Origin of the sequence: Microvirga lenta (assembly GCF_020532555.1) — a bacterium.
Lineage (GTDB): Bacteria > Pseudomonadota > Alphaproteobacteria > Rhizobiales > Beijerinckiaceae > Microvirga > Microvirga lenta.
In genome coordinates this window covers 327,737-384,551 of sequence record NZ_JAJBBR010000001.1, presented here as the reverse complement: position 1 = coordinate 384,551, position 56,815 = coordinate 327,737, and the positions used below count along the sequence as shown (strand labels likewise).

Here is a 56,815-nt window from a genome sequence, read left to right as displayed (position 1 = left end):
CAATGTCGGCCAGCCTCCGATGCCCCATGCTCACGAGGATACGAAGCCGGCGCAGAGCTCCACGCTCGCATCGCACACCTCCAAACCGCTCGGCGGAACCGACAGGACCCATTCCGCCGGCCAGTCCGATCAGGACCGCTCCGGCAAGGAACAATCCGGCTCGGCGGGCAAGAGCCAGCAGGGTGCGGGTGCTCAGGCCAGCGAGCAGGCCCGCAACGCAGCCGATCAGGCTCGCGAGAAGGCCTCGGACGCCTACGAGGGCGCGTCCGAATGGGCTCAGGACACCTACGAGCGGGTGTCGGGTTGGGCTTCCGGCTCCGGCAGCCGCCGCGGCGGCCAGTCCCGCCGGACGAGCCGCATGCGCAGCCGCTCCGGGACGAGCTTCGGCAACATGCGCGGCGGCGTTCAGCAATACGTCGCGGAGAACCCGATGGTGGTCGGCCTGGTCGGCCTCGCGGCCGGTCTCGCCCTGGGCGCCCTGCTGCCGCGCACCCGCCGCGAGAACGAGGTCTTCGGCGAGTGGGCCGACGAGGTCCGCAGCCAGGGCCTCCGCTACGCCCGCGAAGCCGCCGACATGGGACGGGAATACATCGAAGAGAGCCTCGGCGGCGACGATGCTCAATCCGGGGGGCGCGGGAACGGGTTCCAGGCGGACCAGCCCGGCACCAATCGCCACTGAGCCGTTCCTCGGCAATCTCGAAGCGCCGGCCTTGTGCCGGCGCTTTTTCATTACACGGGAGCCTGGGGTGGCCGGTGCTCCGCAGGCCGCGGGCCAATGCTGATCTTCCGTAAGGGAAGCTTAACCTTAACTCCTTGAAGTCAGTGCCCTTTCCTTCGACTTCTGGAACTACTGTGCTCCAAATGCCGTTCTCCATCTGTTTTCCAATAGCATTGCGTCCGCAAGCGTACCGAATGCGCCGGGAGGACGAATAAAAATCCGAATTGGATTTATTGATGGAGTGATGGTGTGCGGGTTCTGATTCTAGAAGATGATCCATTCATTGCGCTTGACCTGCAGGCGATAGTCGAAGGCGAGGGGCACGAAGTAGTCGGAGTGTTCGAGTCCATCGCCGAGGCCCAGGAACACCTGGAGGACAAATTCGATTACGCTCTGCTCGATATCGATATCGTTGGCGGAAAGACGTTCGGAATTGCCGCGGAATTGCTGGAGCGGCGGATTCCTTTTGCGTTCGTGTCGGCGTCCCGTCCGGCGGAGGTGCCTCCAGGCCTGAGAGGGGCTTCGTTCATCCCGAAGCCTTTCGAGGAGAGAGCCATCCGCAAGTCGATCGCCGAGGCTGCGCATGACCGATTCTCGTTCCACTGAGACGTCCCGAGGCCGGAGGCGCGCTTCTTGACCGAAGCGTCGGACTGCACGAGCGCCGCGTCGGCCCTGAGCAGCCCCCGGCTGGGCTTCTGCTGCAAATATGTCCCTGAGCCCGGCGAAGGACGACCGGCGACGGCCCCGGAGCTGAACACCACGTCGGTGACCATGGCCTATCTGGGACGCCTGGGCGGCGCGGCTGCCTACGACAAGCTGGCCTCGGTGGTCTCCCACAATCTCGGGGCGGTCCGACGGCAGATCGAGCATGTCGCCGCGCGTCCTCGCATCGAGCGCCTGCATCGCCTGTCGAGCGACCTGCTGCCCGGCTATACGCATCCCACGTGCCGTGACTACTACCGGGATTCGGACCTGCGGGGGATGATCGAGGAAAGCCTCGCCGCGACCGGGCGGATCGCCCGGGAGGGAGGGGTGCGGCTGAGCATGCATCCCGGCCAGTTCTGCGTCATCGCCTCGGCCAACCCCTCCGCTCTCGCGAACGGGGTCGCGGAGTTCGAGTATCACGCCGAGGTGATGGGGCTTCTCGGCTACGACGGAGGCTGGCATCCCGACGGGGCGCATATCAACATCCATGCGGGGGCGAGAGCCGTCGGAGCCGAAGGGTTTCGAGAGGGCCTGACCCGCCTTTCCGAAACGGCGCGCAATCTCATCACGGTCGAGAACGACGAAGTCAGTTACGGTCTCGACGACCTTCTGCCGCTCGCGGACGACCTGCCGCTCGTGCTCGACCTTCATCACCACTGGATTGCGAGCAGGGGCGAGTACATCGAGCCCGACGACCCGCGCATCCGGCAGATCGTTCGCTCCTGGCGCGGCGTCCGGCCCGTGAGCCATGTCAGTGTGTCGCGCGAGGACCTCCTGCCGGATCACGACACCCAGACCCGGCCCGATTTCGCCAGGCTCGTCGGCAGCGGCCTGCGCCCGAGGGACCTTCGCGCCCACTCGGACCTGATGTGGAACGACGCGGTCAACGATTGGGTCGCCGGCCACCTGAAATGGTCGGACTTCGAGGTCGAGGCCAAGCTGAAGAACCTCGCCTCCGAGGGGCTGGCCCGCTACGTCGAGGCGCGTCGGCCACGGCCTTAGCCGTGGCCGGAGGATCCGGGGCGCCGCCTCCTTGCTGCAAGCCTCCGGCAAGGCAGACGTCCTATCTTGTCGCAGGACCTCGAAGACGATTGCTCAGGGAGCGCCGGGAGGCTCCGGGGCGGTCGGCCCTTTCGCCGGGCCGGGCTTGGACGCCCGATCCCGGGCTGGGAAACGAAAGAGGTCCGCAAGTGGTTGGAACCAAGTCGCTGCTGCAGCGTTAGTGAGCGATGTATAAAGAGTTCAAGAAACCATGTCCGAGGACCAGTCCACAGTTCTTTTGGTCGAAGACGAGCCCCTGATCCGTCTTTTCATCGCCGAGCTTCTTGAGGATGCAGGTTTCAGAGTGGTCGAGGCCGCCAACGCCACGGAGGCCCTGGTCATCCTGGAGGCCGGCCTGCGCGTCAACGTGCTCCTGACGGATGTGGAGATGCCGGTCGGCTGCAATGGTTTCGAGCTGGCCCACAAGGTTCATGAGACCTGGCCCGAGGCTGAAATACTCATCATGTCGGGCCGGCAATGGCCGGCCTTCGGGGACCTGCCGCCCGGAGCGGCCTTCCTGGCGAAGCCGTGCCCGAACGAGGCCATCGTCTCGCATGTCCACTCGGCCGCCGAGCGCACCCGCAGGGTCCACCCCCTGGCCCGGGGGATGCAGGCCTCCCATGAGGCTGCCGCAAAGATTTTGCCCTTCCCAAAGACCGCTTGATCCACAGGCCCGTCTTGCTGATGGCACGGAGCGGACATAAGCTCTGCCCATATTGGCTTCCTGGTCGAAGGTTCGGAGCTTAGGAACAGCGTCCGAAAGCCTGAACGGGCGCAGCCAATGGACTTTTCACGGCCAGACCCGCTGCTGTCGAAGAGTAACTCACCCACCCTCGGAGGAATCTATGCCGACCAAGACTACAGACGGAAAAGCCGGTGCGAAGAAGCCTGCGGCCAAGGCAGCCGCCAAGACTGGCGGAGCCAAGCCCAACGCTCTCCAGAAGCCCTTGCAGCCTTCGAAGGAGCTGGCGGCCATCGTCGGTTCGGACCCGCTTCCGCGCGGCGAGGTGGTGAGCAAGATGTGGGACTACATCAAGAAGAACAACCTCCAGAATCCCGAGAACAAGCGCGAGATCCTGGCCGACGACAAGCTTCAGCCGATCTTCGGCAAGAGCAAGGTGACGATGTTCGAAATGAACAAGCACCTCGCCCAGCACCTGAAGTAACGGCGCCGTCCGCCGCCTTCAGGATGCCTGCCGCCATGCGGCTATCGGCAGGATATCCGGCCGCTGCCCTGGGGCCATGCCCCAGGGATCCACCGCCCACTCCCGCCCTGTCTTCCTTTCCCCGATCACCGCCGTCGTGTGGGGATAGCGTCCATCGATGAAGAAGCCGCGGGATTGCGGCCGTTGGACCCGATGGTGGACGAGGAGGCCCTGATCCTGCAGGACCAGGAGCAGACTGGTCGTGTTCGCGCTCTCGTCCAGACAGTCCATCTGACCATGCACCCCCGACATCTGTGGCGGTGAGCCCGGCAGGTCGGGTCTGCCGCCGAACTGGCGTGCCAGGTAGGCCGTGTAGGACCTCACCACGTCGCCGATGGCTTTCCTCTCCGCTTCGGGCGACGTGCGCGCGCCCCTCAGGGTGCCTCTTGCACGGGTGAGCAGGGCGGTATCGACGACAAGGGCCATTCTACGAGCGCAGCCATAGCCGTGACATGCGATGATTCGGGTCTGTGCCGGCGGAACGTAGCCCTGCTCGCCGAACCAGGCCTGCGCCGTTTGGGCCGCATGGGCGTGGAAGGGCAGGGCGAGGGCCAGAATCAGCGACAGCCTCGAAATGAAAAGTGGCGCGAGTGTCATGATGGGAGTACCTATCGCCCTTAAGCTGTGCGGCGCTTCCGTTAAGATAGGTCAAACGAGGGGGCTGCCTACCGGCCAAGGTCGTTCGTTCCTGCAATCGGAGCCCCCATGTCCCGCATCGTCTTCCTCAACGGCTCGTTCCTCCCGATCGAGGAGGCCAGGGTTCCCTTCATGGATCGGGGCTTTCTGTTCGGGGACGGCGTCTACGAAGGGATCGGCGTTCTCGACGGCCGCCTGATCGACAACGAGGCTCATCTCGAGCGCCTGGAGCGCTCCCTGCGCGAGGTTCGGATCCCCAATCCCTATTCACGGGCGGAATGGACGCGCATCCAGGAGGAGCTGGTGCAGCGCAACGGGATGACGGAGGGCTTCGTGTACTTCCAAGTCACCCGTGGGGTGGCCGAACGGGACTTCTTCTTTCCGGAAGAGGCCCGGCCGACCGTTGCGATGTTCACCCAGGCGAAGTCCATCGCCCAGTCTCCCGCGGCCGAGAAGGGGATCGCCGTCGTCACGGTGCCGGATCAGCGCTGGGAGCGGCGGGATATCAAATCCATCAACCTCCTCGCCCAGGTCCTCGCCAAGCAGGCCGCCAAGGAGGCCGGAGCCCAGGAAGCCTGGATGGTCCAGGACGGGTTCGTGACCGAGGGCGGTTCGTCGAGCGCGTTCATCGTCACGAAGGCAGGCAGCATCGTGGTCAGGCCCCTGTCCAATGCGATCCTGCCCGGCATCACCCGCCGGTCACTGCTGCAATTGTCGCGCGAGGACGGCATCGTTCTCGAGGAGCGCCTGTTCACGGTGGAGGAGGCCTATGAGGCGGCCGAGGCCTTCCTGACCAGTGCCTCCAACTTCGTCCTCCCCGTCGTCCGGATCGACGGACGTCCCGTCGGCGATGGAAAACCCGGCCCGGTCACGCAAAGGCTGCGCCAGCTCTACCTTCGGATGGCGGCTTCTCCGGCCCTGGCGGCGGAATAGAGCGACCGGAACCTCGACTGTCATGGCCCGTTCCCTTTGAAAGGAGACGAGCCATGAGGCGAACGCTGATCTTCACGATTATGATGGCCGGCAGCTTTACAGTCGCCGGCGCGCAGACGCCGAGCCTGCAGCAGCAGGCTCCCAACATGCCGCCACTCGAGAGAATGCCGCCCGAGAAGATCGAGCCCGCCGACCCGAGCTCGACCGGCTCCACAGATACCCTGAGCGACAAGCTGCAAGAGACGGAGGGCGTCATCCGGCCGCCCGTCACGAGCACGCCCGACATGCGCGTTCCGGCGCCGGAGCCGAACCCGGGCACGACCCCGGTCATTCCGCCGCCGGGCAGCCCGGGCGGAAATCAGAACGTCCAGCCCAGATAGGCCATCGGGGGGAGGCTTACTTCCCGGCCGATTTGCGCCGCTTGCCATTGCCGGACTTGTTGCCGGACCGGCCATTGCCGTTCTGCATGATCCGGTCCGCAACCTCGGTGATGCGGCGGCGCAATTCCTCGTTCTGCGTTTCGAGGCCCTCGAAGCCGACGATCTTCGCGCGGGCCTCGTCCCGCTCGGCCTCGATCTCGCGGATGTGCTGCTCCAGGATCAGGCCGCGCTCCTGTTCCGCCGTCAGGCTCTTGGCGAGCTGCGCCAGGCGCTGACGCTCATCGGACAGTTCGTTGTGGCGCTCGCCGAGGGCGCGCTCGAAATCGTTGCCCCGGGCGGTCTGGGTCATCAGGCGGGTTTCGAGGTCCGAGATCGTGATGCGCTTGGCGTCGAGCTCGCTCAGGGCTGCAGTCAGGCGCCGCTCGAGATCGTGCGACTGGGTCTCCAGGGCCGTGACCCTCTCCTCCGTCCGCAGGAGCTCTCCCTTGGTCCTCGAGAGATCGGTCTGGGACCTTTCGAGCTCCCGGCGCGTGTCGGACAGCTCGTCCAGGGTGGCGCGGTGGGCGTTTTCCAGGGCCGCGAGCGTCTCACGCGTCGCGGCGAGCAAGGTGCGGGTCTGTGCCAGGTCCTCCTCGGTGCCGCCAAGCCGTCCCTGGGTGTCCGCCAGCTCCGCTTCGAGCTGCGCGATCGTCTGGTCGCGGTCGGCGACCACTCCTTCGAGGGTCTCGATCCGGACCGCCCTTCGGCCGAGCTCCTCCATGCTCTGGTGCTTGACGGCCAGAGCCTCCTCGGCCTTGCGCTCGATGCGCCGCTGCAGAACCGCGAATTCGGCGCGCAGGTGGTCCTTCTCGGCGGTCAGTTCGGAGACGGACAGCGGAAAGAGAGCCTCGGCCCGCCGACGCGCGAGGCGCTCGGCACGGGCGTTGATGGCTGGAATGATGAGAAGCGCGATCAGGGTTGCCGCAAGAAACCCCAGCGCAAAGATCATGACGGTTTCGACCACGCGGACGCAAACTCCAAGGTGCCTGACCGGAAAAGGCTCAAGCACCTTGCCTTGTGCCTGCGCAGCCTTCCAGAGCTCTTCTGCCCCAGACTGCCGGTTCTAGCGCATTCTAGAACGGATTCCAGGTCGGTTCGGGCGTGAACTTGAGATAGCCCATATTGACGCCGAGCCTCGCGCCGACCCCGGTCCGGATCGGAACGACCACCATTTCGTCGGCCTTCGCGGCCGAAACGCCGAAGCCGCCGATCAGATAGGCCGAGCCGTCGAGGCCGACGAAGCGCCGGTAGAGGGAATCCGTGCTGGGAAGGTTGTAGACCAGCATCATGGTGCGGGCGCCCTCGCCGCCGACGTCGAAGCCGAGGGAGGGCCCCTGCCAGAAGATGCGGCGCTGCCCGGCATTGCGGGTGAAGAGCTTGCCTTCGCCGTAGCGAAGGCCGCCGAAGAAGGCGCCGGAGGCCTCCTGGCCGAGAATATAGCCGTTCGGCTCACCCCACCGGCGCACGGCTTCCTGGACGGCCAGCGCCAGTCCGCGGGCCGCGGAGCCGAAGAACTGATGGCCGGATTCGATCAGATCGTTCGAGTTGTAGGAGTTCGGATCGCCGGGATTGGCCGCATAGGCAGGCTGGATGCTCTGGGCAGCGACCTGGCTGGGCGTGGCGCCGAACAGGGCGGCGGCCGCAGCCGCCACAAGAAACATGTAACGCGAGCGCATGAAGCTATCTCCTCGCAAGAGACGCCGGGCCTGTCGGCTCCGGCACGGGGCGGAGAAGGAGGTCTCGAAGACGAGCTGCAAACCTTCCGTCGAGCCGGGAGCTTAAGCCCATCAACCCTAACAATCTCTGTATGAGGGTCGGCCCGCGGTACCGTGGGCCGATCTTTTCGAGGATGCGCTAGGAGGAGGCTACGGGCAGAGCAAGGCGGGGGGCCAGAGCGACGTCGCCCAGGGCCGCGAAGGGCCCGTTCCGGTAGCCCCGGTCCTCATGGCCGTAGGTCAGGGGGATGCCCCCGGGGCCCACCACGCAGCCGCCGGCGCGGGAGAGGATATGGTCGCCCGCAGCCGTGTCCCATTCCATGGTGGGACCGCAGCGGACATAGACATCCGCCTCGCCCGAGGCGATGAGACAGAATTTCAGGGCGGACGATGCCATTCGTCTGGTGCCGATGGAAAGCGTCGAGAGGCAAGCTTCCGTAGCGTCATCCCCATGGCGGCGGCTCACGAGGGCGACCAGATCCTGAGCGGGAGCGGGTCGGGCTTTGACCTCCTTCCAGGCGAGGCTTTCTCCTGCGGAATCGGGGACCGGAGCGGACCGAGTGGTGGTGCCGGCGGCCCAGACGATCCCCATGGCAGGCGCCGCTACGACCGCCGCGATGGGCCTGGAGCCCTGGATGAGGGCGATGTTCACGCTGTACTCGCCGGTCCCCCGGATATAGTCGCTCGTCCCGTCGAGGGGATCGACCAGAAAGAAGTAATCGTCGGGCTCGACGGTGCTGGCGGTTTCCTCGGCAATGACCGGGATGCCGTTCCAGACTTCGCCGATGCGCCGGATGATCAGTTCCTCGGCGGCCAGATCCGCGGCGGTGGTCGGGGTGCCGTCGTCCTTGATCCGGCTTTCGATCAGGGCGCGCTCCAGTCGTCGCAGGACGTGCCCGGCTTCCAGGGCGATCCCAGCGAGCCTGAGCGCAATTGCATCGGTATCATTGTCGTCGAGCCGCATCATGGCTTTCCTGCCCGTTCCTGCGCCAGGAGACGATCCGTCATGCCCGCTTTTCAAAGAACTCATTGCCGGTTATCCGGTTCATGTTTTCTTTCCTCGTCAGCTGTCACCATGCCGGTCGAACTCCCGATTTCATGCGTGTATAGCTGAACCTACGTCATTCCGGAGCCCTCATGGCCACGATTTCGCTCGATTCCCTCGACCTCGCCGCTCTTCTCTGCTCGCGCGTCTGCCATGACGTGATTTCTCCCGTCGGAGCGATCGTGAACGGGCTCGAGGTTTTGGAGGACGACAACGACGCTTCCATGCGGGAATTCGCCCTCGACCTGATCCAGAAGAGCGCCAGGCAGGCCTCTGCGCGGCTCCAGTTCGCCCGTCTCGCCTTCGGAGCCGCCGGATCCGCCGGAGCCTCCATCGACCTCGGCGATGCCGAGCAGGTGGCCCGCGGGCTCTTCCTGGACGACAAGATTTCCTTCGCCTGGTCGGCGCCGCGGCTGCTCTTCCCGAAGAACCGGGTCAAGCTCCTCCTCAACCTCATCATGATCGCCATCACGGCCATCCCGCGCGGCGGCTCCATCGCCGCGAACGTGTCGGGCGATGCGGAGCGGTGCGAGTTCATCATCAAGGCGAAGGGGCTCAATGCCCGCATCCCGGCCCATTCGGAGGCTCTGCTCGCCGGCGATTCCGAGAGCGGCACGGTCGATGCGCACGGCATCCAGATCTACTATGCCGGCATGGTCGCCCGCGCTTCGGGCATGTCCATCGCGTTCAGCATCGAGGGCGACGAGGTGACGATCCGCGCCGTGACGGAATAGGCGACGGCTCTAACCCGATCGGTCACAACAAAAAGCCCGGCGAAAGCCGGGCTTTTTGTTGGAACTGGGGACGTTCCTGATCAGACGGCCATTCGCACGTCGGAGTCGCCGGGCTCGCGCAGCACGTAGCCGCGGCCCCAGACCGTCTCGATGTAGTTCTTGCCCTGCGAGGCATTGGCGAGCTTCTTGCGGAGCTTGCAGATGAAGACGTCGATGATCTTCAGCTCCGGCTCGTCCATGCCGCCATAGAGGTGGTTGAGGAACATCTCCTTCGTGAGGGTCGTGCCCTTACGCAGGGAGAGGAGTTCCAGCATCTGGTATTCCTTGCCCGTGAGGTGGACGCGAGCGCCTCCCACTTCGACGGTCTTGGTATCGAGATTGACGATCAGGTCGCCGGTGGTGATGACCGACTGCGCGTGACCCTTGGAGCGGCGCACGATCGCATGGATGCGGGCGACGAGCTCGTCCTTGTGGAACGGCTTGGTCAGGTAGTCGTCGGCGCCGAAGCCCAGGCCCTTCACCTTGTCTTCCGTGCCGGCCATGCCGGACAGAATCAGGATCGGAGTCTTCACCTTCGCGACCCGCAGGGTCCGCAGGACCTCGTAGCCCGACATGTCGGGGAGGTTCAGGTCGAGAAGGATGATGTCGTAGTCGTAAAGCTTGCCGAGGTCGACGCCCTCTTCCCCGAGATCCGTCGCATAGACGTTGAAATTCTCGGACTTCAGCATCAGCTCGATGCTCTGCGCAGTTGCGCTGTCGTCTTCGATCAGAAGTACGCGCATGTTTAATCCCCAGCCCTTGCCCTTGGGCCACTGAGCAACCGTGAGCTGCCCATTCGCCACAGGGCCTGTGGCGAATGCCCTTCTGAACTGATTCGCAACGCTAATGCAGAATGGTTAACAAACCCTGATTCTGACATGCAAGCTCTTAACGACTCGACCTCGACAATCGATCGTCCGAAGCTCCTGTCCTGTGGATTCTGCGTTACCATCCGGAATCGCGCCGCATCATCAGAAAGCTTTGTTCTTGAGGCTTTCAGGCCCCGTCCGGCTGCTCTCCGAAGAGCCGCAGCCGTAACGAGACCAGTCTTAACGAAACCGGTAAACGAAACGTTGACGAACCCGGCCGGTACAGGCTCCACGAGAGCTATTTCCGCCAGTGTCCTGTATTTCCAGAATTTTTTCGCCTCTTCGGTAAGGAAGGGTCAACTTCCATGGGCGATGGTTGCCCATGCCTGGCGGATAACTGAGCGATCCGTGCGGCAGATGAAACAGCGACGTGTGGAGTTCAATCAAGATGAAGTCGCGGGATACGCTCATCCGCCTCAAGCGCTTTCAGGTCGACGATAAACGCCGGAGAGTGGCGCAAATCGAGATGATGATCGCAGAGTTCGACCGCATGGCGGCTGACCTTGATCGAGAAATCGCTGCGGAAGAGCAAAAAGCCGGGATCACTGATCCGAACCATTTCGCCTATCCGACCTATGCCCGCGCCGCTGCACAGCGACGCGACAACCTGCGCCAGTCGGCGGAGAATCTGCATACGCAGCTCGACGATGCCAAAGCCGAACTCGGCGAGGCCTTCGAAGAGCTGAAACGAGCCGAAAGCCTGGAGGACCGGGAGCGCTCCGCCGAGCGCACGCTGGAAACCGTCATCGGTCATACCGGTCAGGCACGCACCCTGCGCGCTTCTGCTTGAAGTCTTGTTACCGATCCTTGCAAGGACGCGCCGGTGCCGGTGCGTCCTTTTTCATTTGGGCCCTGCAAGGACCGGAACGTGCGGCGCCGCCTCGAGAGGAAGAAATCCCAGCAGCCTTGGATCGTCCGCCACCTCGATGGCACGCTTGTAGGCAGTGAAGCCCGAGCGCAGGTAGAAGGTGAGGGCGGAGGGATGGTCGAGCGAGCAGGTATGGACGAAGAAGCGCGCGATCGGCCGGGCGAAGGCGCGCCGGAGCGCCTCGGTCATGAGATAGCGGCCGGCACCTTGGCCGATGATCCCGGGCACAAGCCCGAGGAAAGCCAGTTCTGCTTCATTCTGCGAACGGAAATCGAGTTCGAGGAGGCCGACATCGCCCGTGCCGTCGTTCAAGGCATAGGCCTCGACCGCAGGGTCACCGAGGATTGAGGCCAGATCGCCGTCGGGCATGACCGCACGGCTGAACCAGAGCCAGTCTTCGCCGATCCGGCGGAACAGCCTGCGATAGCGGACGAGATCGTGGTCGATGCGCTCCAGGGACAAGCCTTCCGGGGCCCTCACGGGAGAAAGCCGCGGAGGCTCATGCATCTCCAGGTACGTCACGACCGTGGCGATTTTTCCCGGCGGCAGGTTGGTATAACCGTTCAGGTCGAGCGCTACCGGTCTTGTCGTCATGTCGTCCGCCGCTGGATCTCTCGATGAGGCGAAAGTGCTCTCTCACGGGTGACACGGGAGGGCAACCGGAAGATGGCGGCCGCATCGTACCCGGTGAGGGTTCCTGCTCTTCCGGACGGCAGCAGGCGCAGAGGTTCAGCAGCGCTTTCCTGCAGGATTCGGACCGGCTGCGGGTATCGAGTGGTGCGCCTCAATATCCCCTTGCGGCTTCAGAGGTTCTTGGGGCACAGAGGGGGGAAGGGAAGGAGATTGGCCAACTCAATGAAAAATGTGCGTGAGTTCATCTGGCCCGCGATCGGGCTTCTGGCGGTCATCGTTTCCGGTTGGCTTCTTTACAACGAGCTTCGCGGTCTGTCGCTGGACGACGTTTGGGACAGCCTGACGGCGATTCCCGGCGAGCGCTATGCCTTGGCCGGCCTCTCCACCCTCGTCGCCTATATCGCCTTGGCTTGGTACGACCGGATCGCCCTCCTGCACCTGGGCGTTCGCCACATCTCGTGGCTTTTCGTTTCCATCACCTCGTTCACGACCTATGCCCTGTCGCACAATATCGGTGCATCGGTGTTCTCTGGGGCGGTCGTGCGCTACAGGGCCTATACCTCGAAGGGCCTGAGCGCGGCCCAGATCGCGGTGCTGGTCGCTCTCTGCTCCTTCACCTTCGGCCTCGGCACCATTCTGCTCGGCGGCGTGGTCCTGACGCTCGACCCGACGCTCCTGCATAGGCTCGAAGAACTCCTGCCGGCTGCGCTCACGAACCCCGCGACGGCACGGGTCGTCGGTCTGCTGCTCCTCGGATTCGTCGCGCTCTATGCGGCAGGCTCCATCCTGCACCTGCCGCCGCTCGTCATCCGCAAGGCGAAGCTCGAATATCCCCGCCCCGCCATCATGGGGCGGCAGCTCATCGCAGCTCCGCTCGAATTGCTGGGAGCGGCGGGCATCATCTACTTCGCCCTCCCGGCCCAGCTCGAGCCGAGTTTCATCGTAGTGCTGGCCGTGTTCCTGGCCTCGTTCTCGGCGGCTCTCGTCAGCCATGCTCCGGGAGGGCTGGGCGTTTTCGAGCTCGTCTTCCTGACGGCGATGCCCGATATCCCGAAGGCCGACGTCCTGGCTGCTCTCATCGTCTTCCGTCTCTTCTACCTCCTGATCCCGTTCGCGATCTCGCTGATCGTCGTTCTCCTCTTCGAGCGGGCGCGCTTGGCGCAGGCATGGAGAACCCGGGCCGGAGACGGCCAGGTTCCTCCGGCGCCGCTGGCATGAGGGAGCCATGACGTTCCTCGGCCGACGGCTAAGGTTCGGCCTTTCGACCCTCCTGGGTCCAAAGCCTCTGGGGTTCTTTATTCCTTACCGATACGCGGCAAGCGTCACGCCGACCGACTATCCGGCCTTGCGCCCGGTCTTCGACGCGGCGCGCCCGACCTTCGCCGATCTTCTCGACACCATCGAAAGCCATGCGGACGACCTTCGACGCATCCTGAAGGGGAGGGGGCCGGCACGGTTCGACCAGGATTGGTTTCCGCGGCTCGATGCTGCGGCCGCCTATGCCCTCGTGCGGCGGGAAAAGCCTCGTCGGATCGTCGAGATCGGCTCGGGCCACTCGACGCGGTTCATGGCCCGAGCGGTGCAGGACGGAGGCCTTGCCACACGCATCATCTGCATCGATCCGTCCCCGCGAGCAGCCCTTACCCAACTCGACGTCGAGCATCGGCCCATTCTCCTGGAAGAGGCCGATCCTGCCGTGTTCGATGCGCTCGGGGAGGGCGACATCCTCTTCATCGACTCGAGCCATATCGCGATGCCCGGCACCGATGTGGATCGCCTGCTGCTGAACGTTCTGCCGCGCCTTGCTCCCGGCACCCTGATCCATATCCACGACATCACCCTTCCCGATGCCTATCCGGAAGTGTGGTCATGGCGCTCGTACAACGAGCAGATTCCCGTCGGCACGCTGCTTCAGGGCGGGGCCTACGAGCTCGTCTTCGCAAGTCACTTCGTCGCCAAGGAGGTTTTGCCGACGGTCGGAGCCGGGATCCTCGCCGACCTGCCGCTCGGCCCGGGCGCTCACGAGACGAGCCTGTGGCTGCGAAAGCGGGGGAGGTGATCGGCCGTTCAGGCTGAGACGATGGCTTTCGCTCAGGAGACGGTGGACGGTCTCTGCCCCGGCTCCGGCACGAGGATGCCCGCATCCGCATATTCGTTCAGCTTGTTGCGCAGGGTGCGGATCGAAATTCCGAGGAGCTTGGCCGCATGGGTCCTGTTGCCGAGGCAGTGATCCAGCGTGTCGATGATGAGGTGACGCTCCACCTCGGCCACCGTCCGGCCGACGAGCAGATGCCTCGGAGGAGCGGCCGCCGGCCCCTGCGGCGGGACGGAGGACTCCCGGAACTGTCCGTGTGGCGATGTCGACCGGCTCGAAGACGCGGAGGCTGAAGGCAATGCAGGACCTGTCTGGATAGGAATGCTTAGCAACAATTTCCCAATCTATGGTTAGGAATTGCTTAACGTGGCGGCAGGTCGGCGGATAAACGAAAAAGGCGCCGCCCTTTCGGCAGCGCCTGCGATGGAGATCCCTGCGAAAGGGTTACTGGCGGTATTGCTGGATGCGCGTGGTGCGGAGTCCGGCGAGGCCGTGCTGGTCGATGGACAGCTGCCAGCTCAGGAATTCCTCCGTGGTCAGCGTATAGCGCTGGCAGGCTTCCTCTAGGCTCAGCAGACCGCCGCGGACGGCGGCAACGACTTCGGCCTTGCGGCGGATGACCCATCGACGTGTGGACGATGGAGGAAGGTCGGCAATCGTCAGGGGACTGCCGTCAGGCCCAATGACATACTTGACCCTTGGGCGGTGGGGTTCGGTCATGATACGCTCACACAAAAATTCAACGACCTCGTTAGGCTCGAAGCTACGCCACGGCGCTTAATGTTTTCCTAAACGCCGCAGGGCTCGTTCCGAGGGTGCCCAGATTTAGCCATAATAGTTAAAGCCCTCTTATTGGCCGCCGCGCTCTGGAACATTGAAACGGCAATCGCTATACAAGGATTTTGGCCCCTCCCGTGCGCCGCCTTGAACGGCGCCTCTGGATGGAACGATGCTCAACTCACTCGGACTTCCCAAGGAGCCGTCCCAGACTCGCGTCGTGGTCGCGATGTCGGGCGGCGTCGACTCTTCCGTCGTGGCGGCGCTTCTCAAGCGCGAAGGCTACGACGTGCTCGGCATAACGCTGCAGCTCTACGACCACGGCGCTGCCGTGCACCGCAAAGGCGCCTGCTGCGCCGGGCAGGACATCTACGATGCCCGCCGCGTCGCGGAGATGATCGGCATTCCCCATTACGTGCTCGATTACGAAGAGCGCTTCCGCGCGGCCGTGATCGACCGCTTCACTCAGAGCTATCTGGCGGGTGAAACCCCGATCCCCTGCGTGGAGTGCAACCGCTCCATCAAGTTCCGGGACCTCCTGGACACCGCCAAGGAGCTCGGAGCGGACATCCTCGCCACGGGCCACTACGTGGCGAGCCGTGCCCTGCCGGACGGACGCCGTGCCCTTCACCGCGCCGCCGACCCGGACCGGGACCAGAGCTACTTCCTCTATGCCACGACGCCCGAGCAGCTGAGCCTCCTCCGGTTCCCGCTCGGCGAACTGCCGAAGGACGAGACGCGGGCGCTGGCCCGGGAGTTCGGCCTCATGGTGGCCGAGAAGGCCGACAGCCAGGACATCTGCTTCGTCACGCAGGGGCGCTACAGCGACGTCATCGAGCGTCTGAAGCCCGGAGCCGTCCAGGGCGGCGAGATCGTCCACGTGGACGGCCGGGTCCTGGGGCGTCACGAGGGCATCATCCATTACACGGTCGGGCAGCGGAAGGGGCTGGGCCTCTCCGTCGGCGAGCCGCTCTACGTGGTCCGGCTGGACGCCAAGGAGGCGCGGGTCGTGGTCGGGCCGCGGGAGGCACTCGCAACCCGCCTGATCCGCATCGGCGACGTGAACTGGCTGGGCGACGAGCCGCTCGAGAGCCTGGGGGAGGGGGGCATGGAGGTGGCCGTGCGCGTCCGCTCCACCAGGGACCCCCGTCCGGCGATCCTTCGGTTCTCGGGAACCGGCACTACTGTCGAGCTGTTGTCGGCGGAAGATGGGGTGTCTCCCGGTCAAGCTTGTGTCATCTATGAGAGCGATGCTCCTCGGGCACGGGTGCTTGGCGGGGGCACCATCGCTCGCACCGCAGCCGAAGCCGCGCCCGCCGCGGCCTGAGGCGCTCATCTAGGGAAACTCTATGACGGATGGACCGACCACGGCCCTGATGCGCAAGGCTTATGCGCGTTGGGCCCCGATCTACGACCTTGTCTACGACAAGCTGACCGAGCCGGCCGCCCGCGCCGCCGTCAACGCCGCGGTCGCCTGTGGCCCTAAGGTCCTGGAGGCCGGGGTCGGAACGGGGCTGTCGCTCGGCTATTATCCGAGCCACGCGGAGGTCTATGGGGTCGATTTGTCCGAGGACATGCTGCGCCGTGCTCAGGCGAAGGTCGACAAGCGGGGCCTTACCCATGTGAAGAGCCTGCAGGTGATGGATGTCACCCGCCTCGGTTTCCCGGATGCGATGTTCGATGCCGTCACGGCCCAGTTCATCATCACGCTCGTGCCCGAACCGGAAACGGCCCTGTCGGAATTCGCGCGAGTGCTGAAGCCCGGCGGCGAAATCGTTCTTGCCAACCACTTCGGCCAGCCTTCCGGTCCCGTCGCCGCCATGGAGGAACTGGCCTCGCCCGTGGTGAAGGCCATCGGCTGGAGTTCTGCCTTCAAGGCCTCCCGCGTCGAGGCGTGGGCGCGGGAGACGGGCTTCATGGATGTGGTCGAACTGAAGCCTCTCTTCCCTGCCGGCTTTTTCAAGCTGATGCGCATCAGGAAGCGCGCCTAAAGACCGCGGAACACGTGACTCCCGCGGCTTCCGCCCTATTTTCAGGGTAGGAATCGATCAATATTCAGCGAAAGTCAGCTCCAATGCGCATCTTCATGTTCGCGTCCCAGGCCAAGGACGATCTTCATGCCTTCGCGGGTGACGAGGCCGGAAGCAAGCTTCCTGCCAAGTATGGCCCATGGGGATTGACCGGTGCGCTCCAGTCCCGGGAAGCGCCGCCGCACAAGTTCTCGCGCCGCGTCATCGAGCAGGCGATCTCGGCCGAGGGATTCCAGCTCTGGCGCACCAAGCCCAAGGGCTGATCCTCCGGGAAGCGGGGCTCTTGCCTCGCTTCCCCTCCTCGTTCGCGGCTGCAGGAGCGGGCGAGGACGCGCAGGCGAGAAAAGATGAACTTGGCCGCGGGTCTTCCTTGACAGGGGGCATCAACCTTCCCTATATCGCCCTGGCCTGACGCGGGGTTCGCCCCGCCATCTGGGGCGGAGTAGCTCAGTTGGTCAGAGCAGAGGAATCATAATCCTTGTGTCGGGGGTTCAAATCCCTCCTCCGCTACCACTTCTAAGTCCTTATACTTCAACGATTAGAACCGGATTTTAGGAGATCTGACGTCTCCTTGGTATGAGCACTTAAGGTCCTGGCTATACCAACTTTATACCAACCAACCATTCCAGATATCCAAGGCCAGTCCCGAGAGATTCTGCCCCAATTCGTGGCAGGGTCATAGACTGAGAGCGAGCAGCCAAACCGGAAATTATTTCTGGTTTGAGCTGTGTTGTTCCCGCACACGAGCAGATCGGGGGCGGTACGCTGGCGACGAATCGGCCACATCACTTCCAGTAGTCTCTGGTTGATTGGCATCAAGTTGTTCTCGTCTCTTCTCCCTCAGGCGTCGGTACACCTCGGTACTTGAGGCCGGTGGCGCCGATGGAGCCCACTGTCCTTCAGGCTTTTCGGTCGAAGTCGCTTCCTTTTCTGCAACCAGCCTGTCCAGCCGGGCTTGGGCCTTTGGCGACAAGTGGTGGTTCGTCACGGTGATTCCGCGAAGTAGGCACGCGATTGTCACCTCATCCCGATAGGCACGATCGCCCCAGACCTCGACCTCGCGCCAACCATGGCGTTCTGCGGCTGCCGCCGTCTCCATCGCGGCGGCAGCGGTAATGGGTCCCCGAAGATAAATGGCGTCCCCGGTGTCGATCAGCGAACTGCCATCCTGGAGATCCAGCCAGAGACGTCCTCGATGCTCGTCGTAACGAGCCCGTGCGATCTCGGCGACGGCCGCGGCCTCAATCCATGCTCCACCATGCCAAGCTCGGAGAACCGCTGCCCGTCGATCCCGACGGGCTTCAGCCTTCTCTGCCGCTCGGGCTGGGTTGATGCGTGGGCCTCGGCGGCTCCGCAGAGACCGCTCGATCACTGTGATCTCGGTGTTGGTGGCGTCCAGCTCCGCCTTGGCCGCCTCCCACTCCTTTCGCAAGTGGCGATGGTGCTGGAGAGCAGCCAAGGCTTCGGTCGGAGTTCCCGTGCGTTTCATGGCCTCCCAGTTCCATCGGGGCAGTTCCGGCTCTGGGGCAGGACGATTCCGCTCGGCATTCGAGCGGGCGTCCGCCGCATAGTCGATGCCATAACTCCGGCAGAAGGTCGTGAGGCGCTCAGCCATCATTTCCCGGACGATCCGTCCATCCCGCTCGCGAAGCCAGTCATTCCAGGTCCGCTCCTTCCGTTTCGCGAAGCCGTCACCCTCGATTCGGCGTAGTGTCGCAAGTCCATGAACGTTGACATTGCGTCCGCCGTCGCTCGCCGGACTGTCATGAACATCAATCTGGAGGATCATTCCTCTCTCACTGAAGGGCTCGTAAACATGCCGGATGCAAGCCTCCCATAGGGAACGTGGAACCTGTCGCGGCATCGACAGGTCAATGATCCGCGCCTCCTGGGCGTCGACCCGCTTCTCCATCGCGGCAGCCCGCCGCCAGACTTCCCCAGGATCGCGCGCCCATTCCGGTGTGCTGTCGGGGCACAGCATGACAGTCATGGCGTGCTCCGCTCGCTTCCGGGAGTAGTCGAACCGGTGGCCCTCATGGTCGACAAGGCGGCCGCAGGATTGGTACGCGGATCGCTTCACGGCGGAATGGCCCTCCGATCGGCTGACAACACCAAGCTGAACACGAAAGAACCCCGTCATGATCGCCTCCGCCGGCGGGAACGGGAACCGCCGTGAAATTCTTTTCGAGCCACGTTGCGACAGCAATGTATAGGCGAGCCTGCCTACTCGGTTTCTTCTCCCCGTGCTGGCAAGCTTGAGCTCGCTCTCGTGCTAGTCAAAGCGCCGGTTACTCTATTCCTGTCGACCACGGCGAAGGGGGACAGAAGGATGGACAATCTCGAACGAAGGCTGGAGCTGGCACGTGTGAGAGAAAGGAATGCCCGGGCGCGAGTTGCACGCCTGCGCCGGTCTCTCGATCGCTCCAATCGCAGGACGGCGAACCAAATGAAATTCACGCTCGGTGCCGCGATGTTGGCTCTTGCGGAATCCGGTCGCGGTGATGCGATGGTAGATGCCTTCCGGCGCTGGCTCGACGTGTACCTGTCCCGTGATCAGGATCGAGCGATCCTTGTCGGCACAGTCTTTGATCCGAGCCATCGGAGGTCGACCGATGGAGTGGCATAATTCAAAACGGAAAAAGAACCGTCATGGATTGCGGTCTCCTCGACGACAGATTGGTGCGTGTATCCCAGTGGCCATGCGTCGCGCTCGTAGGGCGAAGGAGCGGGCGCCACGGCTCCCGTGTTTGCCAGAGATCGTTTTCCTTACTGTCATTGCAGGGTTGCTCGCCAGGGCGGCCCTGCTCGCGATCTCTGCCCCGAGCACGCGGCCGTCGCCCTCTCGGACTGTGTCTGAAGGCGGCGAGCAATCACCCCGACCCGTAGACTTCAGCGGCTCTCCCGGAACGGATCGGACCGCAGGCATTATTCACGGGCAAACTCCGCGAGACTACCTGCCGCCGCTGTCCATCGGTGACCTGGAGCTTGCCCGGGCACTCGACTTTCTGATCCGGAATAGAGGCAGCCAGGGGCCAGTGGCAGACCGACGATGGCAAGTTGTTGAACGCTTTTCTCTGCCCCTGGCAGTCTACCTTCGAGAAGTTGATGATCGCTCCCGCTGGGGCGACCTTCGCAATGAGATCCGGCGCACACAGGTGTCCTGCGTGCGTACCCCCGATCCATCTGAGAGAGACCTTAATCGGGAGTATCTGGTGAAGGTGGCGATGGTGGCTGATACCTGGGTTGATCGAGGCTGGAATCTGCTCGCCGAGTTGGAGACGGCGAAGAAAGACTCAAGTTCGCCGAAACTGATTCTGGATCCGTCGGAGGACCAGGAACACCTTACGGCGCCCAGCTTCAAAACCTAGTGGCGTGAATTCACATGAACGCCCGCGGGTGAGGGCAAAGCAGACGTACGCGTGATGTCCGGAATGTGCCAAAACGCGACGTTCCGGTGGCCGACACAAGAATGGTGTCTTGTTTGGAGCCGGCACTCCTGAGACCATCCTGCCCATTGGGTATTGGGACCCGGGCGAAGGGGTTAAGGCGTGGGGCCACTTCATGCCGGAGGCGGCGCTTTCGAAAGGTCCAAGCCTTGGAGGCCTTTATCGTGCTGGCGCGAACAGAACTGCTGAGCTAGGTTCCCGCCATGACTCAGCCCACCCCTTCCCTCGACCTTACCAGTTGCGATCGGGAGCCCATCCATGTTCCCGGATCCATCCAACCGCACGGCATCCTTCTCGCGCTCGACTCCGAGACGCTGGCCATCCAACAAGGGGCGGGTGAGACAAGGGATGCTGTCGGACGGGCTGTCGATGGGCTTGCCGGCGAGCATGCTGAAGCGGTCCTCGGCGCACAGGCGGTCCACCTGATCCACTCCGCGGGCGTACAATCAACGGAGCCCCTCTATCTGGGAAACATCCCTGCCCCTGCCGATCCATCCAGGCATCTGGATGTGACCGCCCACCGGCGCGACGGGGTTCTCATCCTGGAACTGGAGCCCAGCACCCCTCATCCCGAGACTGCGGCCCAGACGCTGGCCACGGTGCGCCGGATCAGCGCCGAGCTCGATGCCGCGCCCGACCTGGCCCGGCTCGTCCAGGCTGCCAGCCGGGAGTTCCGGCGCCTCACAGGCTTCGACCGGGTGATGATCTACAGCTTCCTCGACGACGGCTCCGGCGCCGTAGTGGCGGAGGCCAAGGCCGACAGCCTGGATCCGTTTCTCAACCACCGCTATCCCGCCTCGGACATTCCGAAACAGGCCCGGGCGCTCTACCTTCAGAACCTCATCCGGGTCATTCCGGACGTGGACTACCGGCCAGTTCCCCTCGTCCCGCCGCTCAATCCCGCAACCGGCAGGCCGCTCGACATGAGCGACTGCTCGCTGCGGAGCGTCTCGCCCATTCACGTACAGTACCTCAAGAACATGGGGGTGGCGGCGTCCATGTCGGTGTCACTTGTCGTGGACGGAGCCCTGTGGGGCCTCATCGCTTGCCATCATGCCTCGCCCAAGCTGGTGCCCTACGAGCTGCGGGAAAGCTGCAAGCATGTGGGGCAGATCCTGAGCCAGCAGGTCAAGGCACGGGAGGATGCCGAGCGGCACCGGCAGACGGCCCGCCTCAGCGTTGCCCGTGACGAATTCCTGGAGGGGCTCGCGCGAGCGGGATCCACTGAGAACGGCCTGCTGGATGCTGTTGCCGATCTGAAGAAGCTGATCCCCTCCGATGGGGCTGCGGTTGTGTTCCGAGGCAAGGTGAGCCAGGCAAGCTATGCCCCATCTGAGGCTCAGACCCGCGAGCTGGCGGACCGGCTGCTCCGATCTGACCTGTCCGACCCTTTTGCCACCAACAGCCTTGTGCGGCACCACAGCCCGGCCGAGGCCTATGCGGCGCAGGCGAGCGGATTGCTGGCGACGGTCGTGTCCCACGAGGATCCGCTCGTCCTGCTCTGGTTCCGGGCCGAGCACATCGAGACGATCAACTGGGCAGGCAATCCCCACAAGCCGGCGGAGCCGGGCGAGGGCATGGGCCAGCTCACGCCTCGTGCCTCGTTCGAGACCTGGAAGGAGACGGTGCGGCACCAGTCCCGGGCTTGGTCGATAGCCGAAGTCGAAGCGGCCCGCAGGCTGCGGCGCGCTGTGCTGGATCTGCGCCAACAGGCCGCCCTGAAGGAGCTGAATGTGCAGCTCCGGCGAACCCTTGCCGACAGGGAAGTGCTGCTCAGCCAGAAGGACCTGCTGATGCAGGAGGTTCACCATCGAGTCCAGAACAGCCTCCAGCTCGTCAATTCCATGCTCCAGCTTCAGGTCCGACAGACCTCCGACGCGCAGGTCAAGGCGCAGTTTGAGGAGGCAACCCGGCGCATCATGGCGGTGAGCACCGTCCATCAGCACCTGTGGCGGTCGGATCAGATCCAGAGCATCGACTTCGGATCCTACCTGGAGGAGCTGCGGGAGGGTCTGCTGGAGGCCTGGGGGCAGGCGTGGGCCGAGCACATCAAGGTGTATGCCGGACAGGTGCTGGTGCCGACCAATGAGGCCGTGGTCCTGGCGCTGGTGGTCACCGAGCTTCTGACGAATGCGGTGAAGTACGCCTATGCGGGTGCGCCGGGTCCGATTGACGTGATTGCCAGAGAGGACGGCCAGAAGGTCCTGCGGGTCACTGTAGAAGACCAGGGTGTCGGCATGCCAGGTGAGGCTGCTCCGAAAAGCGGGCTTGGATCGCGGCTGGTGCGCTCACTGATTGGGCAGCTTGGGGGTGAGCTGGAGGTGAAGAGCCGGTCGCCCGGCACCGCCATCATCTTGACTGTGCCGTTAGCAGCTAGAACAAACCATAGCTGATCTTCTCGTGTCGCTTGATACCGAAAGATGATCCCCTTGAGCTCGCAACGTCAGTTCAGGGTCAAGCTCGGTAGTACCGCAGGCCAGAACGAAGGTCCGCTCATCCCAGCAGTGCGGAATTACGGCTAAGGTCAGCCCCGTGCCATGAGGCGACCTTCCGGGATTTCGGTTCAATTTCGCAGAAGGCTGTTGATGGAACGACAGCTTTGCCCCGAGGCGACCTAAGGTGGATCATTGAAGCACTACTGGAATGAGCGAGGCGAGAAGAAGTAGTGCCATAGTTACATTGAAGGCCCTTAGAGCACGGTCAGACCGCAGGAAGTGGCGAGCGGACGAGCCGATCAATGCCCAGACGGCACCACATGGCATACTTAGGACTGCAAATAGAACGGTGAATGCCATACTCATCATTAAGGCATTCCATTCCTCTGATGCTGCACCGAACGCCACGATCCCACTTGCGCCACCCAACCAGACCTTCGGGTTCAGCGCCTGAAAGAGAACTGCCTGAATAAAATTCAGTGGCCGAGCGCCTTCCGTTTCAGAAGCAGCCTTCGGACGACTGGTGGCGATTTTGAACGCGAGATAGGCCAGATATGTGACGCCGCCCCACTTCAAGACATTGCGGAAGGTATCGTTTTCCAGCAGTTGGCTACCAAACAGACTGAGACCGAGAAGTATGGCTCCGATGCCAACGCCCGTGCCCAAAATATGCGGAAGGGCTCTACTGAATCCATGATTGGCCCCAGTAGTCGTGAGCAGCATGTTGTTCGGCCCCGGAGAACCGGATGAGGCCACAGAAAAGAAGATGACAGACAGTATCCAGCTTGCAGTCAAAGCTCAGCCTCACTTTAGCAGTGAGCCTCATTACCGAAAATGACACTGCTGCGCGATTAAATTTGACGCCTAGCGTTCTGGCTTCCAGAGACACCGATACCCATGTCACGCGCGTGAGGTAATCGTCCGTGAATTGCGCGTAACCCCCCTTTCTGGATCAAACCAGGCGCTCCCACCGCAAACGGGGCTGCCTCAATCCATACAGTGATCGCGACGCTAAACGGGAATGGCCAGCCCCGACGCGGCCGGGATACCCTGGTGTCCGCCTTTACCTGGCAGAGGGATGTGGAACGAAGCTGAGCCGCCTGCCGTTGCTGTTCGATGAACCTGCAACACGGTAGAGCCTCGCCCCGCATGCCCCACTCCGATCTCCGCATCGTCATCCTCGTCGTCGAGGACGAGCCGCTCGTCCGCATGTTCCTCGCCGACGCCCTCGACGATGCCGGGTACAAGGTCTTCGAGGCCGTGAACGCGGATGAGGCGGTAACCCTCCTGCAAGCGCGCCCCGATATCCAGGCCGTCGTCACCGACATCGAGATGCCGGGCTCGATGAACGGCATCGGGCTGGCCCGGCCCGTTCGGGAGCGGTGGCCGGGAATCGGGCTTTTGGTCACCTCGTGACGGGTGCGCCCCGGCCCTGACGACCTGCCGGCGGACGTGGAGTTCCTCGCCAAGCCCCACCTGCTCGACACTGTCATCGCCTTAATTCGGCAGATGGACACCTCGCAGATGATAGAGGCTGTACCGAACGCCGCGTAAACCGATAATCCACCACAATCCCATCACACCGGATCGGCCATGAACGAGTTTCAGGAGAACAAGGCAGACACCCCTGAGCGAACCGTCGCCGAACGGCACATCGAAGCCGTACGGCAGCAGGGTGGCCTGTTTGTCGAGGCCGTTCGTCGGACACGCATGCCGATGCTCGTGACCGATGCCACCCTGCCCGGCAATCCTATCGTCTTTGCCAACCACTCCTTCGTCGACTTGTCGGGCTACAGCATGGATGAGCTGCTCGGACAGGATCCGCACTTCATGAACGGCGAAGGCACCGACCCGGAGGCCATCCGGCGCTATCAGGCTGCGGTCATGAAAGGCCGAGACGAGACGCTGGAGATTCTTCAGTACCGGAAGGACGGCACCCCGTTTCGGGCGATGCTGTTCGCCAGTCCCGTGGATGACGGCCAGGGCACCGTCACCAATCACTTTCTCTCCTACCTCGACATCACCCGCCGCTACGACGCCGAGGAGACCCTGCGGACGCTGACCACTGAACTGGAAGAACGGGTCGCAGCCAGAACTGGGGAGCTGGAAGCTGCCAATAAGAGGCTCTCCGCTCTTGTCGCCGAGCGGGAGATGCTGCTGGTGGAGGTCAACCACCGGGCCAAGAACAGCCTGGCCATCGCAGCCTCACTCCTGGCCATTCAGGGCCGACGGCAGCCAGACCCGGCCGTCAGAGCCCTCTTCGAGGAGGCTCAGGATCGTCTCAACGCTATGGCGCGGGTCCATGACCTGCTCAGCAAGTCGGAAAGGACCCAGCACATCGATGTCTCGACGTACGTGGCCGATCTGTGCGGCGCCTTGCGACCCATCACCGGGGACGATGACCGCGTGAGCCTGAAGGCGGACATCGACCAAGGTATTCTGGTAGATGCCGACACGGCGGTCCCGCTCGGTATCGTTCTGACCGAACTCATCACCAATGCCGTGAAGTACGCCTTTCCGGCACCAAGGTCGGGAACGATCCTCGTCGGGGCAAACCGCAGCCGCCCTGGGTGGGTTGAACTGACCGTTCGGGATGACGGGGTTGGGATGCTCAGCCTTCGGGAGGGATCGCTCGGCTACGGCCTAGTTCGATCACTCGTCCAACAGATTCGAGGCCAAATCGATGTCAGAAACGATGCCGGACTGGTGGTGACGGTCTCATTCCCTGAGGCAGCGCAACAGACGGCGTAATTCCGATCAGCCCGTTCCTGAACCTGGATTGTGGGTCTGTTCAGCGTATTGGCAGGACTTGCCAAAAGGCACTGGCGGCAGCCTGGCATAGGGCGAATCTGACCCGTCGCCCAGAGCCGCCGCAGAACAACCGCCTGATTAGGCCTCCCTAGCGAGGCGTTGGCCAATCCAATCCCGAGCCATGTCCAGGTTGGAGAACAGCGGGTGGCTTCCACCATCCAGGCGGCCAAAGCCGGCCTCCAGGTACCATTGCCCCGGAGCCACTTCGTTCTCGTGCGAGAGACGCACCAGGACCGCCACCAGCCGCTGCTCCTCATCGAGGACCATCATGCCTTCTTCATCAAAGCCTGTTGCAACACGCATAGGCTGAAAGGTGAGGATCATGCGGCGGCCTGATGGCTCTCCAGGTGAAGGTAGGTGGGATCGAAGTCCCCTGCCTTCTTCAACGTCTCCCAATCGGGAATGTTCAACCGCTCGCCTTTCAGCTCAATCAGGCCATCGGCTCGCATGGCTTTTACGACTCGGTTGACATGCACCGGTGTGATGCCGAGCGCATCGGCGATCTCGCTTTGGGTGATCGGAAACTCACAGCTATAGCCGTTGACCAGCCCGACCGCCCTTAGACGCTCCAGCATCTCGCACATGAGGTGGGCGATGCGGGGGTAGGCTTCGCGCTGGCCGATGCTGGTCATCCACTCCCGGAAGACTGCCCCGTCGATCAGGGTCTCGCGCCAGAAGGCACTGGCGATCCGGTAGTGGCGCTTGCACAGCTTGTGCAGATCCTCATGGGTGATGAACCCGACGCTGCATGGAGTGATGGTGCCGAGGCTGTTGTCCAGTACCTTCAGGTGCAGGCTTTGCAGGTCGGGAATATCACCGGGGATCTGGAAGTTGTGGATCTGGCGCTTGCCGTCTCCAGTCATCTTGTAGGTGCAGGTGAAGCCGCTCAGGATCAAGCAGGAGCGGGAGGGGCGATCCCCTTGGCGCACGATGTCCTGACCTTCCTTGATGGCCGTGATCTGCATCGGCAAGGTTTCGAGAGCCTGACGCTCGTCACTTGTGAGCGTGAAGCTGCTCTCCAGCTTGCGTATAAGGATTGCAGTCGTGAATTGGTGCGTGGCGTCCATGATGACGCTCCCCTGGGTGACAGGCGGGAGCACACGGATCTCTCAGGCATCAGCGCCTATGATCGGTTGCTGATGCTAAAACATTGATATCACACAAATCAAAGACTGTCATTGATCTATGTTTTATTTGTTCCGACCTTGAAGATGGCTGAATTCATTGATTGTTTTACGAACTGGGTCGCGTGTAACGAGCCTCTATGTGCGCCAAGCATATCGCTCCAGACAGCGAACGTCAGTTTTGGGTCAATCCGGGAAATCTGCTGCCCGTCAGGACCGTCCAGTATGCCCCGCCAGAACTGACATTCGGTTTACTTCCGGGAAGTGCCATTAGCTGCCGTTCCGCCGCGGCGCACTCTGGAATGTCAAGCCTCCGACGCGAGACGAACTATACTCAACTCGCACGCAGGAGATTTCAAATCGATGCCCGCCAGTCTTTGTCGTGGCCTGGCGGGCTGTTGTGCTTACATTTCCCTCCCAGTAAGCGACGCTCGGATGGGGGAGCGGATCCAATGAGCCAAGGCTGGGTTGTCCTGTAAGCAACCTGAGCTGAGAGCACCGTATCATGGCTGGCCCGGCCCTTCCCCCACCCGTTGCACAGCCCGCGAGTTCCCCTCTTCTGACCGCCGGCGGTATCGTCCTGGCCATCGGAGGGCTTTACGTCGGGCGAGACATCTTCATCCCTTTTGCCCTCGCCATACTCCTGAGCTTTGCGCTTACGCCTTTGGTCAATTGGCTCCGGCGCCTGAAGCTGCCCCGGATCGCCGCGGTGCTGATTGCCGTCACCGTTGCCTTCATCGCCATCGGCGGCATTGGCTTCGTTGTTGGCAGTCAACTTGTCCAACTTGCCAACAACCTACCGTCTTACCAGACGACCATCACCCAGAAGATCCGATCTTTGCAGCAGTCGGCGACCGGCGGCGGTGTTATTGAAAGGGTCACCACCACGATCCAGGATCTCGGCAAGGAAATCTCCGGCGAGGGGCGACCCGAGGACAAGCCGGCGCAGGCACCTGGCTCTGCGCTCGGCGGAAGCACACCGCAGGAACCGATCACTGTCAGGCTGGAGCCTCCCGGCCCCCGCCCGCTGGAGATGATCCAGACTATCGTTGGCCCGCTGCTGGCGCCGCTCGCGACCGCCGGCCTGGTCATCATCTTCGTGATTTTCGTGCTGCTCGAGCGGGAGGATCTGCGCGACCGCTTCATCAAGCTTGCCGGAGCAGGTGATCTCCAGAAGAGCACCCAGGCCATCAACGATGCGGCCGCCCGGGTCAGCCGCTATCTCCTGATGCAGCTCCTGGTGAACCTGACCTACGGGGTTCCGATCGGGCTTGCCCTTTACTTCATCGGCGTACCAAACGCGGTGCTGTGGGGCTTGCTCGCCGCAGTGCTGCGGTTCGTTCCCTATCTCGGTCCCTTTTTGGCAGCCCTCTTCCCCATTGCCCTTTCCATTGCGGTCGATCCCGGCTGGACCATGCTGTTCTGGGTCGTCGGACTATTCCTTCTGGCGGAGCTCGTCAGCAACAACATCATCGAGCCGTGGCTCTACGGCTCCAGCACAGGCCTGTCGTCGCTCGCCATTATCATGGCGGCGATTTTCTGGACGACCTTGTGGGGTCCGGTCGGGCTGTTCCTGGCGACACCTCTCACGGTCTGCCTGATCGTCATTGGCCGCTACGTGCCGCGTCTCGAGTTTCTAGGCATCCTCCTGGGCAGCGACCCGGTTCTTGCACCGGAAGAGCGTCTCTATCAGCGTCTTCTCGCCGGCAATCTGGAGGAGGCAGTCGAACTGGCCGAGGACTACGTCGACGAGCACTCCTCGCGTGAGTTCTACGACAATGTCGCCATCCCCGCTCTTCGCTTGGCAGAGAACGACCGCCAACGCAGCACCACGGACACCAATTACAGACGTCTCGTTGCCGATACGGCAATCTGTGTCGTTCGGGAGATCGAGGACCAGGTTCGGGAGAAGGCAGCCTCCGGTGACCAAGCGAACGCAGGAACTGGCAAGGACCTTTTGCCGCCTGCCGATGAGGCGCAACAGCCGTCGCTCCTCTGTGTGGCCGGGCGCACGGAGCTTGATCGTGCGGCGGCCGAGATGATGGCGCAGGTGCTCAGGGAACGCGGCATTGGTGCGCGTGTCCTGCCGCCAATCGCCGTCAGCCAAGGGGCCCTGGAGCAGCTCGATCTTCAGGGTGTGGACGTCGTCTGCCTATCCTATCTCCACCCGCAGCCGCAGGTGTATGCCCGGTATATCTGCCGTCGCCTCCGGCGCCGGGCACCCCATATGAAGCTCGCGGTCTGCTGCTGGAACCCAGCACCGAGTACAGAGCAGACGCTTGCGCTCCCGAAAGAGATGGCGGCTGATGCGGCATTCAGCTCCCTGGAAGCTTGGACCAACCAAGTGGATGCATGGGTCTCGCGCCCGACATCCGCAGCGGGAACGTCCCCGATCCATCCCGCCACGGAGCAAGAGCAGCTTGTTGCGCTGCACGACCTCGGCCTGACCTCCGTGAGCGCACGGCGCTTCGAAGAGATCTCCAGGACAGTCGCCCAGGCCTTTGGCGCGCCGATCGCCCTCGTGTCGCTGGCCGACGAGGTCCGCCATTCCAGGGATGAAGCAACTGGTACCCCCGTGAGTCACCAGGCCATCGAGCACTCCGCTCACGGGACGTTGGATGCATACGTCGTAGCGGCGAACGAGGTGATCGTGTCCGAAGATGTCACCGAGGACTCCCGGTTCGCCGACGATCCGCTTGTTCTGGAGAAGGGCATTCGCTTTTATGCCGGAGCTCCATTGCGGACGTCTTCCGGGTTGGCCGTTGGTTGCCTCTCCGTTATCGACACCAAACCACGCGAATTCCCGGAACCTGACCGCCAACGCCTTCAGGAAATGGCTGACGAGCTGGTGGCTATCCTCGGCCAGGGACAGCCTTCAAGCATGGCCGTATGAAGGTCTGCTTCAGTCCCTTTAGGGTAGAAGTCAGCTTAGGTCAGCCTGGTGCCAAACTCTGCCCTCACGGTGATCGTCGCCTGAGGGCGACTGGAATGCCACTGGTCGACCGGATCGTCTTACGATCCAAGCTTGGCTGGAAAGCGCACGCCAATCCGCGTCCTGCGCTCGCCCTCGATGGTCAAGGTGCCATTGAGACTGCGGGCCATGCCTTCGATCAGCCGCATGCCCATGGACCCTGGGCGCCGAGTGGCAGGTAGGCCCACGCCATTATCCTCGATGGAAAGAAGCACGTCACCTCCTTCCTGATGCAACCCAACACGAACCGCACCTCGCCGCTTGTCGGGAAAGGCATGCTTGAGAGCGTTGGTGATCGCCTCGCCGGCAATTAGGGCTACGTTGATGGCCCGATCAACATCCAAGGTAATGTCATCCGCGTCGCTCGTGAGTTCAATGCGATGATCCTCCGGGCTCCGGAGATGGCCGAAGTTCAGGCATAGCTCCGTCAGGTAGGCGGCCATGTCGACTAACTGCACATCGTTGCTGTTCTGGCGGTAGAGAAGCTCGTGAATGCGGGCAAGGTGGTCGAGCCGCTGAATGGCGTTCTCCAGCGCTTCCGAGACACCGGGATTGCCCTGGCGTACCATCTGAAGGCGCAGCATCGAGATTGCCATGGTGATGCTGTTCTTGGCCCGGTGATTGATCTCGTGCAGCAGCACGTTCCTTTGGCCGAGAAGCTTATCCTTCTCTCGAACGCTCTCCGTCAGGACACTTTCCAGGGCACGTCGGCGGTCCAGTTCGGTCTGGAGTTCCTGGGTTCGTTCCCTAACTCGGCTCTCCAGCATCTCGTTCAGGCGCCGGGTGCGGCGCTCGGCCCTGACGCGGCGGGTGATGTCCCAGAACGACGCGAAGTGCTGGATCACACCGCCTTGGTCGTCGTGAACAGGGCTGACGAACTGGGCTGCCCAGACCTCTCGGCCGCTCTTGGCCCGAAGCCGGACCTCAAGGTTGAGAGGCTCGTCCACGATCATGGCGGCCCGGATGAGCCGCTCCACCTCAGGATCAGTGTCGGGACCAGTCAGAAAGAAGTAGTTCTGTCCCAAGACCTCCTCGCGGGAGTACCCGAAGAGGTCGATGAAGGATTGGTTGACGTAAACGATGGGATTGCCGCTCACCGTGGGGTCGGTGACCACCATGGGCATGCGGGTGGCTTCGACCGCGGCGACGAACGGGCCGCCGCTCCGCTGGAAGGCCTGTACCCGTTCCTCCGCTCGTCCCTGATCGGCATCGGCGGATTCCAGGTCCCGCTCCACTTCCTTGTACTCCGGTTGGCAGCCCCGGGGGTAACGCCCACGGGCCAAGCTCGTTCACTAATATCATACACCTCGGTCGCAGCCGAAGCTCCACCAGCAGGCACGCTGCAAAGCTTGCCGGCTCGCTTATGGAGAGCCTGTCGAGTGCGTTCTCAAAGGTCTGGTCCCCGCATCGCGACGAGGGCCAGCGCCTCAGGATCAACGCGACCAGGTCTATCGCGCCACGGCTGCCAGGTCTCCCGTCAACGATGTCCCCGGGAAGATGACACGGGGTTCCTATCTGCGGCGGTGTGTTCCCTGACACCAAAGCCAGCCGCAACTCCCGAACGGACCCGCCTTCTTCCAGGATGCGGCGGATCACTCTCGCCCGACTAAGGGAATGTCTGTTGTGGGTCACACCGAGAATTCCGGCAGCTCCTTGCGGAGGTCAGCTCGTGTAGCTTGTCCGGACCTTCCGGTCCCCGACTGGTAGACCAGCACTGGGGGCCCTGACGGTACAAAACCCGTAATGTCAGAGCTGTCTCAACGCCTCGTTAAATTTTTTCTCCTGTCCGGGAACTTTTCTCGAAACCTCGACCTCATGTGGGGGTCAAGACAAACAGGAGAGTTCTTTGACCTCACGACGCCACCATCTCAAACCCTTCGACTACGGGCACATTTCGATCGCAGACAAGGAGGCTCTGCGCGGCTGCGCCTCCGCCATTGCTGTGATTGCCAGGAAGACCAACCTCCAGATCCTCGAACTCGGCGAGATCCTTGAGCGGGCCAAGGCATTGGTGCCCCGTGGATTCGAGAGGTGGGTGTCCCGGGAGTGTCAGATGACACCCAAAACGGCTGGGAACTACATCAGGGTTCACCAGCGTTTCGGCAGCCGGCGCGACAGCATCGCGGATTTGGGCATCAAGCCCACCACGCTGGTCAAGCTGGCGACCGCACCGGATGAGGTGGTCGACGAGATCTTCAGTCGGCTGGAGGCCGGGGAGACTCTCATCGGCCGCGACGTCGAGCAGATCCTCCGTGCCGGCCGCCCTCTTAAGAATGCGAAGAGCCAAGTGGAGGAGACTGTCCACGAACCCGGGCGGAAGGGGCTGATCGCGTTCCTGACCGGATGCATGCGGACGAGCGTCGACGAGTGGATTGAACGCCTGACTGCGCTTCATGCCAAGGTCGAGGCAGCGATGCCCGACGGAAAGGTCAAGAAGCGCTTCCACAAGGGGGAGCTCGTGAAGGCTGTTGCCTGGGAGGCGACGTGGCTCCGGATTGAGCTGGAACGCATGTCCGGCTGCGAGTTTTGGAACAAAGCCAATCAGTACCTCGGCAAGGCCTGGAAGGATCGCCCCCAATGGCCGGAGGGCCGCTGGCAGGATGTCAATGATGCCTTGCTCACGCTCGAACGGAGCGAAAGAATTAATGTCGATGACCTCGTGAGCGCTCTTCGCTCTGAGGTCCTTCCCGCACTGGGATGGGCCTTGGGACGTGATCCGGTTCTGGCTGAGGACGGGCAAACGCTCCCGCCTGAGTTCGTGCGTGAGATGGATCGTTTGGGCATCGGGGCCGCCGTGATCGAGGCTGGGGATCCCATTGGGGAACCCGACAATCAACATGCCGACCCAGTTGCGGAGCCGAACATTGAGCTGGCGATCGCCACCTGTCAGGTTGAAACGGGCGCCTGTCCGGCGGTGCAGACCGATTCCATCGTGCTCCCGACTGACCTGACCGCATCGGTCATTCCGCCTATCGATCCGGTCTCTGGCATTTCGACTGGGGCAAGTAGCGAGGGCGGGAAGGGAAAGGGCTTCAAGCGTCCGCCGGTTGTTCCGCCGCGCCCGTCGAGGGAAGGATCCGCGTCTGGGAGTGGTCCTCTCCCGTGATGGGACCACTCCCTTAAACGACCATCGTTCCACCTCGGTACAGGAAGGGACACAGTTCTCCGGCTCGGTGCAGGTATGATCTTGCCCGGGCCGAAGGCCGGGTTGCTTTTTATCTATACACTGTCTTTTACACCTCACCGGTGCCGGCCTTGATGAGAGACTCGACAGCCGCCCAATGCTTGAGGACGGTTGGCCGGGACAGGCCTGAGCGCCGGGCGATCTCAGACTTGGTGATAGGCGCTCCCTCGGCGAGGGCGGTTTGCACCGCGGAGCGGAGGGTTTCAACAGCGCGCGAGGCACGCAGGGCTGCGGCGTAGCGGCCGCCAATGGCCTGCCGGCTGGCGGTCCCAGCCACTCCGTCGACATCAGGGGTGCAGGCCCCTCGGTCCTTGGAGGCATCGCGAGCAACCCGGCTCGCATTCCAGTGATCGGCGGCATAGGTGGTGACGCGGTACAGGATGGCCTGGGCCTGTTTGGGATTGTCGGCAACTTGGCTCGCACGGCCGACCAGAGTGTTGAACAGCTTCTCTGCCAAACGATCGCGGTCCTTGCTCGCAATGGACAGGACGTAAATCTGGTCACCCTGGTTGTGCAGATCTCGCAACAGCGCGAACACCCACTCCTGGAGCGTGGTGAACAGGATGTTCGAGGCTTTCCTCTCCATCCCGGACAGAGCAGCGGCGCTCTCGCGGATCATAGTGGTCCGGCTCGTTGTCGTGTCGACCCAGCCAGCCCATTCCGACAGGTCCGGGAAGATCGTTTCGTTCCAGGTGCGATAGGACCAGAAAAACGAAAGGGGATTCTTGATCCGCATCGCATTCGACAGGGCACCGGGATCGGCGCCGAGTGGCAGGAACTCCTTCGTGATGCCTGCATGGACGCCCCGCCAGAGGCTCATGATGTCCCGACGGCAGCGCGGGTCGCTGGGGTCGAACCACACGCTGGATTGGTAAGGCAGCAGGTAAATGACATGGGGACGCTCGATTCGGCCGTCCGGCAACTCGAAGGCGACGATGATGTGCGGTAGGCATGGCAGCCTGAGCTGTTCGATCTCGTACCGCAGCGCGTCCCAGGACGGGAACGTGACATCGAGGTCGATCCGGAAGACGCCCCTGACCTTGCCGTTCATCACGATCCAGGGATTGTCGAGGCTGAGCAGCTTCGAGTCGCCCTTGGTCATGATGTCCTTCGTGCGGCCGCTCATGAGGCGCGACGTCCGTGGCGTGAGCTGAACGATGCGACGCAGGACATGGCTCTGGTCCGAGCGGAGGCCAAACTCCTTGAAGGGCGTCCTGTATCGCCCGCCAATTTCCTCGCCGAAGCACTGGAAGCCGTCGGTCAGGCGCCGATGGACCAGATCGCGGCGTGACAGCACTCGGTCGGCGAAGAAGGTGTCACCGTCTCTCGGTGCAGCGGACAGGCGGCGTTCCCTGATCCCGGACATGGCGTCGCGCAGCCATTGAGCTTCAGCCCAACGAGTCTCGAACACTCGAACGCATTCAGGGACCGTGTCGCGAGAGCGAGAGGCGGCCGCATTGCTCGGAACGTCAACATTTTTGGCTTCAGGGGTAGAAGGGGGCGTCGGCTGGCCGGGGATATGTCCCGGCCTCCGGGTCACCGCAGGGACCCTCGCATCACTTTGACGTGGACGATGCCGACAAGCATTCTATTCGTGCTCCAGAAAGCGCCGGGGAGGGCCGCCACAGCCCGATGATCCGGCGCTTTCCTATTGATGAGAACTGTCGGCGAAGCGGAGGACAAGCCCCTTTCCGCGGTGGCGATCCAATCGGGCCGCGCTCATGAGACTCAGCCCAAGGAACCCTACGCCAGACGCACAACTTCCCTACGGATTTCACCTTCAAGTAGGGAAGTTGTGTAGGGAAGTGCTCCACGATGTTAGGGATGGTGCTTGGATGCCGTACTGCATCAGGTGAGCTCTTACCAAGGGCATGGTCGCATGAGCGCGTCATCACAGCTATTCAGATCGCAACTGCCTACCCCCATCAACCTGCCTCATCGAAGTCATCGGGCTCGACGTCATTGTCCTTCAAAGCTCTGAGCTTGCTGAGATCGATCTTAACAGGAATGCGAGAGGTTACTGCCTTCGCCTGATCTGCGGCTGCTTGGGCTGCGGCCTCTTCACGGGCGACCTCTAGTTCTTTCCGGCGATACCAAGGCAGGTTTCTGGTCGGATGGCGGAGCAAGCTTTTCCGGTTGAGTCCCCATTCCTCGTCGCAGGCTGCAAACACAGCCTCGGTCCAGGCTGTCATAGCTTCTCGCTTAAGTTCAAGGCGCTGGGAACGGTTGTAGACCAATCGTGTCACGTCAGCTTGATGGAATTCGACGCCTCCCGGAACACCGGATGAATGGTCCAGCACAGCCGACGCGGCGTCTCCCCGGATGGACATGTCGGACAAGATCGTTGCCAGAGAGCGCCGGAGGTCATGGGGGGAGAAATCGGGGATGCCCTCTAACAGATCAGGCGTAGACCTCGCTCGACCGATTTCATCCAATCCCCGAAGGCGCCGAATGAGTAGATTGACGGAAGAATCATAGACGTGAATGTCGTCGGCAGGATTAGAGGTTGCCGATTCCTCGGATGCTTGGCTGTGACGCCTGCCTCTTCGCTCCGACGGAAAGACCCATTGTGAGCTGGGACGGACCGCCATCGCGCGATCGAGGATCATGACCACGCGGGGTGGGATTGGCAGGGCGTGAAAGCGCTTCGACTTCATTGAGCCGGCAGGGAACGCGACGATCTTCCATCCAGCGGCATTGGGATCATCGACCAGGTGCGATGTTAGGATGGACATTGAGGCGCTCGTCCTCTGGGCCGTCAACACGATCCACCAAAGCGCGGCAAGGATTGCTTTCGAAGGCGCCTTGTTGTTGAGCCGCTTCGGCAAGACCTGGTTCGTTTCAGCTATGTGGAGAACCTTCGCGATCTGCTCTAGGGTCAGAAGACGGGTCCGGGCCTGCTCTACGTGGAGCGACTCGACCTCTGTCCACCAAGCTGGGATTCCACCAAGGCCGGATGATCCCTTGTGGAAGCGTTTAGCCCAACTCAGGGCCGCGCGAGAGTAGTTGACGACCTTGCGGCTTGAGGTCCCGCCATTTTCCTTCATAACGGCATCGCGGATTGCCTCAATATCATCGGCCGCGATCTGGCGGAGAAGCTTGGTCTTGAGCCGATCGAATGGTGGCAAGGTCAGGTGGCGACGGGCGTCCTTAATCGAGCTGTCCGAAGGAGGCTTGGTGCCATAGCGCTTCTTCTTCGGCTGTGAGACGTGGTCCTCGATGTAACGCTGGACTAGGTCCGGCCATTTCCATTCCCCTGCCTCGGCAGCCTTGCGAGCTTCGATGTCCGCAGTTGCAGCTCTATGGTCCCGCCCAGCATGACGCGAGGCGATATATGCGGAGGGGTCGTCACCAATCTTGAGCATAGCTCGAACGACACGAGCCTTCTCCCTGGCTGTTTTCGCTGTCTTAATATCAGCCAGCTTCCCCAGGGACTTTGTCTTTCCATTCCACTTCAATATCCAAGAGGCCGAGCCTCCTTGGATCCGAAGGGACAACCCCTTCTCTATGACATCAGCGAAAACAAGGGGATCGGCTGAGGTGTAAGTTCCTGCCAAGGCGGCGGCCGCGGCCTGTTCAATTTGTGTTGGTCCGATCTCCACCCGGGACGACGGCATTCTGCACCTTCACTTGGTAACTTTGGGAGCGCGCGGGAGAATAGCGACATACCAAGTTCATACCAATAGAAACTTTGGCCTTTGAACCGGATGTTTGCGAGTTATGTTGTCTTGCAGATGAACAATTCCAGCGAAATTTAGCCCGTTTAAGGCTTTCCGCAATCACATTGGCCTTGGAAAGGCGAAGTGGATAAATAGAAAATAGGAATCATAATCCTTGTGTCGGGGGTTCAAATCCCTCCTCCGCTACCATCCCATCCGGAAAATTCGAAAAGCTTCGGTCAGCCTCTCCTGAGAGGCTTCCGGTCGTCATTTGTGAGCATGGCGGCTTTGCAGGCTGATGCCATGACCCAGCGCTCAAGCAAGGGGCCTGAGACGGTCGGCCCATGCCGGCGGAGCGGCGTTCCCGGAGCAGCGCGATCCCTGGGCAGACAGGACCTCACGTGCTCCGGTTCGGTCGAGCAGAGCGACTGACTTACAGCACCTCGAGAACCTTCTGCGGCGCAGGAGCAGCCTGGCCGGCATAGCGGCGGATCATGGTGGCGCAGAACTCGGCGAACTCCTCCTTCACCTGGGGAGCGCTCGTATGGTGCGGCGCGATCCCGCGATGCTCAGGCGTAAAGCAGAAGGTCACCGTGACATCGAAATCGGCAAGCGCCTCCATCTGACGGTCGAACCAGTCGAGGGCATTGGGGCGGAAGCTGTCCGCCCAGGACAGGCCCGTACGCAGATGCTTCACGCCGAGGCGCTTCATCCATGCGACGGCGTCGTCCAGACGATGATCCTCGAAATGGAACCACTGGCAGAGCCCCATCTCGGAAGCATGCTTCGCATACTCTTCGAGAGCAGGTTTCGGGGACCCGTCCTCGCGGAGGAGGCCCATGTAGAAATGGCGGTAATAGGATGAGCCTTCCGCCTCGCGGTGCCGGGTCGTCGCGCCCCAGGCGCGAGGGAGATCGTAGAGGCTGTACCAGTGAATCCGAGGCACCTCGCCGATCAGAAGCTCCGCGGTGCGTTTCAGACCCCAGACCTGCACCTCCTCGGCTCCGAAGGTCGAGATTCCGACCTCCGTCACCCAGATCGGCTTGTCCGTCACGGCGCGGATCTCGTCGATCTTAGACGGCCATTCGTGGATCTGCCAGAGGTTCCAGTCCAGGGGAAAGCCATGGACGGCCACGACGTCGATATGGTCCAGAACGCCACGGTTCGACAGATTCTGGATGAACGCGGGATCAATCGGCGAGATGCCGCCAAGAACCCGCGGCAGGGTCGGGTTCTCGGCCTTGATGGCTTGGCCTGCGGCAATGGCCATCTCGGCAAAGAGCCCCCATTCCGGGTCGATTTCCGGATCCCAATGGGATTTATTGTTGGGCTCGTTCCAGATCATTGCGGCTTCAATCATGGCGTGCTCCCTTTGGCCGGGTAGACCGCTCCTGCCCCATGTGGAGCATCGACGCGGCGACAGATGTAAACTTCAGTCTCAGGATGCTGCACGATCTCGAAGCCGGCGCTGCGAAGCATCGCTTCCACGCAGGCTGCGTTCGGCGCCCACCAGTTGGTCGGATCGTCCGCATAACGATGCTCGATGAAGTGCATCTTCGGATACCTGGGATCGTCGAAATGCTCGGTCTCCCAGAAGGTATAGTTCTCCTCGACCGGAAAGGATTCCGCCGAACCGCGCTGCATCGACTGGAAGACGAGCATGTCCTTCGCCACATGCTCGTGGATGAGATCGAGTGCGAGGAGCGGATGGCGCAGATGATAGAGAACCCCCATGAAGAGCACGATGTCGAAGCGCTCTCCGAGCGAGCCGAGGTCGTAGACCGAGAGCTTGCGAAACTCGATGTCGTGCCCGGTCTGCTGCGCAGCGAACCGTGCCTGGGCAAGATAGGTGTCGTCGAAGTCCACGCCGAGCACCCGGCTTGCTCCGCGTTTCTTCATCTCGATGGAGTAGAAGCCGCCGTTGCAGCCGATATCGAGAACGGACTTTCCTGTCAGGTCCTGCGGGACCGCGTCGGCGAAGCGCTGCCACTTCACAGCCGGATAGTTGCCGAGGAAGTGGTTCGGCGCAGTCCAGACACCGCCAAGTTCGATGTTGTGAAACCACGGGCCCAGCGCCTCGGCTCGCCGGCGGATCTCATCGATGGAAGTTGGATCGATCGCGTTCATGGCAGAACTCTATTCTCTCGTTTCGTCATGGAGGGCGTGATGGAGGGTGCAGAAGGCTGCTCCTGCACCGCGAAGTCCGGCACATCCTGCATTTCTGTCGGGACGGCTCAGGGGCAGGGGCACGAGGAGGGCATAGGGAATGCTGGCATGAGACATCATGCGGCCACCACCTCGTTGAGGCGCAACACCTTCGCGCCCCAATCCGCGACGGTGACGGTGCTGATCGACGCCGGATCGATGTCGAAGCGGCCGTATGCATCGATCGGCATCCCGAGATAATAGAGCAGCGCCGCCTTGATCACGTCGCCATGACTCACGAGCACGACCGGACGGCCGGAATAGGTCTTGCGCATCTGCTCCATGGCGCCGACGATCCGGGCCTGAACCTCAAGCATCGTCTCGCCATCGGGAGGCCGCGTGACGCTGCGGGCGCTGTTCCACTGCTTCCAGAGGGGAACAGGGGTCAGTTCGTCGAAGCTCATACCCGACCATCCGCCGAATTCGATCTCGACGATGGGCTCGCAGATTTCGAGCGGACGGCCGATGCGGGCTGCGATGGGCTCAGCCGTCTCCCTCGCTCGTTCAAGGGGACTCGTCAGGACCGCGGCGACGTTCTCGTTTGCGAGACGTTCCGAAAGACGTTCGGCCTGAGCCTTGCCGACGGAGCCGAGAGAAACTCCTGGCATGCGTCCGCAGAGAACCGTTCCCACTCTGTCATGGGCGGCATGCCGCACGAGGAAGAAGGTGGTGGTCACGCCTGCATCTCCGCGGCGTCACTCATCGTCGCCATTGATGAACCGAATGGTCCTCTCGCGGGCCTCGCTGTCGGTGAACTGCTGCGGCGGTGATTTCATGAAATAGCTGGAAGGCCCGGTGAGGGCGCCGCCGATCTTGCGGTCCATCGCCAGCTTGGCGCAGCGCACGGCGTCGATGACGATGCCCGCCGAGTTCGGCGAGTCCCAGACTTCGAGCTTGAGTTCGACGTTGAGCGGAACTCCGCCGAACGTGGTGCCTTCCATGCGGATGTACGCCCACTTGCGATCGGTGAGCCACGGCACGTGGTCGCTCGGGCCAACGTGAATGTCGCCGGCGGGCAGCGGGATGTCGAGCTGACTCGAGACGGCCTGCGTCTTCGAGATTTTCTTCGATTCCAGCCGCTCGCGCTCGAGCATGTTCTGGAAATCGGTGTTGCCGCCGAAATTGAGCTGATAGGTCCGATCGAGGCGAACGCCGCGCTCGCGGAAGAGATTGGCCAGGACGCGATGAACGATGGTGGCGCCGACCTGGCTCTTGATGTCGTCGCCCACGATCGGAAGACCCCTCTCCTCGAAGCGCTTCCGCCATTCGGGATCGGACGCGATGAACACGGGAATGCAGTTCACGAAGGCGCAGCCGGCCTCCAGCGCGCGCTCTGCATACCATTCCGTGGCCTTCTGCGAGCCCACCGGCAGGTAGGACACCAGGACATCCGTTCCCGACTGGCGGAGAACTTCGGTCACATCCGCTTCTTCTTCCTCGGATTCGGCAATCTCATCCCGCAGGTACTTGCCCAGGCCATCGAGCGTCTTGCCCCGGCGAACGATGATCCCGCTTTGGGGGACGGCAGCGAAGCGTTGGGTATTGTTCGGCTCCGCAAAAATCGCATCCGCCACGTCGCGGCCCACCTTGGAGGCATTCACGTCGAAGGCAGCCGATACCTCAACGTCGCTGATGTGATAGCCGCCGAGCTCTATGTTCATGAGCCCCGGAATCGGTTCGTTTCCTTTGGCGTCTCGATAGTAGGAGAGCCCCTGCACGAATGAGGATGCGCAGTTGCCGACGCCGACGATCCCGACACGGACCTTTCCTGAACTCATGGCGGCTTTCCCCTTGTTGGCGGACGGATGCTGGTACTCCTTCAGGCTGGCACAGCCGCAGGCAGTCAGCATCGGGCCCGGCTCCTAGTCCCCAAGCTTAGCCGTCAACGCCGCAACGGCGCAGGTTGTTCCGTCGGGGCCTCCGCGATGAGACTCTTGTCTTTGCCCCGGGCTGCTCAAACTACCCTTCCAGCAGGAACAAAGAAGATGCTTTGGCGTTTGTTTAGCGAAAGGCCAAGCTTGGGCCGGAATCCGTGTGGGTCGATCGAGGATGGCTGGTGCTCGCTGTGAAGTCGAGTCTGCATCCGAGAGTATCGACAGCTCATGTGGCTGCCCGGTCGAAGGCGAGGCCTCATTCCCAGTTACCTACCCTCCGACCCCTGGTTCGGAAACCAATCTGGAGTGACCCGTGGCAGATACGATCCTCATTACCGGCGGTGCGGGCTTCATCGGCCGTTATGTCGCGCGGGCCTGCTTGGAGCGAGGGCATCGGGTGCGTGTCCTCGACAGCCTTATCGAGCAGGTGCATGGCGACAGGACGCAGGCCGACGGGCTCGATCCCGAGGTTGAGGTCGTCGTCGGCGACGTTCGTGACGAGACCGCGATCCTGCGCGCGCTCAAGGGTGTGACCAAGGTGGTGCACCTCGCGGCCGAGGTCGGCGTGGGCCAAAGCATGTACGCGGTCGACCGCTATGTCTCGGTGAACGATTACGGCACGGCGGTCTTGTTCCAGCAGCTCATCGACAACCCTGTCAAACGGGTGGTCGTCGCGTCTTCCATGAGCATCTACGGCGAGGGGCTCTACAAGGACGCCGACGGGCGGCTGATGGAGGATGTCGTTCGCGTGCCGCGAGCCAGCGAGAATGCCTCCTGGGATCCGCTCGACGCGCAGGGACGCCCTCTCATTCCGGTTCCCACTCCCGAGTGGAAGCGCCCGGCTCTGGCGTCGGTCTATGCTCTGTCCAAGTACGTGCAGGAGCGCCTGACGCTGACCCTTGCTCCCGCCTATGGCATGGAAGGCGTGGCGCTCAGGCTCTGGAACGTCTACGGGCCCGGACAGGCGCTCTCCAATCCTTATACAGGTGTTCTCGCCATCTTCTCCTCGCGGCTCCACAACGGTCAGCCGCCCATGATCTTCGAGGATGGGCAGCAGCGCCGTGACTTCGTGCATGTCGAGGACGTGGCTCAGGCCTTCCTTCTTGCGCTTGAGCACGAGAAGGCGCCGGGGGGCGTGTTCAATGTCGGCAGCGGCCAGGACCGGACGGTGTGCGAGGTCGCGGAGCTTCTCGGCAAGGCCATGAACCGGCCGATCGAGCCCGAGATCGCCGGCAAGGCCCGCATCGGCGACATTCGCCACTGCATTGCCGATATCAGCAAGATTCAGCAGGAATTGGGCTATGCCCCCCGCCGTGACTTTTCGGAGGGTCTGGCGGAGCTGGCCGAATGGGTTGCGAAGCAGGAGGCCAAGGATCTCGTTCAGGAGGCCCGCAAGGAACTCGAGTCCCGGGGACTCGTCGCATGAGGCAGGACGATCATCCCAGCGCGCCGGCCATTCTGCGCCGCCGCCCGATCCTTGTGACTGGCGGCGCCGGTTTCATCGGATCGAACCTGGCTGACCGCTTCGCGCGCGAAGGCCACGATGTGCTCGTCTACGACGCGCTCGCCCGGCCGGGCGTCGATGCGAACCTGGAGTGGCTCAAGAAGCGTCATCCCGGCAAGATATCCGCCGTCGTCGCGGACATCCGGGATGAGGCGACGCTTGCCGATGTCGCCCAGGAGGCGCAGGCCGTCTTTCACATGGCCGCTCAGGTGGCGGTCACGACGAGCCTCGTCGATCCGCGTGAGGATTTCGAAATCAACGTCCGCGGAACGTTGAACCTCCTCGATGCGCTCCGTCGGCGCAGCGAACCGGTCCCGCTCGTCTTTGCCTCTACCAACAAGGTCTATGGCGACCTTGCCGATGTCGAACTGGACAAGACGAACGACTCCTATGTGCCGCGCGATCCAGAGATCAGAAATGCCGGCATCGGGGAAGGGCGCCCCCTCGATTTCCACACACCCTATGGCTGCTCCAAGGGCGCGGCCGATCAGTACGTTCTCGATTATGCTCGGTCCTTCGGGGTGCCGACCTGCGTTCTGCGCATGAGCTGCATCTATGGTCAGCGGCAGATGGGCACCGAGGACCAGGGCTGGGTGGCGCATTTCCTGATCCGAGCCTTGAGGGGAGAGCCGATCTCCATCTACGGCGACGGTTGCCAGGTGCGTGACGTCCTCGACATCTCGGATGCGGTCGAGGCTTATGTTTCCGCATGGAGAAACATCGATGCCGTCCAGGGTCGGGCATTCAATCTGGGCGGAGGGCCGGCGAACGCGATCAGCCTCAGACAGCTTCTGTGCCACATCGAGGATCTGCTGGGGCACCCTGTCGAGACGACCTATTCCGACTGGCGTGCGGGTGACCAGCGCTACTACGTCTCCGACACGCGTCTCCTGACCCGCGAGCTCGGGTTGAATGCCCCAACACCTTGGCGCAAAGGCGTTGCCGCCCTTGCCCAGTGGCTGCAGGAGGAAAGGGGACACGGAAAGGCCGGGCAATCCAATTTCCGCCGCCATGCCGCGGAGGCCTTGTCATGAGATGCGCCTCAAGCTGGCCGAGCCCGCTCGCTCAAGCGCAGGAGCAGGTGGCGTGCGGCACGACCAGCAGACAGACTGGCGACCGTCGCTCCCCGGCGGCCGGGTGCTCCGGCGTCTTCTTCCGTGACCGTGCATTCACACCGAATGGTCTGGAGGCCGCGTGTCTGCAGATTTGAACACTGGCTCAGATCTGCGGGTATTCATGACGGCCGATGCCGTTGGTGGCGTCTGGCAGTATGCCCTCGATCTGGCCGATGGCCTGCGCGCCCATCAGGTGGAAGTCACGCTCGCAGTGCTTGGTCCTGCGCCATCGGAGGATCAGCAGGCGATGGCTGAGGCCATCGGCGTCAAGCTGATCCTGACGGGACTTCCTCTCGATTGGACCGCCACCCGCCGTAGCGAGGTCGAGGAGGCTGCGAGGATTGCCGCCCGCATCGCCGCGCAGGCTGCCCCGGATCTGATCCACCTCAACAGTCCGGCCTTGGCTGGAGGAGCGGATTTTCCCGCTCCCGTCGTGGCGGTCTGCCATTCCTGCGTCGCCACGTGGTGGCAGGCGGTTCGCTCCGGACCTCTCCCGGACGAATTCACATGGCGCACGGAACTCGTTCGGCAGGGTTACCGTGCGGCAGACATGCTGATAGCTCCGACATTGGCTTTTGCCCGTGCGACAGCAGACGTCTACGAGCTCGAGAGAGGGCCCGCCGTCGTACGGAACGGACGGCGTGGAGGGCTGGTCTGCGAGCCGGCATCCTCTGAGCCGGCCGCCTTCACCGCCGGGCGGCTTTGGGACGATGGCAAGAATATTGCCACCATCGATCGTGCTGCCGCGCGGTTGTCGATCCCGGTTTTGGCTGCAGGTCCGCTTGACGGGCCGAACGGCGCCCGCGTTCACGTCGAGCATGCCCGTACGCTGGGCAGGCTGAGCGACGAGGAAATCCGAACCCATCTCAGCAAAAGGCCGATCTTCGTTTCGGCCGCTCGCTATGAACCGTTCGGTCTTGCGGTGTTGGAGGCGGCACAGGCCGGCTGTGCGCTCGTCCTCTCCGACATTCCGACATTCCGCGAACTCTGGGACGGTGTAGCTGCCTTCGTTCCACCTGACGACGACGAGGCCCTTGGGAACGCAGTCGAGCATTTCGCTTCACACTCGGAGCTGCGCGTGCAGCAAGGTCTCGCGGCCCGGGAGCGGGCGAAGAGCTACAGCGTCGAAGCGATGAGCGCCGGCATCTTGGCCGCGTATCGCTCCCTGCTCCAGTCGAAGATCCGTAAATCCTCTCTCGAGGAAGCCGCTGCATGAAAATTGTCTACTTCACCCATTCGCTGGCCTCATGCTGGAATCATGGCAACGCACATTTCCTGCGAGGCGTCCTACGGGAGCTAGCAAGCCGCGGCCATGAAGTAACGGCTTACGAGCCTGCAGGAGCCTGGAGCCTGGATAACCTCCTGAAGGATCATGGTGAAAAAGGGCTTTCCTCCTATCGCAGTCTTTACCCCGAGTTGTCGTCGAACACGTTCAATGAGGATATCGATCTCGATGAGACCCTGGCCGGTGCGGATGTGGTCATCGTGCATGAATGGAACGATCCCTGGCTCGTCGCTGCGATTGGCAGGCTGCGCCGGGGAGGGGCGCCCTTCACATTGCTCTTCCACGACACCCACCACAGAGCCGTGAGCGATCCGAAGGCGATCAAGCAGTTCGATCTCGATGGCTATGACGGCGTTCTCGCCTTCGGCGAGACGCTTGCCGAAGTCTACCGTCGCTGGGGCTGGGGCACCCGGGTTTACGTCTGGCATGAGGCCGCCGATACGAAGCTCTTCCGCCCGCCCGCGGAGGAGAGCGATCGGAAAGGGCTCGTCTGGATCGGCAATTGGGGGGACGGCGAGCGCAGTGCTGAGCTGGAGAGTTTTCTCCTGCGGCCGGCGAGGACCGTTGCATTGCCGCTAGAGATCTATGGCGTCCGCTATCCCGAAGAAGCTCTCGCAATGCTCGACCGGTATGGCGTGGCCTATCGCGGCTGGCTGCCGAACGCCCGGGCTCCGGAGGTTTTCGCACGCCACTTGGCAACGGTTCATGTGCCCCGCCGGTTCTACGTCGACATGCTTCCCGGCATCCCGACCATCCGCGTCTTCGAGGCGCTGGCCTGCGGCATTCCACTCGTGTCTGCACCCTGGCAGGACAGCGAGGGGCTGTTCAGGCCCGGGACGGACTACCTGGTTGCCGAGAGTGAGGCGCAGATGGAGCGCCATTTGAGAGCCATCAACAGCGATCCCGATCTCCGGAAGTCCCTGGTGGAGAACGGTTTGGCCGCTATCCGCAACCGCCATTCCTGCGCCCACAGGGTCGATCAGCTTCTTGCCATCCTTGCCACATACGGTGCCGCCGCGCCGACGGAGATGTCCGCATGAAAATCGCGTTTTACGGGTCCAGCCTTCTGTCTTCCTACTGGAACGGGGCCGCCACTTACTACCGCGGCATGCTCAGCGATCTTGCGCGACGCGGATACAGCATCACCTTCTATGAGCCGGATGCCTTCGATCGCCAGAAGCATCGGGACATCGAGCCGCCGGAATGGGCCGAAGTGAAGGTCTATCCTGCAACCGAGGAGGCATTGCGTGCGGTCATCGCGGAGGCGGCACGAGCCGATGTTGTCGTGAAGGCATCAGGTGTCGGAGTCTTCGACAATGAACTTCTGGAGGGCGTCGTCGCCGCCTCGCGGCCCGAGGCGATCCGCATTTTCTGGGACGTCGATGCTCCCGCAACGCTCTCCGAGCTGAGGGAAAGTCCGGATCATCCGCTGCATCGCACCATGCCGGCGCTGGACCTCGTTCTCACCTATGGTGGAGGTCCGCCGGTCGTTGAAGCCTATGAGGGGTTCGGTGCACGGCGGTGCATACCGATCTACAATGCGCTTGATCCTTCGACCCACCATCCTGTTCCGGCGGATGAGCGTTTCAAGGCGGATCTCTCCTTTCTCGGCAACCGTCTCCCGGACCGTGAAGCGCGTGTGGAGCACTTCTTCCTGGAGCCGGCCGCCCGTCTGCCGAATCGCAGCTTCCTCATTGGCGGCAACGGGTGGGAAACGAAGGGAATGCCGGCCAATGTGCGCCACATCGGCCACGTCTACACGCGTGACCACAACGCGTTCAATACAAGCCCGCTGGCCGTTCTCAATATCGCCCGTGATTCCATGGCGACGACGGGCTTTTCCCCCGCGACCCGCGTATTCGAGGCTGCAGGCGCAGGGGCATGCCTGATTACCGATGCCTGGGTCGGCCTAGAGCTCTTTCTCAAAGAAGGCGAGGAGGTTCTCGTCGCGCGTGACGGCAAAGACGTCGCCGACCATGTCGAGGCTCTGACACCGGCACGCGCCAAAGCCATCGGCGATGCGGCGCGAGAGCGCATCTTGAAGGAACACACCTACGCGCGCCGTGGCGCCGAGGTCGACGCCATCTTTCGCCAGCAGGCTTCACAGAAGCAGGAAAGGAGCGTTGCGTGACGAGGCTCCAGGTTGTCGTCATTGGGCTGAGTCTCTCTTCCTCCTGGGGAAATGGCCATGCCACCACGTTTCGGGCGCTGCTAAAGGCTTTCGCCGCACGTGGCCATGAGGTGCTCTTCCTCGAGAGGGACGTCCCCTGGTATGCGGCCCATCGTGACCTCTCGAACCCGGACTTCTGCCAGCTGGAATTCTATACCAGCCTGGCCGATCTCGCTCGCTACAAGGACAAAGTCGCGAATGCCGATGCTGTCATCGCGGGCTCCTATGTGCCGGAAGGCGTCGCTGTCGGCGAATGGGTTCAGAACACAGCAAAAGGCGTGACGGCCTTCTACGACATCGACACGCCGGTCACGCTCGCGAAACTGGAGCGTGGAGACTATGAGTATCTCGCGCCGAAGCTGATCCCTGGTTACGACGTCTACTTCTCGTTCACAGGCGGCCCGACGCTGGATCTCCTCATGGATCACTACGGCTCACCGGCGGCGCGGGCGCTATATTGCTCCGTCGACCCTGAGGCCTACCCCGTATTGAGCCGGGAGAAACGTTGGGACCTCAGCTATCTTGGGACATACAGCCCGGATCGGCAGCCGACACTGGAGCGTCTTCTGGTCGAGACGGCGCGGCGTGTGCCACATATGCGCTTCGTCGTGGCCGGTCCTCAATATCCGGAAGACATTCAATGGCCGGAAAACGTCGAGCGGATAGACCACGTCCCTCCGAGCGATCATCCTGCCTTCTATGCCGCAAGCCGCTTCACTTTGAACGTGACACGCGCGGATATGATCCACGCAGGCTTCAGCCCGAGCGTACGCCTGTTCGAAGCTGCCGCCTGCGCGACCCCGATCATCTCGGACGTATGGGCGAGTCTCGACACTCTTCTTCTGCCAGGACGGGAGATCGTTCTCGCTGAAAGGGCGGATGACGTCATCGAAGCCCTTTGTGGGTGGTCTGATGCCAAGCGCGCGGCGCTTGGAGCCGCCGCTCAAGCAAGAATCTTGGCGGAGCATACCGCAGCTCATCGCGCTCTCTCGATGGAGGGCGGTCTTCTCGAAGCTCTGCATCGCAGAAGCCATGAGCACAGGCCCGTCCTGCAAGCCGCATCCGGAATCTGAGAATAGATTCTATGGATAAGGTTGAACAAATGCCAAGCTTTTGGGTTGGAGCAACAAAGGCTTAAGTCTTCAGTATCGCGTTGTGATCTAGTAAGGAGACGTCTTCATGAAGAACGGCAAAAGCAAGCTCGTCCTTGTCACGGGTGGAGCCGGATTTCTCGGGTCCCACTTGTGCGATGCCCTTCTCAGTGAAGGCGCTCACGTGGTTGCCGTCGATAACTTTCTCACAGGGCGTAAGCAGAATCTCCGTCATCTTGAGCGAGAGCCCCGCTTCGATCTGATCGATAGCGACATCATCAGGCCCCTGCCTGCCCGACTGCGCTCGAAGCGGACGAAGTTCGATCAGATCTTTAATCTGGCGTGCGCAGCGTCACCCCCTCACTACCAAGCCGATCCAGAGCACACGATGCTGACCAGCGTCGTCGGCACTCACAATCTCCTTACCTTTGCCGAGGCAACGGGAGCGCGCTTCTTCCTCGCATCCACAAGCGAGATTTACGGGGATCCCGAAGTCCACCCCCAAACGGAGAGCTATTGGGGCAACGTGAATCCGACCGGCCCGCGGGCCTGCTACGACGAAGGAAAGCGAGCAGCGGAGACGCTGACTTTCGACTTCGAGCGGTCTGGCCGAGCAGAGGTGCGTGTGGCGCGTATTTTCAACACGTACGGTCCCAGGATGCGCGCGGATGATGGTCGCGTCGTCTCCAACGTCATCTGCCAGGCCCTCGCGGGCGACGACATCACCGTCTATGGGGATGGAAGCCAGACCAGGTCGTTCTGCTACGTGTCGGACCTGATCGACGGGTTCATGCGCCTTATGGCCTATGACGGCGTTCTGCCCGGTCCGGTCAATCTCGGCAACCCGGTTGAGCTCACGGTCGGAGATCTGGCAAACCGTGTCCTGTCGATGACCGGCTCTTCCTCCAGGATCGTCAGGCGGCCATTGCCGGTGGACGATCCCCGTCGCCGCCGTCCTGATATTACCCGTGCAAGACAACTCCTGGGCTGGAACCCGGCGACGCCTCTCGAAAGCGGCCTTAAAGCCACCATCGCTTGGTTCTCCGAGGAGCAGAAGAGCGAGAGCAAATTCACCCGTACTCCCGCGGCGCTCGACGGTGCAATTCCGCTCAGCTAGTGGAGCAGACCCGCGCGGTCGCATCGGTTCTTGAAAAGAACAGGGATGATTCCTGTGGAACTCCGGATTGGAGAGCTCACATGAATCATCCCTCTATCGGCTGCTCCTTCGTCACGGCTTGACTTGGATTTTATCCTTTTTTGCCGCTACCTCACATGAGGTATTCTCTATAGGAGACAGATCCTCCGCCCGTCCGACCATATGGTCATCCGTCGGTTGCGAATCGACGGTAACAGGTCTGAAGGATCGCGAAACGTCGGTTCGTGTCGATGCCGTTCAGCCTCAATAATCCTTTCAGCGCAGACAGATAGGAGACATCGGCTTTAACGAGGATCCTTATACGCCTCGTCGGCCGCCCTTGAAATGCGATACATACGAATGGGTGAGCGAGCCACATCTCGTCGCCGGAACTCAGCCTCCCGCCGGCTCCCCGCGCATTGACCGTCCTGAGTCCCCATGAGAGCTTTTCAGCAGAAAACCTAGCAGATACTCACGGCATTTTTTGCCAGTGCTTGTTCCGTTGAAGGAAAGCCATGTGTGGCATTGCCGGATTCCTCTTCTCGTCTCGGTCGCAGATAAATGATCCGGCTCATGTCCTTCAGAGGATGACAACCAGCCTTGTCAGCCGTGGTCCCGATGACGAGGGGCACTGGCTGGATGTTGCGGCCGGCGTTGCCTTGGGCCATCGGCGCCTCAGCATCATCGACCTGTCCCCGGCAGGCCATCAGCCAATGGCATCCGCGAGCGGGCGCTATGTGCTCACCTTCAACGGAGAGATCTACAATCATCTTGAGATCAGAGAAGAACTGCGTCGAGCCGGCTTCGCAGATTCCGCGGGAGGTGCTTGGAGAGGAACCTCGGATACGGAGAGCCTTCTTGCCGCGATCGAGGCCTGGGGGATCAGAGGAGCGCTCCATCGTTGCGTCGGGATGTTCGCCTTGGCCCTCTGGGACAAGGCTGACCGCTCGCTGACGTTGGCAAGAGACCGGCTTGGCGAGAAGCCTCTCTATTATGGGCACTGGGGCGGGATGTTCGTATTCGCCTCAGAGCTCAAGGCCCTCCATGCAATCCCCGGCTTCTCTCCTTCCACCGATCACGCTGCCGTGTGGCACTATTTCTGTCAGAAGGCGGTGCCTGCACCGTTATCGATCTATGAGGGCATCAGAAAGCTTGGGCCAGGGCAGGTTCTGACCCTGCCTGCCGCCGAGAATCCCACCTTCGGCAATGTCAGGCTGGACGACTACTGGTCTCTCCAGGATGCGCTGCGGGCGGAGCCATTCCGCGGTTCGGCTGAGGATGCCGTGGATGAGTTGAGGCGGCTCATGCTCCAGTCCATCGCATCCCAGATGGTAGCCGATGTGCCAGTCGGAGCTTTCCTGTCGGGGGGCATCGACTCGAGCACGGTTGTCGCTTTGATGCAGTCGGTTTCGGATCGCAAGGTGCAGACCTATTCCATCGGCTTCGAAGAGGCGGATTTCAACGAAGCGGCTCATGCGGCGCAGGTGGCGAACCACCTTGGAACGCAGCATAAGGAGCTGACTGTCACAGCGGGGGATGCCCTCGCGATGATTCCCAAGCTGGCGAATATATGGGACGAGCCCTTTGCCGACAGCTCCCAGATCCCGACAGCCCTATTGACGGCACTCGCACGTCGTGAGGTCACCGTCGCCTTGAGCGGAGACGGGGGCGACGAGTTGTTCTGCGGCTATAAACGTCAGCTTACCGCCTCGGCTATCGAGCGGCTTCCGGCCAAGGCCTTGCTGAGCACCCTCCTGCTGGCATTCGGATCGTCGGCCGCTCAGAATGTGCTTCGGTCCCTTCCCGTCGGGCAATTGCCGAAGTCGGTTGCGAACCGCCTCAGGATTCTCTCGGAGACACTGGCCTTCGACGACCCTGCTCAGCGCTACATGGCACTAGCATTCCAGCCGGATCAGTGGACGCTCGTTCTCAGCGACCGAAGAGAAGGATACATGAGCGCGGCGGCACCTTCTCTATCGGCCGGACGAGACATGCTGTCCCTCGCCTCTGCCTTCGACACGCTGACTTACCTCCCCACCGACATCCTTGCGAAGGTCGACAGAGCCGCCATGGCGGTCGGCCTGGAGACAAGAGTGCCGCTGCTCGACCACAGGATCGTCGAATTCGCCTTCTCTCTGCCCTCGTCCTACAAAGTCCGTGGTGGTCGAACCAAATGGCCCCTTCGTCGGATCCTGGAGGGCCATGTTCCGACCGAACTGACGGACAGGCCCAAAATGGGTTTCAGCGTGCCCATTGGCGAGTGGCTCAAGGGCCCTCTCCGGTCCTGGGCCGGGGATCTGCTCTTCGCCAAACAGCATAAGGATGAGTTCCTGAACACGAGGATGGTGGAGAATATCTGGCGGGATCATCAGGCGGGAAGATGGAACTACGAGGATCACCTGTGGCGTGTGCTGATGTTCCGTGCATGGCAGACGCGCTATGAGTGAAAGAAAGGTCAAAGTTCTGGTCTTTATCCCCGCTCTCGTGCCCGGGGGGGCCGAGCGGGTCACTGCGACGCTGCTGCGAAACCTGTCTCGGAGCAGGTTTGATGTTTCCCTTGCAGTGGTGAACCAGCAAAATTCCGTCTTTGCCGACGAGTTGCCAGCCGACATCTCCGTCACGGACCTGAAGGCACCGCGGTTGCGCTACGCGTTGCACAGGATCGTCCGTCATATTTGGCAGGTCAGGCCGGACGTGGTCTTCTCGACAATCGACTACTTCAATGTCGCTTTGGGGAGTACCCGGCACTTCTGGCCACGCCATACACGCTTCATTGCCCGGCCGACCATTCTCTTCAGTGCGGCACTGGAGCGAAACCGCCAGCCCATTCTATGGCGCATGCTTTCCAGGGTTGCTCTCTTCAATACCGACCTGATGATCTTTCAGTCCCCGGAAATGGAGCAGGACTACCGGAAATCTCTGAACTGGTTCGGCGGAGCCGCCGCAGTCATTCCCAACCCTCTTGATTTCGCCTTCGTCCGGGAGCGGGCAGCGAGTGGATCAGATGAGCCGAACTATGACCCGAGCGTCTTCAATCTCGTCGCTGCAGGAAGACTTGAAGACCAGAAGGGTTTCGACTCAGCCATAGAAGCGATAGCGCTCGCCAGGAACAAGGATCTCCACCTTACGATCCTGGGTGAAGGATCGTTGCGGCAGTCGCTGGAGGATCAAGCTCGGAGGATGGGCGTTGAAGAGCGGGTGCGCCTGATTGGGTACCGGCACAACCCGTATCCCTATTATGCACAAGCCGACGGATTTCTCCTGTCATCGCGCTTCGAGGGTTTTCCCAACGTTGTCTTGGAGGCGCTCTCCTGCGGGACGCCCGTCGTAGCGACACCTGTCGCGGGACTGGCTCCCATTCTGGAGAACATTCCTCAGTGCGAGATCACTGCAGATCATACACCTTCCTCCATTGCGGAGGCGATCGACAGATTCCGCAGCCGAGCACATCAGCGAGTGTCTGCGGATGTCGTCAGCCAATTCGATGTGCGGCAGGTCGTGCTGAAATACGAGGAACTATTTGATACCCGGTCCTTCGCCTTGAGAGGTGCCGGTCGTGGGTGGAGTTTGGCGCAATGACTTGCGTGAAGTCGCAGGCACCTGCTCATCGGTGAGGGCTGAATGAAAGCCTCTTTCTGCAATGCGAGCACCGCATCGCATCGGAGGGTCGACCCACTCGGCCTGGGCCTGATGCTGTTCGCAGGGCTGAACCTGAACGGCGTCATTCTGCTGTTCCTGGGAGCGGAAGCGTTCCTGTCGCCGATCATTCTCCTGCTGACGATCATCATGTGCATCAAATATGCGCGGATTGCCTATGTAACTCCAAGTTATTTGCTCTTTGCCCTCACAGTCGCTTCGTACCTGCTCTTTGGAGGATTGGCTGGAATCCTCGGGTCGAATTTCAATTCAAGCTATATAACATCCTATGGAGCAACGATCCTGCTCGTCTCGGCCATCCATTTCTGGCTGGCCTCCGTTGATGAGGCAGAGCTCACCAGGATTTTGACCATTCTCAAGAACATCCTTCTTGTCTCTTGTGTCATGGTGATCCTATCGGACGTCATCAGGCCCTATCAGGTCACACCGATGATGCCCGGCATTGATGCGGACCAGCTCAGGCAGGGAATGGAGTCGGCCGACCGCGCGTCAGGGTTCTTCGAGAACCCGAACGAAGCGGCGATGATAGCCCTCTACTGTATCGTTCTGATCGCTGCGCTTCCCAGCAGCAGTCTCCCACTGCGACTCGTTCAGGGTGCTGTCGCGGTCGTCGCCCTGATCATGACCTTTTCCAAGGCAGGGATGTTGACGCTCCTTGTTCTCACTGCGCTTTTTCTGCTGACGAGAAGATCATTCATGACCCTCGTCCTTTCCGCAGTCGGCCTCGTTCTTGTCTTCTCGGGTCTCTGGTTCGTATTCGAGAACGATCTCCTCAACCTCTCCTGGGAGCAGCGCGAGCGCCTGTCTGATGTCCTGAACCTGGCAGGCGGTGAGATCAATGAAAGGTCGACAACCGGCCGCAATGTGCTCTTTGAGATGGGCTTCGAGAAGATCACGAGCAACTTCCCCTGGGGAGCAGGGCTCGGCGAGTTCCATGCCATGGAGGGTGGGGTCCGCAAGGTGGCCGGCGGAATTGAGGTCAATGAATGGCTGGGGATTCATAACACCTTTCTCATGATCGCTGGCGAAGGGGGAATGGTTCCTCTCGTGATGCTCCTGGTCTTTCTCCTCTCGTTGCTGACCTACGGCGTTTCCGCCCCACATCGAGGCATCGTCTATGGTTTTACGATCATTTTGATGAGCGACATGATGGTATCCCATCATGTCCTGCTCCTCCGCTTTGCCGATATGTTCCTGGGAGTGGTCTTGGCCCTCCTGGCTTTCTCGCCACGCCATGCAAATGTGAAGTACAGCATGCTGCCGCGCATGTCGTAACACCTAGGTCTTATCAGATCCTACCGTCACGGGTGGGCGTCGTGTCTAGTCAGCGGACGTCTGAAGTTCATGTCATTCGAGCGTTATCGTTCTGACTGGAAATTATTTTCCTGGAACATCAAGCGGGGCCTGGAAAACCGCCCGATTACTTCAGCCACTTCTGGAGTAGTCCGAACTCGTCGGTTGCGACGCGTGGCGGGGAGTGGCGCGATGGGGCATTCTTAACCTGTCAAATCTGGAGTGCTGAATCGCCGTTGTCGGCAGACATGCCAAGAATGATGTAATTGCGGGTGCTCGGTAGCATCGCCAATTTGATTGTTGGAATGCCTGCTGGTTTGGCTCGGCGAGCCATGCACTCCAAAGCTCTCAGGACAGGCTTTGGGGATGATGTATCAAGGAAACGATGGAGCTCCTGAGCTTCCTTCTACGTCGCCGCAAAGAGAGCGGCTAGCAGGTGCTGGGGAGCATGCTCCTCAGGCACCCTACCTGCTCAGAAGCAGCCGCTCTGCCGCGGCAGGCACCCAGCCGCGAGAGCACGGCCTCTCGGAAGCTGGGCAGACAAGATCTCGTCTTGAGCAGCCCCAAGCTCGGCCATCGTCATTGAGAGAGGCTCATGGAACTCTGAGTCGAGGCAGAGGTGACGCTGCCAGAACGATCGGTAGGGTCGTTGGGGCGGTCCGCCGCCATTTCCTGCTTGCTGCTGCAATAGCGATAGGGATGGTCGTGCTGACAACCGGAATCGTGCTGAGCCTCGCGGAAAAGTACACGGCGACGGCACTGCTCGTCGTCGATCAAAGGGATCTCCGCCTCTTGGGACTCGACACGCCTGCTCCTGCGGCCGCTTCGCCAAACGTGGACAGCGAAGTCGAGATTATGAAGTCGCCCAGCATCGCACAAGAAGTCGCATCTCGCCTGAATCTTGCAAGCGATCCTCGTTTCGTTGCGGGCGCCGAAGGTGACGAAAGCGTGATCTCACAGTTCGTAGGTGGCACGCTCAACGTCTTCAAGTCATCGTTGCAGTCGGGATTTGGGATGCTCGGCGATGAAAGCGTCGGCCCTGAGGGACAGGATGCTCTCGAATCCGGGAAGACTGACCCGAATGCCATCGCGGCCAGGGCCCTGCAAAGGATCACGACGGTTCGCAGGCGCGGCCTGACGAACGTGATTGCCATCGACGTCACGGCAGAGAGCCCCTCGGAAGCCGCTCGGCTCGCCAATGCTTATGCGGAGACATACATCGACGGCCAGGTTCGCGCCAAGCTTCGTTCTGCTGAGCGTGCGGAAGCGGCACTTACCGAACGCGTCTCTGAACTCGGCGAAGCCTTGCGTCGTTCCGAGACGCAGATCAAAGCATTTGCAATGGCGCAGGCATCGCAACCTAATGATGATGCCAGCCGCCGCGACGTCGACCGGGTTCAAGGCAGCATCGCCTCCACGACTCGTGAGCTCAACTCGCTGACTACGCGTTTGAGAGAGATCGAGGGTTTCATCGCGTCCCAGAACTATGCGTCACTGGGGCAGTCGCTCTCTATCCCTGAAATGGTTGTTATGGATGAGCAGCGGCGAACTCTCGAGCAGAGGATTCAGCGCCCTTCCGAGGGTGACAGGGAGCGTTCCGATCTCCGCCAGAGGCTGGAACTGGTCAACTCCCAACTGCAGGCTCTCAGCGCACAGCGCATAGAGCCTATCCGGAGACAGTTCGAGGCAGGAAACGAAAGGCTCGCCTCCCTACGCCAGGAGCTGGAGAGAGTCATCCAGAGGACCGACCCCTCGACCGACATCTCGGTCAACCTGTTCCGTCTTCAGCAAGAAGCAGCGTCGACACGGCAGCTTTATCAAGAGTATCTCGGCCGCTTGAAGGCATTGGCGCAGCAGAGGAACATCGTTTCTCCCGATGTCCATGTCGTCGCTGCCGCCAGTGCTCCCCCTGTCAAGAGTTTCCCGCCACGTACGATTCTTGTTCTGCTCGGAGGAGCGGCCGGCCTTGTGCTCGCAGTCGGAGCGGCATATGCGCGAGACAATTATCCTGCCAACCTCAAGTCGGAAGATGAGCTTGAGGAGGCAACGGGTCTTCGCTGCTCTGCCATCGTTCCCGCGATCAAGCGAGGCTCCGGACGGGGTGGCATTGCCCCCGAGGACGAGATCTTCGACCGGCCGACATCGGAGTTCTCCGAAGCAATCCGGAGATTGCGAGTATCCATAGCCGCAGGCAGCAGTGAGAGCTTCAAATCTCTTCTCGTAACATCCTCTCATCCGGCGGAAGGTAAATCGACCATCGCCCTGTCGTTGGCGCGAACGGCTGCTGAGGCAGGTCTCAAGGTCGCCCTCTTGGACTGCAACTTTCGCGATCCGGTTCTGCATAGTCGATTGGGATTGGACAACCGCAACGGCCTTGCCCAGCTTCTGCTATCCCCTGGAGTTATATCCGCACCACTGATTTCGGCGGACCCACGTTCCACGTGCTCTGTCATTACCAGTGGGGATCTGGCGGATATTCCACCCGATCGTCCACTTCAATCGGCGCGACTCGGCAAAATTCTGCGGGAGCTGGGAAGCAATTTCGATCTGATCGTTCTCGATACGCCGTCCGCCGGATTGGTCGCTGATCCGCTCATGCTCGTCCATCATGTCGATGCTGTTCTCGTGGTCGCACGTGCAGGGCGTACTGCGCCGGAGAATGTTCGGAGCCTTGTCGATGAGGTCACACACATAAGTAACAAGAATGTCTTCACTGCCCTGAATTTCGCATCGTGAGAAATGGTGTTGGCGCACTGAAGTGAAACGATTCAGGTGAACGGATCCTGCTCTGGGTTCAGCGGATCATGTGATGGTGGAGGCTGCGATGTGCGGTATAACAGGATATCTCGGCCGGTTTGACGAAGCCGAACTTGAGGGGATGAGCCGTCGGATCGCTCACCGTGGACCTGATGGTGCCGGGCGTTGGGTTTCCGAGGACAGACAAGTCGGTCTGGCGCACCGGCGCCTTTCGATCATTGATCTTACATCCGCGGCTAGTCAGCCCATGGCGGAGGATGACGTCGTGCTCATCTACAACGGCGAGCTCTACAACTATGTCGAGCTGCGTGAAAAGATGATGCAGGCCGGGATCCGCTTCAAAACGCGCTCAGATACGGAGGTCGTTCTCAAGATGTACCTCTGGAAGGGTGTCGATATGTTGACATCCCTCAACGGAATATTCGCGTTCGCGATCTGGGACAAACGGTCTCGAACCTTGTTTGCTGCGCGGGATGGGATCGGGGTGAAGCCTTTCTACTACACCGAGACCGCTCGCGGACTTCTGTTCTCCAGCGAGATCAAGTCGTTTCTTGATATCCATGATGTCGATTGGTCCGTCGATCCGGAGGGCTTGCGGGCCTACATGACCTATCACTGGAGTCCCGGTGAGGCGACC

51 protein-coding genes, 2 tRNA genes and 1 pseudogene (2 of these 54 cut by a window edge) are annotated in these 56,815 nt (G+C 61.8%); 35 read left to right on the top strand and 19 right to left on the bottom strand.

The features are described from left to right. The 5 genes from LGR44_RS02010 to LGR44_RS01990 all read left to right on the top strand — a co-directional run. On the top strand, positions 1-679 hold the 3' portion of the coding sequence (locus LGR44_RS02010) for a hypothetical protein (RefSeq protein ID WP_226736654.1). 107 nt of this gene lie to the left of the window's left edge; the window shows 679 of its 786 coding nt (coding positions 108-786); its start codon lies off the left edge, out of view; it ends in the stop codon at positions 677-679. Positions 680-967: 288 nt separating this feature from the next. After that, complete coding sequence (locus LGR44_RS02005; protein ID WP_226736652.1) at positions 968-1,324, top strand: response regulator; 357 nt, start codon at positions 968-970, stop codon at positions 1,322-1,324. Between the two features lie 27 nt (positions 1,325-1,351). Beyond that, positions 1,352-2,425, top strand: coding sequence for an apurinic/apyrimidinic endonuclease family protein (locus tag LGR44_RS02000; protein WP_226736650.1), 1,074 nt, complete (start codon positions 1,352-1,354; stop codon positions 2,423-2,425). Between the two features lie 250 nt (positions 2,426-2,675). Further along, a complete protein-coding gene (locus LGR44_RS01995) occupies positions 2,676-3,128 on the top strand; it encodes a response regulator (protein ID WP_226736648.1) in 453 nt (150 codons plus the stop codon). A 181-nt stretch (positions 3,129-3,309) separates the two neighbouring features. Beyond that, positions 3,310-3,630 carry an SWIB/MDM2 domain-containing protein gene (locus tag LGR44_RS01990; protein ID WP_226736647.1) on the top strand — a complete coding sequence of 107 codons (321 nt, stop codon included), beginning with the start codon at positions 3,310-3,312 and terminating at the stop codon, positions 3,628-3,630. Between the two features lie 18 nt (positions 3,631-3,648). On the opposite strand, the gene LGR44_RS01985 is transcribed toward LGR44_RS01990, so the two are convergent. Then, positions 3,649-4,266, bottom strand: coding sequence for a hypothetical protein (locus LGR44_RS01985; protein WP_226736645.1), 618 nt, complete (start codon positions 4,264-4,266; stop codon positions 3,649-3,651). Between the two features lie 108 nt (positions 4,267-4,374). On the opposite strand from LGR44_RS01985, the gene LGR44_RS01980 reads away from it, so the two are divergent. Further along, positions 4,375-5,238, top strand: coding sequence for a D-amino-acid transaminase (locus LGR44_RS01980; protein ID WP_226736643.1), 864 nt, complete (start codon positions 4,375-4,377; stop codon positions 5,236-5,238). Between the two features lie 53 nt (positions 5,239-5,291). After that, a complete protein-coding gene (locus LGR44_RS01975; protein ID WP_226736640.1) occupies positions 5,292-5,618 on the top strand; it encodes a hypothetical protein in 327 nt (108 codons plus the stop codon). A gap of 16 nt (positions 5,619-5,634) precedes the next feature. Here the strand turns inward: LGR44_RS01975 and LGR44_RS01970 are convergent, their stop codons facing one another. The 3 genes from LGR44_RS01970 to LGR44_RS01960 form a co-directional block, all read right to left on the bottom strand. Continuing rightward, complete coding sequence (locus LGR44_RS01970; RefSeq protein WP_226736638.1) at positions 5,635-6,621, bottom strand: coiled-coil domain-containing protein; 987 nt, start codon at positions 6,619-6,621, stop codon at positions 5,635-5,637. Positions 6,622-6,730: 109 nt separating this feature from the next. Then, positions 6,731-7,333 carry a DUF1134 domain-containing protein gene (locus LGR44_RS01965; protein ID WP_226736636.1) on the bottom strand — a complete coding sequence of 201 codons (603 nt, stop codon included), beginning with the start codon at positions 7,331-7,333 and terminating at the stop codon, positions 6,731-6,733. A 178-nt stretch (positions 7,334-7,511) separates the two neighbouring features. Continuing rightward, on the bottom strand, positions 7,512-8,402 hold the full coding sequence (locus LGR44_RS01960) for a 3'(2'),5'-bisphosphate nucleotidase CysQ family protein (protein WP_377033229.1): 891 nt from the start codon (positions 8,400-8,402) through the stop codon (positions 7,512-7,514). Between the two features lie 107 nt (positions 8,403-8,509). Here LGR44_RS01960 and chpT point away from each other — a divergent pair, with 107 nt between their 5' ends. After that, positions 8,510-9,151, top strand: a complete 642-nt coding sequence (gene chpT / locus LGR44_RS01955; RefSeq protein WP_226736634.1) for a histidine phosphotransferase ChpT — start codon at positions 8,510-8,512, stop codon at positions 9,149-9,151. Positions 9,152-9,231: 80 nt separating this feature from the next. On the opposite strand, the gene ctrA is transcribed toward chpT, so the two are convergent. Continuing rightward, positions 9,232-9,933, bottom strand: coding sequence for a response regulator transcription factor CtrA (gene ctrA / locus LGR44_RS01950; protein WP_226736632.1), 702 nt, complete (start codon positions 9,931-9,933; stop codon positions 9,232-9,234). Between the two features lie 514 nt (positions 9,934-10,447). On the opposite strand from ctrA, the gene LGR44_RS01945 reads away from it, so the two are divergent. After that, a complete protein-coding gene (locus LGR44_RS01945; protein ID WP_226736630.1) occupies positions 10,448-10,849 on the top strand; it encodes a flagellar export protein FliJ in 402 nt (133 codons plus the stop codon). Between the two features lie 51 nt (positions 10,850-10,900). Here the strand turns inward: LGR44_RS01945 and LGR44_RS01940 are convergent, their stop codons facing one another. Further along, the gene (locus LGR44_RS01940; protein ID WP_226736628.1) at positions 10,901-11,521 is read right to left on the bottom strand and encodes a GNAT family N-acetyltransferase; all 621 of its coding nucleotides are present in this window, start codon (positions 11,519-11,521) and stop codon (positions 10,901-10,903) included. 261 nt (positions 11,522-11,782) lie between these two features. Between LGR44_RS01940 and LGR44_RS01935 the strand changes: the two genes are divergently transcribed. Together LGR44_RS01935 and LGR44_RS01930 are read left to right on the top strand one after the other, a co-directional pair. Next, positions 11,783-12,778, top strand: a complete 996-nt coding sequence (locus LGR44_RS01935; RefSeq protein WP_226736626.1) for a lysylphosphatidylglycerol synthase domain-containing protein — start codon at positions 11,783-11,785, stop codon at positions 12,776-12,778. A gap of 7 nt (positions 12,779-12,785) precedes the next feature. After that, positions 12,786-13,619, top strand: a complete 834-nt coding sequence (locus LGR44_RS01930; RefSeq protein WP_226736624.1) for a class I SAM-dependent methyltransferase — start codon at positions 12,786-12,788, stop codon at positions 13,617-13,619. 32 nt (positions 13,620-13,651) lie between these two features. Here the strand turns inward: LGR44_RS01930 and LGR44_RS01925 are convergent. Next, positions 13,652-13,849 (bottom strand): annotated as a pseudogene (locus LGR44_RS01925) (helix-turn-helix domain-containing protein); the annotation flags it as partial. Between the two features lie 250 nt (positions 13,850-14,099). Further along, positions 14,100-14,375 (bottom strand): CtrA inhibitor SciP, encoded by a 276-nt coding sequence (gene sciP / locus LGR44_RS01920; protein ID WP_114187418.1) that lies wholly within the window; start codon positions 14,373-14,375, stop codon positions 14,100-14,102. Positions 14,376-14,604: 229 nt separating this feature from the next. On the opposite strand from sciP, the gene mnmA reads away from it, so the two are divergent. From mnmA to LGR44_RS01900, 4 genes are all read left to right on the top strand, one after another. Then, entirely contained in the window at positions 14,605-15,759 is a 1,155-nt protein-coding gene (gene mnmA / locus LGR44_RS01915) for a tRNA 2-thiouridine(34) synthase MnmA (protein ID WP_226736622.1), read from the top strand. 22 nt (positions 15,760-15,781) lie between these two features. Further along, positions 15,782-16,423 (top strand): class I SAM-dependent methyltransferase, encoded by a 642-nt coding sequence (locus tag LGR44_RS01910; protein ID WP_226736620.1) that lies wholly within the window; start codon positions 15,782-15,784, stop codon positions 16,421-16,423. Positions 16,424-16,506: 83 nt separating this feature from the next. Then, positions 16,507-16,725, top strand: coding sequence for a hypothetical protein (locus tag LGR44_RS01905; RefSeq protein ID WP_226736618.1), 219 nt, complete (start codon positions 16,507-16,509; stop codon positions 16,723-16,725). A gap of 173 nt (positions 16,726-16,898) precedes the next feature. After that, positions 16,899-16,975 (top strand) — tRNA-Met (locus LGR44_RS01900). Between the two features lie 196 nt (positions 16,976-17,171). Here LGR44_RS01900 and LGR44_RS01895 read toward each other — a convergent pair. Continuing rightward, on the bottom strand, positions 17,172-18,602 hold the full coding sequence (locus tag LGR44_RS01895; RefSeq protein ID WP_226736616.1) for a MobA/MobL family protein: 1,431 nt from the start codon (positions 18,600-18,602) through the stop codon (positions 17,172-17,174). 189 nt (positions 18,603-18,791) lie between these two features. Here LGR44_RS01895 and LGR44_RS01890 point away from each other — a divergent pair, with 189 nt between their 5' ends. The 3 genes from LGR44_RS01890 to LGR44_RS01880 all read left to right on the top strand — a co-directional run bounded on the left by LGR44_RS01890 (position 18,792) and on the right by LGR44_RS01880 (position 22,301). After that, on the top strand, positions 18,792-19,088 hold the full coding sequence (locus LGR44_RS01890) for a hypothetical protein (protein ID WP_226736614.1): 297 nt from the start codon (positions 18,792-18,794) through the stop codon (positions 19,086-19,088). A gap of 538 nt (positions 19,089-19,626) precedes the next feature. Continuing rightward, positions 19,627-19,830: a hypothetical protein gene (locus LGR44_RS01885; RefSeq protein ID WP_226736612.1), complete on the top strand. Its 204-nt coding sequence runs from the start codon at positions 19,627-19,629 to the stop codon at positions 19,828-19,830. A 281-nt stretch (positions 19,831-20,111) separates the two neighbouring features. Then, positions 20,112-22,301, top strand: coding sequence for a histidine kinase dimerization/phosphoacceptor domain -containing protein (locus LGR44_RS01880; protein WP_226736609.1), 2,190 nt, complete (start codon positions 20,112-20,114; stop codon positions 22,299-22,301). A 231-nt stretch (positions 22,302-22,532) separates the two neighbouring features. On the opposite strand, the gene LGR44_RS01875 is transcribed toward LGR44_RS01880, so the two are convergent. Further along, the gene (locus tag LGR44_RS01875; protein WP_226737096.1) at positions 22,533-23,099 is read right to left on the bottom strand and encodes a LysE family translocator; all 567 of its coding nucleotides are present in this window, start codon (positions 23,097-23,099) and stop codon (positions 22,533-22,535) included. A 393-nt stretch (positions 23,100-23,492) separates the two neighbouring features. Between LGR44_RS01875 and LGR44_RS01870 the strand changes: the two genes are divergently transcribed. After that, the gene (locus tag LGR44_RS01870; protein WP_226736607.1) at positions 23,493-23,759 is read left to right on the top strand and encodes a response regulator; all 267 of its coding nucleotides are present in this window, start codon (positions 23,493-23,495) and stop codon (positions 23,757-23,759) included. 177 nt (positions 23,760-23,936) lie between these two features. Next, positions 23,937-25,094, top strand: a complete 1,158-nt coding sequence (locus LGR44_RS01865) for a histidine kinase dimerization/phosphoacceptor domain -containing protein (protein ID WP_226736605.1) — start codon at positions 23,937-23,939, stop codon at positions 25,092-25,094. A 138-nt stretch (positions 25,095-25,232) separates the two neighbouring features. Here LGR44_RS01865 and LGR44_RS01860 read toward each other — a convergent pair whose 3' ends face one another. Then, on the bottom strand, positions 25,233-25,478 hold the full coding sequence (locus LGR44_RS01860) for a hypothetical protein (protein ID WP_226736603.1): 246 nt from the start codon (positions 25,476-25,478) through the stop codon (positions 25,233-25,235). Beyond that, positions 25,475-26,221, bottom strand: coding sequence for a Crp/Fnr family transcriptional regulator (locus tag LGR44_RS01855; protein WP_226736601.1), 747 nt, complete (start codon positions 26,219-26,221; stop codon positions 25,475-25,477). The genes LGR44_RS01860 and LGR44_RS01855 overlap by 4 nt, the downstream gene beginning before the upstream one ends. 562 nt (positions 26,222-26,783) lie before the next feature. Between LGR44_RS01855 and LGR44_RS01850 the strand changes: the two genes are divergently transcribed. Beyond that, positions 26,784-29,171: an AI-2E family transporter gene (locus tag LGR44_RS01850; protein ID WP_226736598.1), complete on the top strand. Its 2,388-nt coding sequence runs from the start codon at positions 26,784-26,786 to the stop codon at positions 29,169-29,171. 119 nt (positions 29,172-29,290) lie between these two features. Here LGR44_RS01850 and LGR44_RS01845 read toward each other — a convergent pair whose 3' ends face one another. Then, positions 29,291-30,532 (bottom strand): sensor histidine kinase, encoded by a 1,242-nt coding sequence (locus tag LGR44_RS01845; protein ID WP_226736597.1) that lies wholly within the window; start codon positions 30,530-30,532, stop codon positions 29,291-29,293. A 563-nt stretch (positions 30,533-31,095) separates the two neighbouring features. On the opposite strand from LGR44_RS01845, the gene LGR44_RS01840 reads away from it, so the two are divergent. Continuing rightward, positions 31,096-32,355: a hypothetical protein gene (locus LGR44_RS01840; protein WP_226736594.1), complete on the top strand. Its 1,260-nt coding sequence runs from the start codon at positions 31,096-31,098 to the stop codon at positions 32,353-32,355. A 127-nt stretch (positions 32,356-32,482) separates the two neighbouring features. On the opposite strand, the gene LGR44_RS01835 is transcribed toward LGR44_RS01840, so the two are convergent. Together LGR44_RS01835 and LGR44_RS01830 are read right to left on the bottom strand one after the other, a co-directional pair. Continuing rightward, the gene (locus tag LGR44_RS01835) at positions 32,483-33,973 is read right to left on the bottom strand and encodes a winged helix-turn-helix domain-containing protein (protein ID WP_226736593.1); all 1,491 of its coding nucleotides are present in this window, start codon (positions 33,971-33,973) and stop codon (positions 32,483-32,485) included. 385 nt (positions 33,974-34,358) lie between these two features. Beyond that, on the bottom strand, positions 34,359-36,050 hold the full coding sequence (locus LGR44_RS01830; RefSeq protein WP_226736590.1) for a tyrosine-type recombinase/integrase: 1,692 nt from the start codon (positions 36,048-36,050) through the stop codon (positions 34,359-34,361). Between the two features lie 180 nt (positions 36,051-36,230). Here LGR44_RS01830 and LGR44_RS01825 point away from each other — a divergent pair. Beyond that, positions 36,231-36,302 (top strand) — tRNA-Leu (locus tag LGR44_RS01825). 223 nt (positions 36,303-36,525) lie between these two features. Here the strand turns inward: LGR44_RS01825 and LGR44_RS01820 are convergent. The 4 genes from LGR44_RS01820 to LGR44_RS01805 all read right to left on the bottom strand — a co-directional run bounded on the left by LGR44_RS01820 (position 36,526) and on the right by LGR44_RS01805 (position 40,075). Then, complete coding sequence (locus LGR44_RS01820) at positions 36,526-37,452, bottom strand: glycoside hydrolase 5 family protein (RefSeq protein WP_226736588.1); 927 nt, start codon at positions 37,450-37,452, stop codon at positions 36,526-36,528. Beyond that, entirely contained in the window at positions 37,449-38,219 is a 771-nt protein-coding gene (locus tag LGR44_RS01815) for a TIGR04290 family methyltransferase (protein ID WP_226736586.1), read from the bottom strand. Before LGR44_RS01815 ends, LGR44_RS01820 begins: the two co-directional genes overlap by 4 nt. 155 nt (positions 38,220-38,374) lie before the next feature. After that, positions 38,375-38,974 carry a histidine phosphatase family protein gene (locus LGR44_RS01810; RefSeq protein WP_226736584.1) on the bottom strand — a complete coding sequence of 200 codons (600 nt, stop codon included), beginning with the start codon at positions 38,972-38,974 and terminating at the stop codon, positions 38,375-38,377. 18 nt (positions 38,975-38,992) lie between these two features. Beyond that, on the bottom strand, positions 38,993-40,075 hold the full coding sequence (locus LGR44_RS01805) for an inositol-3-phosphate synthase (RefSeq protein ID WP_226737094.1): 1,083 nt from the start codon (positions 40,073-40,075) through the stop codon (positions 38,993-38,995). Between the two features lie 409 nt (positions 40,076-40,484). Between LGR44_RS01805 and LGR44_RS01800 the strand changes: the two genes are divergently transcribed. From LGR44_RS01800 to asnB (LGR44_RS01745), 12 genes are all read left to right on the top strand, one after another. Then, positions 40,485-41,597 carry an NAD-dependent epimerase/dehydratase family protein gene (locus LGR44_RS01800; protein WP_226736582.1) on the top strand — a complete coding sequence of 371 codons (1,113 nt, stop codon included), beginning with the start codon at positions 40,485-40,487 and terminating at the stop codon, positions 41,595-41,597. Next, positions 41,594-42,709, top strand: coding sequence for an SDR family NAD(P)-dependent oxidoreductase (locus LGR44_RS01795; RefSeq protein ID WP_226736580.1), 1,116 nt, complete (start codon positions 41,594-41,596; stop codon positions 42,707-42,709). The genes LGR44_RS01800 and LGR44_RS01795 overlap by 4 nt, the downstream gene beginning before the upstream one ends. A gap of 202 nt (positions 42,710-42,911) precedes the next feature. Next, positions 42,912-44,006 (top strand): glycosyltransferase family 4 protein, encoded by a 1,095-nt coding sequence (locus tag LGR44_RS01790; protein ID WP_226736577.1) that lies wholly within the window; start codon positions 42,912-42,914, stop codon positions 44,004-44,006. Then, complete coding sequence (locus LGR44_RS01785) at positions 44,003-45,115, top strand: CgeB family protein (protein ID WP_226736575.1); 1,113 nt, start codon at positions 44,003-44,005, stop codon at positions 45,113-45,115. The genes LGR44_RS01790 and LGR44_RS01785 overlap by 4 nt, the downstream gene beginning before the upstream one ends. Continuing rightward, complete coding sequence (locus LGR44_RS01780; RefSeq protein WP_226736573.1) at positions 45,112-46,206, top strand: CgeB family protein; 1,095 nt, start codon at positions 45,112-45,114, stop codon at positions 46,204-46,206. The genes LGR44_RS01785 and LGR44_RS01780 overlap by 4 nt, the downstream gene beginning before the upstream one ends. Continuing rightward, positions 46,203-47,318 (top strand): CgeB family protein, encoded by a 1,116-nt coding sequence (locus LGR44_RS01775; protein ID WP_226736571.1) that lies wholly within the window; start codon positions 46,203-46,205, stop codon positions 47,316-47,318. Before LGR44_RS01780 ends, LGR44_RS01775 begins: the two co-directional genes overlap by 4 nt. Positions 47,319-47,424: 106 nt before the next feature. Next, the gene (locus tag LGR44_RS01770) at positions 47,425-48,453 is read left to right on the top strand and encodes a UDP-glucuronic acid decarboxylase family protein (protein ID WP_226736569.1); all 1,029 of its coding nucleotides are present in this window, start codon (positions 47,425-47,427) and stop codon (positions 48,451-48,453) included. Positions 48,454-48,986: 533 nt separating this feature from the next. After that, positions 48,987-50,918 carry an asparagine synthase (glutamine-hydrolyzing) gene (asnB, locus tag LGR44_RS01765; RefSeq protein WP_226736567.1) on the top strand — a complete coding sequence of 644 codons (1,932 nt, stop codon included), beginning with the start codon at positions 48,987-48,989 and terminating at the stop codon, positions 50,916-50,918. Next, the gene (locus LGR44_RS01760; protein WP_226736566.1) at positions 50,911-52,050 is read left to right on the top strand and encodes a glycosyltransferase; all 1,140 of its coding nucleotides are present in this window, start codon (positions 50,911-50,913) and stop codon (positions 52,048-52,050) included. Before asnB (LGR44_RS01765) ends, LGR44_RS01760 begins: the two co-directional genes overlap by 8 nt. A 42-nt stretch (positions 52,051-52,092) precedes the next feature. After that, positions 52,093-53,403: an O-antigen ligase family protein gene (locus LGR44_RS01755; RefSeq protein ID WP_226736564.1), complete on the top strand. Its 1,311-nt coding sequence runs from the start codon at positions 52,093-52,095 to the stop codon at positions 53,401-53,403. 384 nt (positions 53,404-53,787) lie between these two features. Next, a complete protein-coding gene (locus LGR44_RS01750) occupies positions 53,788-56,157 on the top strand; it encodes a GumC family protein (RefSeq protein ID WP_319004799.1) in 2,370 nt (789 codons plus the stop codon). 73 nt (positions 56,158-56,230) lie between these two features. Next, positions 56,231-56,815, top strand: the 5' end (the start) of a protein-coding gene (gene asnB / locus LGR44_RS01745) for an asparagine synthase (glutamine-hydrolyzing) (RefSeq protein ID WP_226736562.1). 1,398 nt of this gene lie beyond the right edge of the window; 585 of the gene's 1,983 nt are visible here — the first part of the coding sequence; the start codon lies at positions 56,231-56,233; its stop codon lies beyond the right edge, outside the window.

Coding starts and splice junctions, on each gene's coding strand:
- LGR44_RS01965 (WP_226736636.1), bottom strand. CDS start 7,333: ATGCGCTCGCGTTACATGTTTCTTGTGGCGGCTGCGGCCGCCGCCCTG.
- LGR44_RS01790 (WP_226736577.1), top strand. CDS start 42,912: ATGACGGCCGATGCCGTTGGTGGCGTCTGGCAGTATGCCCTCGATCTG.
- LGR44_RS01860 (WP_226736603.1), bottom strand. CDS start 25,478: ATGATCCTCACCTTTCAGCCTATGCGTGTTGCAACAGGCTTTGATGAA.
- LGR44_RS01880 (WP_226736609.1), top strand. CDS start 20,112: ATGACTCAGCCCACCCCTTCCCTCGACCTTACCAGTTGCGATCGGGAG.
- LGR44_RS01935 (WP_226736626.1), top strand. CDS start 11,783: ATGAAAAATGTGCGTGAGTTCATCTGGCCCGCGATCGGGCTTCTGGCG.
- LGR44_RS01995 (WP_226736648.1), top strand. CDS start 2,676: ATGTCCGAGGACCAGTCCACAGTTCTTTTGGTCGAAGACGAGCCCCTG.
- chpT (WP_226736634.1), top strand. CDS start 8,510: ATGGCCACGATTTCGCTCGATTCCCTCGACCTCGCCGCTCTTCTCTGC.
- LGR44_RS01755 (WP_226736564.1), top strand. CDS start 52,093: ATGAAAGCCTCTTTCTGCAATGCGAGCACCGCATCGCATCGGAGGGTC.
- LGR44_RS01980 (WP_226736643.1), top strand. CDS start 4,375: ATGTCCCGCATCGTCTTCCTCAACGGCTCGTTCCTCCCGATCGAGGAG.
- ctrA (WP_226736632.1), bottom strand. CDS start 9,933: ATGCGCGTACTTCTGATCGAAGACGACAGCGCAACTGCGCAGAGCATC.
- asnB (WP_226736567.1), top strand. CDS start 48,987: ATGTGTGGCATTGCCGGATTCCTCTTCTCGTCTCGGTCGCAGATAAAT.
- LGR44_RS01805 (WP_226737094.1), bottom strand. CDS start 40,075: ATGAGTTCAGGAAAGGTCCGTGTCGGGATCGTCGGCGTCGGCAACTGC.
- LGR44_RS01890 (WP_226736614.1), top strand. CDS start 18,792: ATGGACAATCTCGAACGAAGGCTGGAGCTGGCACGTGTGAGAGAAAGG.
- LGR44_RS01985 (WP_226736645.1), bottom strand. CDS start 4,266: ATGACACTCGCGCCACTTTTCATTTCGAGGCTGTCGCTGATTCTGGCC.
- LGR44_RS01930 (WP_226736624.1), top strand. CDS start 12,786: ATGACGTTCCTCGGCCGACGGCTAAGGTTCGGCCTTTCGACCCTCCTG.
- LGR44_RS01910 (WP_226736620.1), top strand. CDS start 15,782: ATGACGGATGGACCGACCACGGCCCTGATGCGCAAGGCTTATGCGCGT.
- LGR44_RS01795 (WP_226736580.1), top strand. CDS start 41,594: ATGAGGCAGGACGATCATCCCAGCGCGCCGGCCATTCTGCGCCGCCGC.
- LGR44_RS01940 (WP_226736628.1), bottom strand. CDS start 11,521: ATGACGACAAGACCGGTAGCGCTCGACCTGAACGGTTATACCAACCTG.
- LGR44_RS01975 (WP_226736640.1), top strand. CDS start 5,292: ATGAGGCGAACGCTGATCTTCACGATTATGATGGCCGGCAGCTTTACA.
- LGR44_RS01815 (WP_226736586.1), bottom strand. CDS start 38,219: ATGAACGCGATCGATCCAACTTCCATCGATGAGATCCGCCGGCGAGCC.
- LGR44_RS01990 (WP_226736647.1), top strand. CDS start 3,310: ATGCCGACCAAGACTACAGACGGAAAAGCCGGTGCGAAGAAGCCTGCG.
- mnmA (WP_226736622.1), top strand. CDS start 14,605: ATGCTCAACTCACTCGGACTTCCCAAGGAGCCGTCCCAGACTCGCGTC.
- LGR44_RS01865 (WP_226736605.1), top strand. CDS start 23,937: ATGAACGAGTTTCAGGAGAACAAGGCAGACACCCCTGAGCGAACCGTC.
- LGR44_RS01830 (WP_226736590.1), bottom strand. CDS start 36,050: ATGCCGTCGTCCCGGGTGGAGATCGGACCAACACAAATTGAACAGGCC.
- LGR44_RS01850 (WP_226736598.1), top strand. CDS start 26,784: ATGGCTGGCCCGGCCCTTCCCCCACCCGTTGCACAGCCCGCGAGTTCC.
- LGR44_RS01750 (WP_319004799.1), top strand. CDS start 53,788: ATGATGTATCAAGGAAACGATGGAGCTCCTGAGCTTCCTTCTACGTCG.
- LGR44_RS01895 (WP_226736616.1), bottom strand. CDS start 18,602: ATGACGGGGTTCTTTCGTGTTCAGCTTGGTGTTGTCAGCCGATCGGAG.
- LGR44_RS01760 (WP_226736566.1), top strand. CDS start 50,911: ATGAGTGAAAGAAAGGTCAAAGTTCTGGTCTTTATCCCCGCTCTCGTG.
- LGR44_RS01870 (WP_226736607.1), top strand. CDS start 23,493: ATGCCCCACTCCGATCTCCGCATCGTCATCCTCGTCGTCGAGGACGAG.
- LGR44_RS01905 (WP_226736618.1), top strand. CDS start 16,507: ATGCGCATCTTCATGTTCGCGTCCCAGGCCAAGGACGATCTTCATGCC.
- LGR44_RS01945 (WP_226736630.1), top strand. CDS start 10,448: ATGAAGTCGCGGGATACGCTCATCCGCCTCAAGCGCTTTCAGGTCGAC.
- LGR44_RS01820 (WP_226736588.1), bottom strand. CDS start 37,452: ATGATTGAAGCCGCAATGATCTGGAACGAGCCCAACAATAAATCCCAT.
- LGR44_RS01770 (WP_226736569.1), top strand. CDS start 47,425: ATGAAGAACGGCAAAAGCAAGCTCGTCCTTGTCACGGGTGGAGCCGGA.
- LGR44_RS01780 (WP_226736573.1), top strand. CDS start 45,112: ATGAAAATCGCGTTTTACGGGTCCAGCCTTCTGTCTTCCTACTGGAAC.
- sciP (WP_114187418.1), bottom strand. CDS start 14,375: ATGACCGAACCCCACCGCCCAAGGGTCAAGTATGTCATTGGGCCTGAC.
- LGR44_RS01785 (WP_226736575.1), top strand. CDS start 44,003: ATGAAAATTGTCTACTTCACCCATTCGCTGGCCTCATGCTGGAATCAT.
- LGR44_RS01960 (WP_377033229.1), bottom strand. CDS start 8,402: ATGAGTTCTTTGAAAAGCGGGCATGACGGATCGTCTCCTGGCGCAGGA.
- LGR44_RS01855 (WP_226736601.1), bottom strand. CDS start 26,221: ATGGACGCCACGCACCAATTCACGACTGCAATCCTTATACGCAAGCTG.